A 57,671-nucleotide genomic window follows, 5' to 3' on the forward strand; every position below is an offset into this window, starting at 1 on the left:
GAACAAATCCGACAGTTGTGCCGGGACTGCCAGGCCTATGCCCGGCAATGCGGCCTGCCGCCCCTGTTTGTCGCCATCGACCAGGAAGGCGGACAGGTGGCCCGGCTCAAGCCGCCATTCACCCAGTTTCCGGGCAACCCCGCCATGAGGGCTTTTGATGATGCGGTTCATTTCGCCCGGACAACCGCCCGGGAACTGAAGGACGTGGGCATTAACATGGACATGGCGCCCGTGCTGGATATTGCACCGGAGAACATCAACAGCATCATGGCGCAACGGGCCTTCGGCGGTGATCCCCAGTGGGTCACGGCCATGGGAACGACTGTGATCGATCACTTGCAGCAACGCGGCGTCATGGCAGTGGCCAAGCATTTTCCCGGCATCGGCCGCACGGTTTTGGACAGCCACCTGGCCCTGCCGGATTTGGATGTTGATATGGCGGCCTTAACCGATGTGGATCTGGTTCCCTTCGCGGCCGCCATCGCAAATAACGTAGCCGGCATCATGTTGTCCCATATCCGCTACACTACAATCGATTCCATATGGCCGGCCAGTCTCAGTCCTTCGGTCACCGCCGATCTGCTGCGCGGCCAAATGGGCTATCGGGGGGTGGTCATGACCGACGATCTGGACATGGGCGCCATCAAGCCTGGCTACGACATCGAGACCGCCATCAAGCGAATCCTGCTTTCCGATGTGGACATCGCCCTGATCTGCCACAAGGGCCCGGATATCGAGGCTGCCTGGCAGACGATCCATGGGGCGATCGCCGAGGACGCCGGTTTGAAAGAAAAGGCAAAGCAGTCGTTGCAAAGAATTCTGGAACTGAAAAAAAACTACCTGAGCGGACCGTGGTTGCAGCGATACGGGTTGACGGCAGCGTAAACGTTCAGCTCGGTTCGTTTCGAAAAATGGGGAGAGAAAGTGAACGCGGAAGCATTCAACACCAAGGTCAAGCGCAATGTGGCCCATAATTTCGATCAGAGCATTCGACTTTATCGGGAATTTGAAGACAAGCACGGCTTTTTCGAGGCCCTCACCCTGAAAATGGCAAAAGCCATCGGCGTCGAAGAACATGCATCCGTACTGGATATCGGCTGCGGTTACGGGGTTTCCGCCCGGGCCCTGCGCGACCGCCTGGGCTGCAGGGTGCTGGGCGTGGATTTGTCCCCCGAAATGATCGCTGCCGGCCGTTCGTATTGCCAGAAGGACGGTATTGACCTGTGCGTGGGCGACGGAGAGAATCTCTCATCCGTCGTGGAAGGGCGCAGCTTTACTTACGCCCTTTACAATGCCTCGATTTTTATCTTTCCCGACGTTTCCAAAACCATCGCCGAATCCCACCAATGCCTTCTCGATGGCGGCAAAATCGCTTTTTCGTTCTACCCGCAGCTGCTCGGAGAAGACGATGCAGACCTGTTCGCCCTGGCTTTTGAGCGGCTGGGAGAGCCCTTGCCGCGGTTTCGCGTCATTACCGGCTACGCCAAGGCCTGTGAAGCACTGGAAAGCCGATGCGTGGACATTCGCCACCATCGATGGACGCGTCCTCTGGACATCGAATTCCTTCAGGATTTTTTCTCCATTCCAGCCCAATCCGCTTCGCTCTTTCCGGGCAAGGATTATGAAGCACGCCGTGAATTGGCAACGCGGCTTTTCGGCACCCTCGACGATCGGACAGAAACGGGGCGCATTGTCTGGCGCATGGCTGAAGGCACCAAATCGACGGCTAATTGAACGGAGTTAGAGTTGACAGTCTCGCAAAAAGTCCCAGGCTCGTCATGCCGGACTTGATCCGGCATCCAGAAGGTATCGAAATGACTCGATAGCAATAAAGCTTCATTACATGCGCCGGAATGACGCCGACTTGCGATTCCCGACTTTTTGCATAACCATCAAAATTATCCTTGGTAGAGAGGTTCAAATTGGCAGCACAAAATCTACTTGACGGCATCGAAGAAGTCCTTTTGATGGGCCCCGGGCCTTCCTGTATTCATGACAAGGTATACGCGGCATTGAGCAGGAAAACCATCGGTCACCTCGATCCTTATTTTATCCGGATCATGGATGTCATCAAGGCTGACCTGCGGACCCTGCTCAAAACGGAAAATACCCTGACGATTCCCATGTCCGGCACCGGTTCTTCCGGAATGGAAGCCTGTTTCGTGAATCTGGTGGAAATCGGCGATCCGGTGCTCATCCTCATCAACGGGGTATTCGGCATGCGCATGCAGGACGTAGCCCAGCGTCTGGGCGCCGAGGTGGACAGCCTGGAGTTCAAATGGGGAACGCCGGTTTTGCTCGATGCGGTCAAAGAGAAGATTGAGAAAAAACATTATAAGATCGTTGCCGTGGTGCACGCGGAGACTTCGACGGGAGTGAGAAATCCGGTGGCAGAGATCGGAGAACTGCTCAAAGGGTCTGATGCCATCTATCTGGTAGACGCCGTCACCAGCTTCGGCGGCATGGAGATCGCCATGGACGAATGGGGTATAGATGCGCTTTATAGCGGCACCCAGAAATGTCTTTCCTGCCCGCCGGGTCTGGCCCCGCTCTCCTTTTCCGAAAAGGCGGTTGCCGCCCTTGAAAATCGAAAATCCAAAGTGCCCAACTGGTACCTGGACCTTTCAATGATCATGCAATACTGGAAAGGTGCCACCCGCGCCTACCACCACACGGCGCCCATCAATATGCACTACGGACTCTATCAGGCGTTGAAGCTGATTCTGGAAGAGGGCCCGGACAATGTCTACCGGCGGCACATGGACAACCACGAGCAGTTGGTGCAAGGCCTGGAGGCGCTGGGCCTCGCCATGCTGGTGACGCCCGACGCCCGGCTGCCCATGCTCAATTCGGTAAAGGTGCCGGAAGGCGTCGATGAAGCCGCTGTGCGCAGCACCTTGCTCAAGGATTACAAGATCGAGATCGGCGCTGGTCTGGGGCCCCTATCGGGAAAGATCTGGCGGATCGGACTGATGGGGCACACGGCCAGGCCGGAAAATGTCGAGCGTCTGCTGGGTGCGCTGAAGACCATCCTACCTTGAATGAAAACCGGGGTTGCACGCATTAGAACTGCAACCCCATCATTCTATCCAAGCCGGTGACGAATATTTTGTTATGTAAGCAGAGGTGCGATGGCTTACTGGTTGAAGGTGTTCATTTTTATGGTGTTCGTACCCACACCTATGGCAAAAAGTTTTTTATAATAGCACGTTTTCGGGCTGGATCGCCATATATCCATTTACGTATCACCAGTGCGTAAAGACGTGAAGTTATCTCGAACAATCTGAAATTTATAAGAATTATAAAAATTGAATCCCAAAAATCATCAATTTCAGCCAAGGATGATCAACTCGTAAACAGAACAACTTCCCAATTGGCGATGCCTTAAAACTTCTTAAAAATTATGGTAAAAAATTCCCAAAAATTATTTATAAAATTACACAATATTCTATATGTAATAATACGTTTAATTGTCTAACATATTGATAGAATTTATAAATCACTATCATCAATAACTCTGCATAACTTTTGCATGGTCATCTTTATTCCCCACGGATTTTTCATCTACAATGAACTACCCTCGCCGCAATCAGTGAGGTATCAGCTACGTATTGGGTCGTTTATACCGCCGCAAGGAACGGGGTATTAGACCTGTTGCTTCGCAATATAAGTTTTTTCCAGTATTCCCGGGAACCTTTTTCTTCAGCGGTGAAATGGACGACTGCCGAAAATTTTATATAACACTGTTTTTTGTGTATATTTAGCATGTTGTCACAGGAAAATTTTTCCATTTGATCTAAAAAGGGGGGAATATGCGAATCAGTCAGATCTTCTTGGTAATTTTAATATTAGCTAGTGCTCATCCACAGGAATAACTACCTGTAATAAATAAGAAACGCGCATTTTGTAGTGGTTTTTCTCTTCTCTTTGTAGTATATTGAAAGTCGCCAAACAACCAATATCACTACAAAAGAAAGAAAGGAGCCGATCACAAAATGCGCGAAAAATGGCAAAAACAGATGCCCCTGATGCCTCAGATCAAAGACCACGCCCAAGCAAAAGAACTTACAGCTATCAGTGGTATCATCGATGCTCACCCTATCATCTGTGATCGCGTTCTTCAAGATTTGAACAAGGGCAAGCTGGTGGCCTATCGAACTGGGGCTGACGGCATGAGCGCCGACCAGGTACTGCGTTGTGCTATCGTCAAAATCCTTTTCGGTTTTACGTATGATGAACTGGCATTTCATATTGTCGATTCGCAGGCATTGAGTTGGTTCTGCCGGATCGGTATCGCCGACAAGGGATACAAAAAATCCGCCCTGAACAAAAATATCAAAGGCATATCGGACGCCACCTGGGAACTGATCAATGCGGATCTTTTGGGATATGCGAAGCAAAAGGGCATTGAAAAGGGCCGACAGGTCCGGGTCGATTGCACGTGCGTTGAAACTCACATCCATCATCCCACCGACTCCAACCTGCTGTGGGATGGTGTTCGCGTGTTGACGAGGCTGCTGAAGCGCTTCCGGGATGAATCGGGGATCACAGTTCCTGACTTCCATAACCATACCCGTGTTGCCAAACGACGGATGCTGGCGGTGATGAATGCCAAACGGAAAAACAAGCGTAAGGTTGCCTATGTGGACCTGCTCAAAACCAGTCGCAAAGTGGTTGGGTACGCTCATAAGGCAGTCGCTGCGATCAATGCCGGTGCGACCTGCGACCCGCTGGTCATGACGATTGGCTTCCAGATCGAACATTTTGTCGATCTGACCCGCAGGGTGATCCACCAGACCGAACGCCGGGTTCTTCATGGAGAAACGGTCGATGCCAAAGACAAAGTAGTATCGTTGTTCGAGCCACATACCGATATCATCGTCAAGGATAGGCGCGATACGCTGTTTGGTCACAAAATCTGTCTGACCGGAGGCGCGTCGAACCTTATTTTGGACTGTGTCATCACCGAAGGCAATCCGGCCGACGCCGACCTGACGATACCGATGCTTGAGCGGCAAAAACAAATTTATGGCCGCTATCCCCTCAAGGCCAGCTTCGACGGCGGTTTTGCATCCAAGGAAAACTTGAAGCGAGCCCAATCGCGTAAGATCAAAGACGTCTGCTTTGCCAAGAAACGAGGTCTATCTGAAACCGACATGTGCCGCAGCCAATATGTGTATCGTCGATTGCGCCGCTTTCGAGCGGGTATTGAATCCGGTATCTCCTGGCTGAAGCGTTGCCTTGGCCTGACCCGCTGTACCTGGAAAGGATGGGACTCGTTTAAATCCTATGTTTGGTCTTCGATTGTGGCCGCCAACCTGCTGACCATCGCCAGGGGAAAAACAGCCACTTGAGACCTTAATCGATTCCGCATCGTGAAAACTGGTTGAACAAGTGCGCTTGCATTAAGCCGATTTCGGTAAATTAGCCACAAACCGATGTAGCGATGGTGAGAAAAATCCTGCCGAGGATTTTACCACTCTATTTTTTTTGCGACTCGGCTCTGAAAATTACCATTTATGGATCGACACTAGCTATTTCAACGAATGTTTCTGCTGTTAAGCCTCCGCTAGTGTGCGACGCAGATGGAGATAGTTACGAGTCAGACAACAAGAAGTGCGGAGGCAATGATTGTGATGACAGCAACCCGAATGTTTATCCGAATGCAAATGAACTTTGCGACGGGTTGGACAATGATTGTGATGGAATCGTTGATGAAAACTGTCCAGAACCACCGGCTGAACCAACCCGATGCGATCAGGATGCAGACGGGTATGATGCAGATTCAAGATCCTGCAAAGGGGATGATTGTGATGATACCAATCCGTATGTTTATCCGGGAGCAGAAGAAATTTGCAATGATGAGATAGATAACGACTGTGATGGTGAAATAAACGAAGGCTGTGGTCAGTGCCCCGACGCTGACAACGATGGCTATACAGATTGTGATGGAGACTGTGATGATAATAATCCTTTAGTCAACCCTGACGCTACTGAGCTTTGCGACGGCATTGACAACAACTGCGATGGGACCATTGATGAAGGATGCTCAAGTATGTATCCCAATAGTATGGCCGCAGCTGGCGACAGCATAACTGTGGCATACAATGCCGATGGAACCGAAAGCCTGTTTTTTGGTTCCACGGGTTATCAGGATGAGGTGAGCTGGGCGCTTGGTGACAGTATACGGATAAACAGCCATGCGCAAAGGCTTGCGGCATTGAACCCTGGATTTAGCTGGGATGCGGAATTCGACAACCATGCAATCTCAGGTGCAAACATAATTGATCTCAAGGATCAGGTCATACAGATTGTGCAGGATGGTCCTTATGATTATGTCGTAATACTCATTGGCCATAATGATATTTGTGATGCATCATGTGAGGATTTATTGGATGATGACCCTAATACTGGAATGCTTAGCATGGAAGATTTTGAAAGTCGTTTCGTGGAAGCGATGTGGATCCTCTATGACCAGGATAGCGATCTGAGCATCGATGAAAATCCTCCCGATGTCGTTGTTTCAAGCCTTGCCAGAGTTTCAGACCTTTATAATGTCGGAAAATATGATAATTGGTGCACAATGATCTGGAGTCTCGGGAGTGTCTGTCGAGTAGTTACTTCTGGAACGCAGTATTGTATTGATGAAGCAGACAAAAGGACGCAAGAATATAATGAGGTATTGGCGAATTGGGCGGATTTTTTTGGTTATACCTATGTCCCGCAGATATATGAGACTTCGTTCACGCTTGATGACCTCAGTGATTTTGATTGCTTTCATCCGAACGTTTCAGGACAGAACAAGATATCTGAAATTATTTGGAACAATGGACTCTATGCCGAATGATTTTTATCAAAATTTTAACACCTAAAAACCCTGGCAAGTGTAAATTATCTCCGATTGGGGTATGCATCAATTTAAGAACGAGTTTAGGAATTTAATTTTATCGTAAGACTACGAAAAAATGATCCCTTTTGAATATGCTTTTTGCTTATCTACGTTTTTACAATAAAAGTCTCTATTTCTTTTATTAAAACTCAAAAAAAGGAGGATATCCATGAAAAAGATTCTTATTTTTAATATTATATCTTTACTGCTGTTTGGAATACCAGCATTTGCGGGTGATGTTGATCTTTCTGGATGCTGGGAAGTTGAAATTGGAGGAATAGATTCAAAAGGTCAGAAAATTGAAGAGAATAATCATATTTGGATTGTTCAAGAAGAGGATAATTTTTTTAGTGGTTGGGTGTGCAATGATCCAGATCCCGCCGAAGAGGGGATGCATTTTTCAGGAGCTATAGACGGTAGAGAGATATATATAACCCACTGGGATAGCTTCACAAAAGCGACCTTGAATGGGCGGGGCGATGTTATTAGCGGAGTCAACCAGGGGCAGGATATAGATAAAAGGGTTGGAAAGACCAGTTTCGCAACCGCTATAAGGGTTGATAATGATGAATGTAGCCCATGCGAACCATATAATCCAGACACAGCACCTTCACTGACGGAGGCTACAGCCACGAGAATTAATTCAAATACACTGGAAATTCAAGTTAACGGGTCGGATGTTGATGCGAATGCATTAGGTATATATATAACCCTGTTCAGTGGACTTCAGTGTGGCGGGGGTTCTTTAACTTACGTCGAACAAAATTTTTCTCCAAGCCTAATTGGTCAAGAAATATTTAGCGCGACTGTAACAATAACGTCAACATTTGCCGCTAGTACAGAAAGTCTTATAATGCAAATTGTCGACGCTACTGGTTTGTTAAGCGATACATTATGCATTGATGTAGAATAAAAACAGATTGTTGAAGTGTAGAAGTTCAGATTTGATCTGACAGTTACCGATTTTGAGACGGTGGCTGTCAGGTCAAATTCAGGGTAATTGGTAGCGTCAAGAATCTTTCCAGAGTCGTTTGCCATCTTCAAGGGTTTCCATTGGGGTTCTGCCGCAGCACATTTTTCCCTGATGGGTTCACTCAGGATTATACTCCTCAAGCCACAGGTCAAGATCAAACTGAAGCGTTTCGATATCCCGGTAAATCTTCTTTCTGAAGGCCACCTGATAAAATTCTTGAAACATGGTTTGCGGAGCTCTTTGCAGATGCCGTTGGTTTGCGGGGATCTGACTTTGGTTGATTTTGATCGGACGTTTTGTCAGCGCTGGAGGGAGTGAAATAGCGGGATGGATTCAAAGAGGGTGAACCTTAACGACAGTTGGGCCTGAACTTGACCCGCGAATAAACATCGTCGGCCATAGTGCTGCGCTCGCCGGCCGCAAGACGGTGGTAGCCCACGGCAGCCACCATGGCGGCATTGTCCCCGCAGAGATCCAGGGAGGGGATGTGTACGTCGATGCCGGCTTTGGCGGCATCGCGGGAGACAGCTGTGCGCAGGCCCTGATTGGCGGCCACACCGCCCACCACGGCCAGATGGCGGCAGCCGTTTTCTTGCGCGGCATGAATGATTTTGTAGGCAAGAACGTCCACCACGGCAGCTTGAAATCCGGCGGCAATGTGGGCCTGATCCGACTTGAAAGTGTTCGGGTGGGTCTGGATATAGCGCATGACCGCCGTCTTGATGCCGCTGAAGCTGAAATCGTAGCGATCCTTGTCCAGAAATGGCCGGGGCAGCCGGATTTTTTCCGGGTCCCCTTCGGCGGCCAGACGGTCGATCACCACGCCGCCGGGATATCCCAACCCCAGCATTTTGGCGACTTTGTCGTAGGCTTCACCGGCCGCGTCGTCCCGGGTCTGGCCCAAAAGATGAAATTTACGGTGTCCGGTGGCGCGATAGATGCTGGTGTGTCCGCCGGAAACCAGCAGGGCCACGAAGGGAAACGGGGGCGGGTCCGGTGCCAGGAATACGGAATTGAGATGGGCCTCCAGGTGATCCACGCCAACCCATGGGATGCCGTGCCCGTAGGCAAACCCCTTGGCAAAGGAGAATCCCACCAGCAGCGATCCTACCAGACCAGGCCCCTGGGTAACGGCCACGCCGTCTATTCGATCCGCCGGAATGCCAGATTGGGCGATGGCGCCATTGACGACGGGCACGATGGCCTCGATGTGTTTGCGGGAGGCCAGTTCGGGAACCACACCGCCATAGATATGATGGATGTCCACTTGGGAGGCCACCACGGAGGCGAGGACTTCATGCCCATCGCGAACCACCGCCGCCGCAGTTTCGTCGCATGAGGATTCTATGCCGAGTACGATCATTGTTGCCTTAGTGTCATTGGTTGAACAGTTACAAGTGTTGATGAATTCGTAAGAAATGCCCGACTCGTCATGCCGGACTTGATCCGGTATCCAGAAGCCATTGAAAAGACTGGATAGCGCTAAAGCTTCACTACGTGCGCCGGCCTACGCCGGAATGACGGAAAAGTTGGAAATTCGATTTTTTACGAAGCCATCAATGTCGGTTCAAAAAAAAACCGCAACGGCGAATGCAGGTCCGACCGTTCCGGTTCGTGGGACTGCCCCGGGCAATTCACAGGCGATCCGATCTACTTGTTTTTCCGCCCTTCCGGCCCCGCACCGGGGCGTCGCATGCCGGGGGCTCAGGTTTTGCAGATGGGCTGCTTTTTCTGGCCTTCGGCAATCCATTCGAAAAAGCGCGAAATCGATTGGAAAAGCTTTTTAAACATGGTTTCCTGCGGATTCCCGTTTTTAAGGTTCAAGTCTCCGTGGTCAGCCCTCTGTCCTCAGTCTTCTGACCTCCGACCTCAGTCCTCCGACCTATACCATCTTCACCCGGCTTCGGGCGTTTTTACGGGTTTTGGTTACCTCGCCAATGGGCCACGCTTTTTCCCCGCTGCCGGTCAGCCGGTTGAGCACCTCCTGGGCGCTTTCTTCGGGGACCACCGCCACCAGGCCGATACCGTTGTTGAACGTGCGCATCATCTCTTTATCTTCCACGTTGCCCGCCTGCTGTAAAAAGGGGAAAATCGCCGGGATCTCCCAGGAGCCCTTTTTGATGGCGATGCCGCAGGCCTGGGGGATGACCCGGATGATATTGTCCATAATGCCGCCGCCGGTGATGTGGGCCAACCCCTGGATGGGCAGATCCCGAACCAGGGATTGAATGGTTTCCGAGTAGATGCGGGTCGGGGTGATCAACTCTTCCCCGATGGTTTTGCCCAGTTCGGGAACATGGCTGTCCACTTCCAGACCCAGTACCTCGAAGCATATTTTGCGGACCAGGGAATAGCCGTTGCTGTGCAGTCCGCTGGAAGCGATGCCGATAATCTGGTGGCCGGGACGGATTTCGGAGCCGTCCACGATCTTGCTGTTGTCCACGATCCCCACGGCGAAGCCGGCCAGATCGTATTCGTTGTCCTGGTAAAAGCCGGGCATCTCGGCCGTTTCCCCACCGATGAGAGCGCACTTGGCTTGAAGACAGCCTTCGCCGACGCCTTTGACGATTTGTGTCACCGTACCGGTCTTCAGTTTCCCCGTTGCCAGGTAATCCAGAAAAAACAGGGGCCGGGCGCCCTGCACGGCGATGTCGTTTACGCACATGGCCACCAGGTCGATCCCTACCGTGTCGTGGCGGTCCATGAGAAAAGCGATTTTGAGCTTGGTGCCGACCCCGTCCGTGGAGCTTACCAGTACTGGGCTTTTCATGCTGTTGGTGTTAAGCGAAAACAGTCCGCCGAATCCGCCGATTTCACCCATGACGCCGGTTCTACGGGTTTTTTTTGCGATCTTTTTAATGGTATCGACAAGCTTGTCGGCCTTGTCGATATCGACGCCGGCATCAGCATAGGTCAGCTTTTTCTTCATTAAGGCACTCCTGGCATTGATTGGACTGGGAAGTTAAGGTGGCGTAAAAATAATCGGATGCCGGCCAAAAGTCAAATTCATTTCGGGCTTGGATCGTCCATACGGAATCATTCTGTTCACCAATCCTCTCCCCTCAAGTGCGGGTAAAGCACAGCCCCGCGGGGACAAGGACAGGGTGAGGAGGAAAAGGAGACCACTTGATCATGGTGCCGATCAAAATCCGACCACCCCCACGGGGCGCGACTTACGTTTTGACAAACCGACTGAATTGTAATATTTACCTTCTAATTTCAATATGTTTTCAACTGCTACGATGACCGATCCGATCTTCGGAACGGACAGGGGCCGTAAATAACCCCCGCACATTTCTTAAAAAAGGAAACGTCCCATGACTCGCTTTGCCAGGCTGGACCGTCTGCCTCCGTATGTATTTGCCACCGTCAACCAGATCAAGATGGAGGCCCGCAGGGCCGGGGAAGACATCATCGATCTGGGCATGGGCAACCCGGATGTCGGCACGCCCCAGCACATTGTGGACAAACTCACCGAAGCTTCCCAGAATCCCCGGAACCATCGCTACTCGGCCTCCATGGGGATTACCAAATTGCGCGTGGCCATCAGCGACTGGTACAAGCGCCGCTACGACGTGGATATCGATCCGGAGAGCGAAGCCATCGTCACCATCGGCGTGAAAGAGGGCATGTCACACCTGATCCTGGTGACCATCCGCCCTGGTGACGTAGTGTTCGCCCCCAATCCCACTTATCCCATCCACCCATATTCCTCCATTATCTCCGGTGGCGACGTGCGTGGAATTCCGGCGGGGCCGGACCAGGATTTTTTTGAAAACCTGATCCAGGCCACCAAGCAGACCTGGCCGCGTCCCAAGATCCTGGTGCTCAGCTATCCCCACAATCCCACCACCGAGGTGGTGGACCTGGATTTTTTCCAGCGGGTGGTGGATTTCGCCAAGGAGAACGATATCATGGTCGTCCATGATTTTGCCTATGCCGACTTGACTTTTGACGGCTACAAGGCGCCAAGTTTCATGCAGGCCAAAGGCGCCAAGGAGGTGGGGGTGGAGTTTTTCTCCATGTCCAAAAGCTACTCCATGGCCGGGTGGCGGGTGGGATTTTGCGTGGGCAATCCGGAAACGATCTTCGCCTTAAAGCGTATCAAGAGCTACCTGGATTACGGCATTTTTCAGCCCATCCAGATCGCCTCCATTATCGCTTTGAACGGACCCCAGGAGTGTGTGGCCGAAATCCGGGATACCTACAAATCCCGGCGTGACGCGCTGATCTCCGGGCTTTCCCGCGCCGGATGGGAAATCGAAAGCCCCAAGGGCACCATGTTCGTGTGGGCCAAGATTCCGGCTCAATACCTGCACATGGGGTCGGTTGAATTCTCCAAATTTCTCATCCGCGAGGCCCAGGTCGCAGTATCCCCGGGCCTGGGCTTCGGCGAATATGGCGACGACTACGTGCGATTCGCCCTGATAGAGAACAATATGCGTATCAGCCAGGCCGTCAGAGGCATCCGCAAAGTTTTATAGGTTTAAGGAAAATATCACAATCGATGCCGTGAATTGCCGCTAACCTTAATAATAGGCGGGCGAAAAACATGCTAACCAAGGTCACGGCTCCAAAGCTTAAGAAGAATTTACTGATCCGCAAACGGCTGTTCAAGCGCCTGGATAAAGTCGATAACGAATCGGCGATCTGGCTCGCGGGACCCGCCGGTTCGGGAAAGACATCCCTGATTGCCAGTTATCTGAATGAAAAGCGGATCCCTGCAAGTTGGTATCAAATCGATCCTGGAGACAACGATATCTCCAACTTCTTTTATTATCTCAACCAGGCGGCGGCACCGCTTCTCAACCCTAAAAATCCCCCCCTGCCACTGCTGACACCGGAATATTCGACGGGTGTCGATACGTTTGTCGCTACCTATTTTGAAAGGCTTTTTCAGCGACTACAGCCGCCGAGATGGCTTGTTCTGGACAATTTTCAAGAAATTCAAAACAATTCATCCCTGGCTCAACGATTGGCCAGCATCATCACGAGTATTCCGTCGGAATTCAAGCTGGTGGTAATCAGCCGTCACAATCCATGGCCGAGCATGGCCCGGCTTCGTGCCAACCAGGTATTGAAAATGATTGGAGGCAGGGATCTGGCTTTATCGATAGACGAATGCCGGCGGTTAAAGCGGGTTCTGGACTGTGATTGGTCGGAAAAAGCGATCGCCGAGGTTCATCGTCTCACTAAAGGATGGATGGTTGGCCTGATTTTGCTGTCCCTGCATTCATCTTTTAACCCGGAATCGCAAAATCGACTGGCTGAAATTCAGCCGACCAGCGTTTTCGATTATTTCGCCGCCGAGGTGTTTAAAAATTGCGATTCCCTGACCCAACAGTTTCTGTGCCAGACTGCGGTCCTGCCCCATATGACAGCCGAGACGGCGCAACGGTTGACCTCAATGGACGCGAAAGCGATCATCGCACGTCTGCAGCATCGAAACTTTTTCCTGGAACAACGGCAGGCGGAACCGCCCGGATATCAGTACCATCCGTTGTTCCGCGATTTCCTGATACAGATGGCCTCACGATTGATTGGCCCCGATGCCTTGAAGGAAATCATGAACCGTGGGGCTGAGATCATGGCGGAACAGGGCTTGGGAAGGGAGGCCGTCAGCCTGTACCGCAAAGCCGAAAATTTCCAACCGATGGCCGAGTATATTCTCTCCCAGGCACCAGTGCTGGTGGCTCAGGGACGAACCAATACGTTAACCCGATGGATAGATGGTTTCCCAGACGATCGAATGCATGCCTACCCCTGGCTCTTTTTCTGGAAGGGGGTTTGTTTAGCGCACATTCACCCCGTGGAAGGGAAGGCGCTTTTCATTCAGGCATACGAGGCATTTGTTGCCGGTGAGGACCTGTTGGGACGGGTATTCAGCTGGTCGGCCCTGATTCAGGTATTTCTGATGGCAAGAGATACCTTCGAGGATTTGGATCGGTGGATCGGTGAAGGGCAGCATTTGGAAACATTGATCCCCGAAAATATGGGACCCGATATCCTCGGCCGCTTTTACGCATCCTTCCTTTTCTCACTTTCGTTACGCAATTTGGGGCACCCGGAGTTTTTCCGCATCCAGGAGCGCTGCGAACACCTGTTAGCGCTCTGTACCGACAATCAGGTGCTGGACGCACTCGGATCCTATCTGAGTATGTCCTATGTCTGGATGGGACAAACGAACCGTATGGGCATTTTGCTGAAGCTTTCCAAACCGCTGATGATGCACCCGGATGCACCACCCGTGGCGAAAGTGAACTTCCTTGCAGTCAGCAGTTTTTATTCCATCATGGTCGGGGATTGGGACAGCGCCCGACAAGCAATTGAGCAATACTTTGCGCTTTCCGAAAAGTCCGGCATCCGGGTCTACGATTTTAACGTGCATGGCTGGGCATCATACGTGGGTGTTTTGACTGGCGACAACCGGCTGTTACAAGAGCATTTGGAAGGGATGGAGCGCCTGTTGTCACCCAGTGCCGTCTGGGACTCGGGACAATATCATTACACTATTGCACTGGCTGCACTTCTTACCAAGGATTTCTCCCTCTGCCGGTTTCACCTGGATGAGTGCAGAAAAATTGCCGACTACGCTGGTACGCCGAATCCCATGGGGTTGAGTCGTGTATTGGAGGCAACCTTTTTCATCGTGCAAAATGACTTCAAAAAGGCGATTGAAGCCATCGATTGTATTTCACGGATCGATGTGTCGCAACATACCGGGCATGTCTTCTTTTTAAAGGAGCTTGTTCTCGCGGACTGCGCGTTAGCGCAAAACCGTAAAGCGGAAATGATCGCTCATTTAAAAGCAGCCCTCTCGGATGCGGCTCAGAATGGAATCATGATGCCGTTGGGCCTCAGTCGTGAACGCTTGGCCAACCTGCTTTCCGAAGCGATTGGCGCGGATATCGAGGCGGATACGGCAACCGCAATGATCCATCGGTTTCAACTGGTGCCTTCCCCGGCAGATCTCATTGGCGAAAAATGGCCATGGCCGATCAAGCTGGTTACCCTGGGGCGTTTCGATATTTTTCTCGACGATGAACGCCTTGCCATCTCGGGGAAGACACCCAAAAAGCCTCTGGAACTGTTGAAGCTGCTGGTATGTAAAAATGGCGGAAGCATTGATCGCGAGGCGGTGATGGATCGCCTCTGGCCGGAGGCGGATGGCGACCGGGCAGTTCAAAACATCAACACGACATTGCACCGTCTGCGAAAGTTGTTGGGCCGAGACGACTGCATCATTTCGGAACATGGCCGCCTGTCCCTCAATCCGGAACTGTGCTGGGTCGATGCATGGCATTTCGAAGCCATGACCGACAAGGCGAAATCGGATCGGGACCTCGAAAAACGGATCGATATGCTGTCCCGTGCAATTGATCTATATGCCGGTCCTTTTTCCGGAGAACATGACGATATCGAATCGGGAATCTGGTATGCGCAACGACTGAGAAACGCGTGGATGGATGCAGTTTTGACTACAGGCCAATGGTACATGGAAAACAACCGGATCGAACGATCGAAGGACCTGTTTCAGCGATCGCTGGCCATCGACGATACGGTCGAGCCCTTTTATCGAGAATTGATGGCGTTGCTCTACGACCATGACCGTTTGGCCGAGGCAAAACTGGTTTCCAACCGCTGCCGACACGTGTTGTCCAAAAGGGGTTTACTGCCGGCAGACGACACCATGGCCCTTTTCAATAAACTGCAAACGGAACGGTCAAAATCCAACCAAAAAAAGTAAAACGGCTTTCCATCTTTTCTGCAATACTTCATTATCGCCTACAAATCGTCAACGTTTGCAGCCATGCCATTTTTTTAAGACGAAATGAAAAAAATTACCATCCGTAAGTGATCTGTAAGCCCTCCTTTGCCATTACTTAATGGGCCTTCGGGTTTCCGCAGTAGGCTCCACATCATCAATTCCATCCAAACCTAGATCGTGAAAGGAGGTGGCTTATGTCGAAAACAGGATGTCAACTTGTTTTGGTTGCAGCACTCCTGATGTTACCCGTCAATACGATCCATGCCGAAGAAAATGTCCGCGACGAAACTTACCAAGACGGCTATGAGATGCATCTGAATACGATGATCGAAAAATGCGATTGCAAAAAGGCATACCGGAACTCGGGATCCAATGAATTGCGCAAGCTCGCAGCGATTTCAACAATGAAATCGGCTTACCTGCGTGAATACAAATTGGAACTGATCGATGAGATGGACAAACACGAAATAGGAAACAAAAGCTATCAAGTCCAATATTTTCTCAACAATAAATTTTTCGAAATAGCGAAGAATCCGTAGACGAGAAAGGGTGCGCTTTTTTCAACATAGGGACAGGAAAGCTCATTGGTTTAAGACCATTGGCACCTCCAAATTCTTGACCCCTATGGGAAGGGACCATTTATTGGTCCCTTCCGTATTGAATACTCCGCAGGGGCCGGGGGACTTCGAAAAGACACATACACGAGCCGGAATTGAAGCATCCGGAATGTTGCATCGCTAAATGAATCATTGGCCTTCCAAACACAGCTCAAGAAACGCTAGCGGTTTGCCAAGCCATCACTTCTTCTGCTTTCGAAAAGGAATCCCCAGCTTTTTCATCTTATAGCGGAGTGTATTCGGATTTACGCCTAAAAGCTCACCTGCGCCTCCCGGTCCATGGATTTTTCCATTCGCTTTTTCAAGAGCCCGCTCGATGTGTTTTTTGACTATTGCATCGAGTCCCAGCGCCTCGTCTTCGGTAATACCGGTATTCGCGTCGATCTGCTTCGCGGGCGAGGCAACTAAATCGTCAAATCGAATCGGTTTGCCGCGATGCAGGATCAATGAACGTTCAATCAGATTTTCCAGTTCTCGAACATTGCCAGGCCATTCGTATGACATCAGCACCTCTATCGCGCCGGGTGCCAGGTCAGGAATTTCTCCCAATTTAAGCTCTTTTGCCTTCCGCTTGATGAAGTGCCGGACCAGAGCGGGTATGTCGCTGGTTCGCCGGCGCAGCGGAGGAATCGATACGGGGAACACATTCAGACGAAACCACAGATCCTCCCGGAAGCGTTTGTTTTTCACCATTTCTTCCAGGTTTCTGTTAGTAGCGGCAATAATCCGTATATCCAGAGGAATTGTCTTTACTCCGCCCACACGTTCGATCTCCCTGCTTTGCAGAACACGCAACAGTCTCACCTGGGCAGCAGGTGGCAGTTCGCCGATCTCATCCAGAAATATGGTCCCCTTGTCGGCACGTTCAAACCGCCCCCGTTTTTGAGAAAGTGCTCCGGTGAAAGCCCCTTTTTCGTGCCCGAAGAGTTCGCTGTCGATCAGTGAATCGGGAATGGCCCCACAATTGACGCTTACAAAAGGCCCGTCGCTGCGTGCCGATGAGTAATGAATTGTGTTGGCAATCACATCCTTGCCGGTGCCCGTTTCCCCCAAAAGCAGTACCGGGCTGTTCAGAGCCGCCACTTGCTGCACTTGACTCATGACTTGCTTAAGTCCGAAATTGGCCCCGATGATTTCATCGCCCGACATGCGCCGCAGCTCGCCTTGCAGATACCGGTTGTCGTCGGCCAGCAAATCTTTAAGTTTCAGCACTTCGCGGTGCTTTAGGGTGTTGGACATGGCTACAAAAAACGGTTCCTTTAAAGTGCCAAATAGTTTTGCATGCTGTTTGTTGAAACGGTTAGCGCCTTCTGCGGCTAAGAGAACAACGCCAACGTGCTGTCCACCTACATTCAGCATAATACCTATTATCGAGGAAGGGGGATGACCTAGTTCTCTGACCAGATCCCGGGCGATCGGGGTTGCTTCGGAATCATTAATAATGAAGACAGGTCCATGGATTATCAGGATATTATTTAAATCCGCTGCCGCCCTGGCCATTGCTTCTGATGACACCGGGACTAGCATGTTCATCCGTTCACCCTTTTTAAGATTCGCACGGGCGATATATCGTATGGCGCCAAGATCCCTCTCGTACTTATCCAAATAGATAACGTCGGCAGGCATATGCCGGAAAAGGTACTGGATGCAGGCATGGAGCCCCTCCTCAATTTCGAGGTTGCCGCATATCTTCAGGGTGATATTCCGGAAAAATTCGTTCTCGTCTATCATTGCGGGCCCCCACTGGTGAAATGAAAAACCTGATTTGTGGTTATTCACAAAAGCTTATCCCGTTTTGTTGAATGCCACAACCATTATTGTTAAATACCACAAAATTTCGGAGCAATACATTTAACATTCCGTTATTTCAATGTTTTTAACGTTGGCCCGGTCCTTGCTCAGTTGATCAGAATAGAAGAAAGAGATCGAGCGAAGACAACAACTGAAGGCAAAAGGGAATGAACGAGTATTTTATAAGAAGCCTGACCCGGCAGCGGCATGAACAGATTTTGGCTGAGGTCAGGAAGTCACGGCTTTCACAATCGGATCGCCCACACATGAACGGTGGGTTAATGAAGATGAGCTTTGTATTGTGTTCCTTTCTTATGCAGAGAAAAAGGCCCATGGTTTACCAACGGCCGGCGATGGACAAGAGTGAAAGCATATGAAATGGTCTGAAGTGATTATGGTGCGATCGACCGGAAGCAACACGGCGGCATTGAAGTCATCGCTGCAGGAACTGATGGGCGATGTGCATGAAGATGACGCATCCGAAGACATCCGTATTTACCATCGCGAGAAAATCGATACCGATTTTTGCATTATTCTATCTCATGCCGGGGAAACCGTTCTAGGTGAGGGGAGCCCGCTTGGATTGCGCCTTGCCGCCGCCTTGAAAGCGTTCGGACTCGTTAACCATTCGGTATGGATCGAGATGAAATGAAAAGGAGATAACGATCATGTCGGATCAAACGGTACCCAAAAAAAGCCGGCGGTTGAATGCTGAAGTCACCACTGTCGAGTGTTCCCCTTGCTTGAAAGACAGCCTTAATGCGATCCGATCGCAAATGTGGCCTGCATTCCTGAAGCACGCTAGTGACTGCCGCTGGAAACTGCTGGCTGAGCACTTTCCTGGATATCAGATGCTCCTGGTTGTGGATAAGCATCCGGTGGCAGTGGGACACACCGTTCCACTGGCTTGGAACCAGAGCATCGATGGGCTGCCCGACTCCATCGAAGACACCCTGTTGTCTGCCATAGGGTGCTACGAAGCAGGCAAGACGGCCAACACGCTCGCCGTTTTGGGTGTGTTCGTATCGGCTGATTGTCAAGGCAACGGATTGAGTGCGCTTATGCTGAAAGCGGTGAAGCAATTGGCCAATGAGCAAGGTTTTGCCACGATGATTGTTCCCGTAAGACCGGCGTTTAAAAGCCGCTACCCGCTGGTTTCGATGAATGAGTACATTGCCTGGAAGCGTTCGGATGGAAGCCCTTTTGACCCGACCATACGATACCACTGTAAAGCGGGGGCGACGGTCATGAAGACGGCGGCCAAGGCCATGACCGTCATCGGCACCGTCGCTGACTGGGAAAACTGGACCGAAATGCGTTTTGCGGAAAGTGGGGAGTATATCGTCGATGGCGCCCTTAAGCCGGTGTTGATCGATCTGGCCAGCGACCACGGATGGTATGAAGACCCTTTTTTATGGATGCACCACTTCATTGAGACCTAAATTCACTGCTGTCCAAAATAAATAGAAATCCGTGGTTGCTCTTTTAAATTTCAGTTGTTTAGGCGATCAAAAGCGCAAAGTTCAGAATCAGGTTCCCATTTTTAATTGGTGCTGTCCAATTCCCTTAAATGGAAGAGGATATTGGACAGACTGAGCCGTTCCAGGAAGGACATCGAACGGTTTGTCGATCCACTCCCATAAGTCCCTGTAAGTAAAAAGATTCCACCTGAGAAAAGCGACAAGGTTCGACAAAGACCAATTAAATCTGGATTTGAATTTGAGGTACTTGATCAACAGCATGGCAATTAATGCTGTCCAAATCTGGATATACAGCGCGTTCTCACTGGTTCCGACGAAGGTTTTCACCTTCAGGTTTTGTTTGAGTGCCTTGAAAAATGACTCTATTTCCCATCGGTCTTTGTAAATGGCGGATATTGTGGTGGCTCCAAATTCAAGATGATTGGTCAGCAATACGATCTGCCGCTCCTGCTCATTATCCCAGACCGTAACCTTCCGTAAGGTGTGGGGGCAATTCTTGCGAGCGTAATGGCCGTTAAACTGAACCAGTTCGTCGGCCAGAATGTTTCGATTGAAAGGTGGCTGACGTTCTTCAAGCACCGTGTAATCGGCGTTGCTCTTCAATCGGGTGACAAAGTAGATCTGACTTTCTGTCCAGTACGCATATAGTCGATAATCATTGTATCCTCGATCCATGGCGACAATGGAATGGGGTGACAGCGCAATTTTACGGGCGATGGTGACATCATGCTTTTTGCCGTTGGAGATATAAGCATAGGTCGGCAGATACCCGTCATGATCCAATAGCAAGTGAAGCTTGACAGCGCCTTTGGTTCGGCGGAATTTTGCCCACGGGAAAAGCGACAAACACAGCGAAATGGTCGAGCTGTCCAGAGACAGCAGCTTGTTTTTAAATCGGAACCGATGTCTGCCCGGACCGCCCATCTTGCAGACATCAAGCGTCTGGTAAAAAAGATCACGATACATTTGCCAGGGACGATGGGCATTGGCGTAGGAAAGCGTGGACTTGTTGGGTGCCTTTTTAACCCCCACATGACGAAGTTTCCCAAGGCAACAGGACAATCCACCACAAATTTCACGCAGACTCTTTGCTTGAGCGAGTTGACAGAAAAGCATGGCTACAAAATGATCCCAGCTGCTAAAACCTTTGGCGTACCGTTCGGCTTGATGGCGGAAGACCGTGTTGAAAAAATGTCCACGATGAAACAAAGCAACCAGTTGACTGAAAAGACTTGCATGTCGTACCATTGGTTTACCTCCTTGTTGCTGGCTAACGGTTTTTTGTCGCGATTAAACCATGCCTCACAAGGAGGTTTTTTTTCAAGATCTCATTGAATTACTTCCATTCGAAACCGTTTTTGGACAAGAGTGACCTAAATTATCAAAAATAAGTTCAGCATCGAATTGGAAATTGAAAGGAAGAAACTGCATACAATTACTAAGTGCCTATCCACGAATGGACAATCGTTAATGCGGGGTGTCTTATGGAAAGTACAATTGTAAATAATCTTCGGCCTGAGTTCGAGCCGGTGGCAGTCGTCTGGAGTAATACAATTCCCGATGATGCGTTTCAGTATAAGAAGGGCAGGTTTGGATGCATCCTTTATCTCTTCGCCGAGGCCGCCCGACGCGGAAAGGTTGCCGGTGGCAATCGAGAGACGATACCATGCAATGGCGGTCGTGCCGCCTTAGGGTTGGGTGTCGATTTTGATGCCTCGGATGAACAACTTGACCGCTACGCTGCTGTATTCAGCAAGGGACTCCAATCCACCGGCAATCGAAAGGCATACCAGAAACAGATAGACGCTGCGCCAAAGAACTGGAGGAATTTGCTTGAATATGGTGAGCGAAGACACTGCAGTGCGGAACTGGCTAGGGATTGGATACTGCATGGATTACCCCGCTACGATATTCCCTACGAGTATGTGCTATTCAAGCCTCTGAGCCGCACCGAGTCTGCCGAGAACATCCGTTCCGTCATTTTCCCGGTGAGTCCGATGGAGCTTGCCGGTCTGTTCGTGCTTGCAGGATCGGTGATGACAGGGACCGATCCTGTTCAAGTGCCCCAAGGTGCGGACTGCAACACCATTACAGCTTTCGCCTATGCCCAGGCCGACCTCGATGCTCCCAGGGCGGTTATGGGCATGTTGGGCGTAGACGGCAGGGAGGTCATGAAAAAGCGGTTTCGCGATGATATTCTGACACTCACTTTACCAAAACCGCTTTTCGATCGCATGGAGGAGGAGGCTGACGACTGCGTATTCCAAATCCCGTCATGGAAAAGATTGGTAAAAACAATTCGCAAGAGGTGAGATCAATTATGATTGGATTTAAAACCGAACGATTCTCGCTATCCCGAAAAGTGATTCCACTGCTATTTCTGATGTGTTTGATACCGATGGGCTGCGCGTTGATAAAATCGAAAGCGGACATTGACAAAAGCCTGGAATACACTGTTATCGTTGGACGCGTCCTGGCAAACGCCTCGGGAAACGGGCCGATCGTTGTCGCCGCGCACGCAATGGATGAAGGCACCCCCGACTTTCACTATACGGTCCTGCATGAATCCGGTGAATATGAACTCATGCTGGTTCCGGGCAAATACGAGATCTTTGCCTATCGGGATGAGAACCGCGACCTGGTTTATGATGCAGGTGAGCCGGCAGGTCAATATGGCAATCAGGGATCGCTGTGTGTTCCGGCCGTTGGAGTGGTTTTCGATATCGATATCGTTATCCCGCCTGGAGGAGCAACAACAGCGATCCCCCATGGAACCATCATTTCGTCGTCACGACCGAACAAACTATACAGCCGCCAGGCAGGCGACATAACGGATTTGGACGACGAACGCTTTTCCGAAGAAATTGGCACCAGAGGCTTTTGGGAACCGATGTCCTTTTTCAGGCAGTTTGGCGGCAATATCTATTTCCTCGAGGAATATGATCCCGAAAAGACACCGATCCTTTTTATTCACGGTGCCGGCGGAACCCCCAGAGGATGGCGAAATTTTGTCGAGCACATCGACAGAACCCGTTTTCAACCATGGTTTTTTTATTACCCGAGCGGTGCCCGCATCGATAGCATGTCATACCTGTTGCTATGGAAACTGATTAATCTCCAAACCAAATATCAATTCAACCAGATTTTTATTACGGCACACAGCATGGGCGGGCTGGTGGCCAGATCCTTTATTGTCAATTATGGCCGGCAATTTCCCTGCGTAAAACTGTTTGTTTCCCTGGCGACGCCATGGGGAGGGGACAGGATGGCCGAATACGGTGTTCAGCAATCTCCGGTCGTGATTCCGAGCTGGATCGATATGCAGCCCGAAGGGGATTTCATCAAATCGTTGTACAGAATGAAGATGCCGGAGTCGGTTCGCTTCTACATGTTTTGCGGCCACAATGGAAATCGCAACCCGTTTCAATCGAACAACGATGGAACCATCACCCTGTCCAGCATCCTTGATTACAGAGCCCAATCCGAGGCCGAAATGAATTATGTATTCGATGAAGACCATACAAGCATCCTTTTCAGCCAGGCCATCTTGAATCAGTACAACACCATTCTCGATGAATGCGACGAAAAAATGAGTGTATCCCGCAATCGATCCGAGGGATATGTGAGGATTCACTTTTCATTCGACGATGAATTCGACGGTGTGAGACCGGTGCATATGTTTATCCTTCATCCCTCCGGCAAAAAAGACGCGGATACCGTTATCTGCTTAAGGGATGAGGACAATGGAAAAGTACTTGGTCCCTTTCCTTCCGGGGAATACGTTGCGAGCATGATTACACCGGCAGCCAGACCAAAGAAAAATAATATCCAGGTTTCCATTCATAGCCATACTACAAAAGACCTGAATTTCGATTTTATACCGGACGGCGTGATTCGCGGATGCGTTGCCGCCGCGTTGACACCGGAGGAAAAATCCATCGGAATGCCGGATTATCGATACCGATCCGCCGACAGCAGCATCGAGATTGAGTCGATCGTATTGAAAGGCAGCGGGTTATATCGAAAACTCGGACCAATCGAAGACAAAAACATCGACTATGACGATTTTCTCAACAATAGCTACCTTATTTCACGCGATGATTTTTGCATCGACACATGCTTTGGTTTCTTTGGATTGCCGACCGGGGCTTACAAACTCATTATCAAGGCCAACGGCTATCAATCCATCGAAAAGGACTATTCCGTCAGCCCCGGCATCCTTCAATATTTCAGGATAACCGAATTGACGCCCACTCCCCGACGTGAGTGAAGCGAATCGAAAGGATAGCCGCGATGAATGTTACGACCTTCTTCTCCCGACAGGCGCGCAAGCCGACCGGTTTATTTGGGCGATGGATTATGTCCAGCATTTTCGATTTCGGCAACGCACCGCTAAATCGATTCGTTTATTCCATCATGGCGCCGCAGGCCGGTGACCACATTCTGGACGTCGGATGCGGCACCGGAAAATTGATCGGCAGGATAGCGCGGCAAACGGATGGTTGCGTCGCGGAAGGCATCGATTTCTCAGCGTCGATGGTGGCGATTGCCCGGCGTAAAAATGGAAAGCACATTGCAGCGGGCAAGGTTTGCATTCATGATGGCAATGTAGACCATTTGCAGATTCCAGCCGGCACTTTTACCAAAATCTGCAGCGTCAATACCATTTATTTCTGGCCGGCCCCGGAATCGACCATCAAGAAAATGGTTCAACTGTTAAAACCGGGGGGAATGCTGGTTTTGGGGTACGAGGATATTGCCCAGCTAAAAAAGCGCAGACTGGATACGGAAGTTTTTCGGTTATATTCCAAAGACGAGGTCGAGAAGCTTGTGCACAATTCCGAATCTGCATTCGATGTCACGACGCAATCGATGGGTATCGGTCTATCTGTTTTTCATTGCACGGTCGCTACCAAACAAAAGGAGCAAAGCGATGATTGTCACGCCTCTTGAGAATCGTCCCGTACTGGAGCCTTGCACGCTTCCGGAACTGAATTGTCAGGTGGACCCATATATCGGAATATAGAAACAATATTGGACCGCCATTTCCCGGATTTGAAAGAGCCGATCAGAACCGCGGTTTTTTCAAAAGAGCAAGCATATTGGCAAACACTCAGGCAAAACCTGTTAAGAATTCAACGAGAAAGCAAACTGAACCTGAGCATTCATGTATAGGCGAATAAGGAGCGACAGATGGGAGATACGAATCCGGTTTTTAAAGAAAATAGCGAAAACTACCTGAGGCAGTTGGATTACACCCAACTTTCACGGTGGGAATCGATCCTGGACATAACCGTTGACGAAAAGAGAAAAACGGTTCAGATTCCTTTTTTCCAGACGAATTACCGGGTGTCGCCCTTCGGTGTGGTAGACGGCCAGGGACAACGGCCCGATTATGGGATCTGCGTGATTCTGATTAAATACCTGTTGATGTGTCCGCTAAAAGTTCCCAACGGGAAGGAATGGATCAATTACCGCGATTTTGCCGACTCGGGCCAGTCACAGAATGCCGGTTTGGCCAACTATGCGGCGGTGAAAATTCAGAAACGGTATGCGGGGAATCTCTACCGGCTCAAGGCGGCGGTCAGCACACTTGGGGGTTGTTCGCCTGACAGCGATTATCCATACGACCTTTCGGCGGTCATAACGGCGCTTCCACGGATTCCGATTCTGTTTTTGTACAACGATGCCGACGCGCATTTCCCCGCCCAGGCTTTCATTTTATACGAGCGGCGGGCGGATCGGTTTCTGGATTCCGAGTGCCGGGTCATGCTCGACTGGTATCTGCTGGAACATTTGAAAGCGGCTGAACGGTCATTTGAAGCGGTGTGATCAGGAGGAACTGAAATGAACCCACCCCAAGACCAGTCTGACAAAAAGAAAATGGAGATAGCCGTTCAGATTGCAGAGTTGTCTAAACTTCTCGGTATGATACCTTCAGATGATACAATTCAGATCAAGGCGCCTATGACCCAAAACGAAATGGTTTTATCGGATTGGCTCGGTGCCACTAGGCGCTCCTTTTTAAAATTATCGTTGTTGATCGGCAAGGAGTTGGATATTCAATTGCCATAGGAGCAACGAGAATAAGCATGAAAAAGGTACTATTGGCAGGAATAACCGGATATTTGGCGACACAATTATAAAATTTTAACCCGATGCGAGCAGGAGGAAACAATGGAAGTCAAACAGGTAAAACTGGTCTATTTTTCACCCACTGGAACCACTCAAAGAGTGTTGGAAGGCATCGCCAAAGGGATCGCCGTTCAAGATGTCAAGCAGATTAATCTGACTCTTCCGGAGGGAATGCAACAAGCAATACCACCCTTTTCGGATGAACTCGTAATTATCGGTGCGCCTGTTTACGGTGGCCGTTTGCCGATTGACGCAATCAAACGACTCAAAAATCTAAACGCATATAACACGTTGGCGGTTCTCGTCGTTGTATATGGGAACCGGGAGTTTGAAGATGCACTGTTGGAACTAAAAAATCTTTCGATTGAGTTGGGCTTTTATCCGGTCGCCGGTGCTGCATTCATCGGGGAACACTCTTTTGCGACAGAGGCTGTCCCCATCGCCAATGGACGCCCGGACAGCCAGGACGTTCAAAGAGCAATGGATTTTGGAGCAAAAATCAAAAATAAAATCGCAGTGCTGAACTCGCCTGATGTTCAAACGGATTTGGAGATACCCGGCAGTTATCCATATGAAGCAGGCGGAGCGCGACCCATGGCGGTTGCACCGGTGACCATGGAAGACACGTGCACCGTTTGCGGGACGTGCGCCAGTGTATGTCCGACCGGCGCCGTTTCAGTGAACGGAAGTGTGGCAACCGAAATCGAGCTGTGCATCCGCTGCTGTGCCTGTATAAAAAACTGTCCCGAAGGCGCAAGGGTTATGGAAGACAGCAAGTGGAAAAATATTGCCACCTGGTTAAATGAAAATTGCAGTATTCGAAAAGAGCCCCAACTTTTTGGGGTGAAGGTGTGAATTCAATACACGGTAAACCACAAAATTCGGTGCGGATGGCCAAAGAAATCCGTTGACAGGCCGCTGCAGTTTTTTTACATCTCCAACATAATTGGTTATCGATCCTTTCGGTGCCCGCACGCCATCAGGCGTGCCCGGGATAATAGGGAACCCGGTGCGATTCCGGGACGAACCCGTCGCTGTGAGCGGGGACGAAAGCCGCAATTACCACTGCATCGTCTACAGACAGTACTGATCCAGAAATAGGTACTGGGACACGAAACGATGCGGGAAGGCGCGGCAAGTAGAGCGATCCGCAAGTCAGAAAACCTGCCTGAAGGAAGCCTGTCCTGGTGGTGATGGCAAAACCCCAGACTGAAAATTCATTTTTCGGTCCGGGGTTTTTTGTTGGCCGCGCCGGCCGCTTCCCGGTACCAATGAACATGGGAGAATTTATGAAAACGCAGATCGAATTGGCGCGGGAAGGCGTTGTCACGAAACAGATGCAGACAGTGGCGGCGGACGAGAACATGGATGCAGAACGGGTGCGCGATGGGGTGGCCAAAGGTCAGATTGTCATCCCCAACAATCCGTTTTGTAAAGAACGGAAGGTGGTGGGCATCGGACGGGGGCTGCGCACCAAGGTCAATGCTTCCATCGGAACGTCGTCGGATATCTGCGACATCGACCTGGAGGTGAGAAAAGCGGTGGCGGCCGAAGAGGAGGGGGCCGACACCCTTATGGAGCTGTCCGCCGCCGGCGATCTGGATGCCGTTCGCCGGGCCGTTTTGGCAGCCACCAGCCGGCCGGTGGGCAACGTTCCCCTTTATCAGGCTTTCAAGGAGACGATCCGTAGGACTCGCAATCCCGCCAAGCTGGATCCGGAATACCTCTTCGACCTTATCGAACGGCAGTTGGTCGACGGCCTCAGCTTCATGGCCATTCACTGCGGCATCAACCAATACACCATCCGGCGTCTGAGAAAACAGGGCTTTCGCTACGGCGGCCTGGCCTCTAAGGGCGGAACCTTCATGGTGGCCTGGATGGACATGAATGGAAAGGAGAATCCGCTCTACGAGCAGTTCGACCGGGTTTGCAGCCTGATGAAAAAATATGACGCCGTGCTATCCCTGGGCAACGGCATCCGTGCCGGTGCGATCCACGACAGTCATGACCGGGCGCAGATGGCCGAGATGATTGTCAACTGCGAACTGGCAGAAATCGGCCGTGCGATGGGCTGCCAGACCATGGTGGAAGGGCCGGGACATGTGCCCCTGGATGAGATTGCCGGCAACATCATGCTGGAAAAGCGAATGAGCGGCAACGCCCCCTACTATGTGCTGGGTCCCATCCCAACTGATGTGGGCGCCGGCTACGATCACGTCACCGCTGCCATCGGTGCGGCCGCCTCGGCCCGACACGGCGCCGACCTGATCTGTTATATCACCCCGGCCGAGCACCTGTCCCTGCCCACAGAGGCCGATGTGCGCGAAGGGGTACGGGTCACTCGGCTGGCCGTCCATATCGGCGACCTGAGTAAATACCCTGAGCGCCGCGAGCGCGACCGCCAGGCTGCCATGGCCCGGCGGGACATGCGCTGGGGAGATCTGCAGGATCTGCTCCTGTTTCCCGAGGTGGCCCGGGCCATCCGGGACAGCCGTCGGCCAGAGCAGTCGAAAACCTGCACCATGTGCGGCGATTTTTGCGCCATGAAAAAGGGGATGGAAATTTTCGACAAGGAAATTTCCGGTGATAAGGTCGCAAATCTTGGATGAAATGCCGGTACCCCATAACTCGCCCCCATGCTCAGCGTGGGAGCGTTGATCCAAATATCAATCGAAGGCATTTATCTGTAAGGAGGACATCATGAATCTGATCGAAAAGAGCATTGCAGCGATCAAGCCACTGAATCAGGAAATTCTGGAAAAAGCCAACGAACGGCTGGCCAACCAGGCCCGGCCCGCCGGCAGTCTGGGCATGCTGGAACCGGTGTCGGCCCGTCTGGCGGCGATTTTCGGAACGCTGGACGTCCGTCTGGACAACAAGGTCATCGTTACCTGTGCCGGCGACCATGGGGTGACCGAGGAAGGAGTCAGCCTGTTTCCCCAGGAAGTGACCCCCCAGATGGTGTTAAATTTCGTCAACCAGGGCGCTTCCATCAACGTGCTGGCCAAACACGCCGGTGCGCGGGTGAGGGTGGCCGATCTGGGCGTCAATTTTGACTTCGACGCGGACCTGCCCATTTTCCACAAAAAGATCGGCAAGGGCACGGCCAACTTCGCCGTGGTTCCGGCCATGTCCCGCGAGGATGCCGTGAGAAGTGTCGAGGCCGGAATTGAAATCGTCAACGAGCTGCTGGCCGAGGGGCCGCTGGAAATCCTTGGCACCGGAGACATGGGCATCGGCAACACCACACCCTCTTCGGCCGTCATCGCCGCTTTCTCCGGCATCCCTGTGGATAAACTCACTGGCCGGGGCACCGGCATCGACGATGCCGCCCTGGCCAACAAGATCCGGGTGATCGAAAAGGCCCTTAAGCTGCACCAACCGGACTCCAAGGATCCACTGGACGTACTGGCCAAGGTGGGCGGCTTCGAGATCGGCGGTCTGGCCGGTCTGGTCATCGGGGCCGCGGCCGCCGGTATTCCTGTGGTGTGCGATGGGCTTATCGCCACCGCCGGTGCCCTGATCGCCTGTGAACGGGCTCCAGCAGCCAGAAACTACCTGTTTGCCAGCCACCGCAGCGTAGAGGTTGGACACCGTTTCATGCACGAGCACCTGGGTGTCGAACCGTTGCTGGACCTCCGGCTGAGGCTGGGGGAGGGCACTGGCGCTGCCTTGGCCATGGAACTGCTCGATGCCGCCACACGGGTATTGTGCGATATTAAAACCTTCGAGGAGGTGGCAATTGTGGACGCCCAGAAGAAATAGGGCGTCGAATGACGGATTTGCAGGATTGGAGTAAAAATAATAGGTTGCGACTACAAACGGCCTCCGAAAGGGGGCCGTTTTGCTATGGCCGCAACCCTTAATCAGTAAGCAGGAAATGACTCGGGGTTGGGTTCATGGCCTGTACCAGATAGCTCCTGCATCAGATTGAATCCGACATAAGGGCCATAACTCGCAGGGATGTAGTCTGACTCCGGTGGAATCGCAATCCAAAAGTCGAGGGTCGCTGGTGAAAAAATAATGGATTGTCGGTTGTGGACAACAGGGTTCCAGCGCCAGGAGATTCTGGGCGTTCTGACAAGCTCGATTGCTTTCTGAATGTCCATATTTCCCCGATTTTTTTCCAGGAACCGGTTTCCAAAATTCAATCTTCTCGTGGAAGGAGATGTAATGTTTTTCGAGGGAATCATGCATGCATGATTGGCCATTGCCAGATAACCATTTGTCATATCAATGCTTGCGATCTCGTTGTTGGCAAATTCAAAGATTGATGCGGTTTTCTTACTTGATGCAAAAATCAGCTTTGCAGGATACGCGTTCAGCCTTCTTAAAATCATTCCAACATCATCGATTGATTTTGAATATTGCAGCAGTTTTCTTGATAGCTGATCAATGGGCGTTACATCCCATTGAGTCTGTTGAATTTGAATATTGTTTTCCGAGACGGTGATCCCCTTTTCATTCATTCCAGTTTCGCCGGAAACCCATCCAGGATTCAACAGCGCTGCAAAGCCGTATCCTTTTTGCGGTTTAATGATGTATAGGATCATCTTCTTCCACAAAGGGATTTTATTGCTGATATCAATTTGCCTGACGGTGATAATGTTTGATTCAGTCTGCCTGAACGAAAATGCAAAACACTTGCCGTGTTCAGAAATGGTTACAAGCGTATTTAAAAAGAGAATCTTGTCATATTCAATACTTGCGCCGTCAGCGATCCCCTTCATTTCAGCAATGTACTCTTCGGGAAGATATCTCTCTAAGCTTCTTGACAATGGAAGCCATTTTCCATCTGGCGTGTTTTTAAGCTTTTCATATGCATCCCAACAATATTGGTTGGCATCCATGATTTCATTTTTACATAATTTTCCGTGGGCAAAGCCAATTTCATAAGGTGTCCCTGTCAGATATACGACAGTCACCCCGTGCTTGATGTATTTTTTGCTTTGATGGAAATGAGCTGTTTCCTCAATGGGTCGGTTGAGCAACTCCTGGACATTACCGTTCCGCCCCCCGCACCCGGAGGCAACCAATGCAAACGCAGAGAACAAAATCGATAGGAATACGGTATCTGGCCTTGAATATTTCATCGGTACGCCTCAGGGTGTAATGGTCAATTATTAAAAAATCTTGTCAATGCAAGCGATCAGTAAGCGTTCGATTTTAGAATTGCCGCCCCTTTTTTATTCGATACCCGGCAAATCCGCTAACGAAGAATAATGCGCCTTTATTCTGTTGATCGCCTTGAAAAGGTGGTTGTGTGAAGCACGGACATTTGTTGCAAGTAGAACGGCATTCTTTCTTTTTGGATCTACAACGACTTGAGCAATGAAGCCTGAATTGCCGCCAGGGTGCCACAGCAGATTTTCTTTTTTGTCTATATCCAAAGTATACCAACCCAAAGCATAGTTCAGTGAAGGGATGCCATACCCTCTTTCTTCTGCACCCGCTCGCCAAATCGACGAATCAGGAGGCGAATGCAGGGTGCTTATGGTATCGGTTTCAAGAACCACTCCTTCATCTCCACCGATTCCTAAATGCAAGAGAATAAATTTTGCCCAATCTCTGATTGAAATGTGAATGGCAGCCGCAGGAGCCATGTAGTCAGGAAAATCTCCAGGGTGCACCGTGCGGAAAAAGCCGGAATGGCCCACAGGCTGGTATTCCGAATCAAATTTTACAGGCGGTCCGAACCCTGCTGTGTGCAGTCCCATGGGGCTGAATACTTCCTCTGTCATTAGCTGCTCAAAGGGTTTTCCCATAATTTTTTCAAGCATCGCTCCGGCTATCAGATAACCACTGTTGGAGTAGAAAACTGAGTGGCCTGGCTTGTCAGCCAAACGCTGTTTCACATTTTCTTTTACATACTTTGCTCTCATCGTCACCGGTGATCGCCGATCATTCCACCAGTTGTCGATGAATTGAGCGGTCAAGTTTTTACTGGTGAGATGGTCTATCCATTCGGGTAGTCCGGCTCTGTGGGAAAGCAACTGAATCAGGGTGATATCCTCGTATTCGCTTCTCATATCAAGATCGGGAAAAGCCTCTTTTAACTTCGTGTCCCATTGCAAATACCCTTTTTGAATTAAGACGGCGCTTAAAGTCGCAGTAAATGCCTTGGAACAGGAGGCAATCAAAAACTGATCGTCAACAGACACCCAATTATTTGTGTTAGCCCTTCTGGTTCCCACAGCGGCGGCCGCATCAATTTTGCCGTCAAGGACAATTGCAGCCACCAGGGCAGGCAACCTTTCCTGGATCCTTATTGATTCGAGCAACTCAGCCAAATCAGAATCGCCAGAGCGAGGTAAAATTGGAGCTGGTATGGTTGCGCATCCTAAAAAAAATATGCAAAAAAGGAATGACCCCAAATAGGCAAGAACAAACCTCTTTTTAATTTGGCACATATGTTTATTGTCCAACTGCAGTCAATCGTTAATGACCCGCCAGTAAACGCACGACAAACCACTCGGTAATTGTATCCAGCACCGAATCCGGTACCTTGGCCCCCTTCCGAAGAAGTTTCAGGTAGCCACTCATCCGGCCATCCTTGTCCGGCAGAAAAGGGTGGTTGACGTCCTTGAAAATCCGTACGGTGACATCCGGATTTCCGCTCGACCGCATGGCCTGTGCCAGGTAGTGAGCATGCTCCACGGGAACGTGTGCGTCTTTGTCGCCATGGAGGATCAATACCGGGCAATTCACCCTTTTGGCGGTCGGCAGGGGCATGTACTCCAGGAAAAAGGCAAACCATGGTTTGGCTTTGCCTTCCCGGACCGCCGCCCGGAGGCCTTCCATTTTAGCCGCCAGCACTTTTTCCTTTTCTTCTTCGGTTAGTTTTTCGTCGCGTTCGATATCATAACGGAACTGGTGTTCCTGAATCTTCCAGCCGTTGGTGGCGCAGCCGGCCATGATCACCAGGGCGCAGATGTTCGGGTCTGTGGCGGCAATCAATGGTCCGATATTCCCTCCCTCGCTCAATCCCAGGAGACCAATTCGGGATGGATCGATCTCCGAGCGGTTTCGCAGGAAGTCCACCATGGCTCGATTGTCGTCGGCCCTCTCGACGGTGGTGGCATCGCGCAGTGGTCCACCTTCGGAGCAGCCGTACCCCCTATCGTCCATTCGCAGCACGGCGATGCCGCTGCTCGACAACGCGTCGGCAATTTGGCGAAAAGGCCGGTACGCAGACGCAGGCCAGAGCCAATGGCCCATCATATCTCTGTTTTGGGGGCTTGATCCAGTAATCAGTACCACCGCAGGATGGGGTGGCGGACGGTCGGATGGCAACGTCAGGGTGCCGGCCAGCGTGTGGCCTGCCGGGGCTTTCAGGCTGACTTCTTCTGCCCTATAGTTTGCGTTGGCGGGGGGCGCATAATGGGCGGCAGGGTAGCAGGGGATTTTCGAACAGGCTTGGAAAATCAGAGCGCTCACGATGAAGGTGAATACCGTTGCTGAAATCCCTTTGCGCACCGGACCTCCTTGCTGCCGGATGGCCGTTTTTGACCTTGAAGTATTCACACTCGTCAAGAGTGTTCACCGAGCGTCTATTTTAACTAAACGCTTCTTCAAGATTATTTGCCGACGGTTGTATCTATCAAGAATGTTAAAAAAATTGCATTTAGCAATTGGGTGCATTTCTTTTATTCCACTGCATTTGATAGCTAAGACATGATTTTCATCGATAGGTCAGGGTGGCTGAATTCGTTCGTAAACCCTTTTGCCGAAAAGGAAGCGAGCTTCAAAGCGTTCTGGTTGTTTGGCCTGATCAGATAAAAACTTGAAGTATAAGTGTCCTGTTCGACCTGAATAGCCAATGAATCGATTCGGCCCGATGGGAGAGGCAGGAATGCGCCACCAAAAGGCAGGCCATACGTTAATTCCAGCTGCTCCGAGAGTGACCGTTGCCTCTTCACCAGTCTCGAGATGTCGATATCGACCGGCATATCTGGATAGTTGACCGCTCTGCATCGAAAAAGGCTTGGGTGTTGCGAGGCCGGTTACCGCAGGCAATACATAATCTTCCATCATGATGAAGTTGCGATTATGGCCACCTGAGTTGTCGATGGGTTGGGCAGTGAAGACTGCAACCAGACGTAGTTCAGGAACTACAAAAATGTGCTGTCCACCGCGGCCAGAGGCAAAAAAAAGGTCGACCAGTTGGTCATCGATTACCGCCTGTCCCAAGCGCCATTGATATCCATATCCCCACCCATATTCAGCGGTCACTCGTTTAGTCAGAGAGGCCTTCACCCATTCTTCGCTTACAACCCGATCATCTTGCCAAACACCCTTATCCAGCATCAACTGGCCGATCTTGGCCATATCGCGCGGGCGAAGGTACAATCCACCCTGGCAGTTTACGACGCCAAGGGGGCTGCGGTGCCAACCTTCGATATAGATCCCCATGGGATGAAACAAATACCGTTCCGCAAACTCTCCCAGGTCCATGCCGGAAGCCCGTGAGACAATTTCTCCCAGCAGCACCGTCATACCGCCAGCATAGTTAAAACGGGTTCCCGGCGGTTCGACCAATTGATGGTTGAGTATAAAAGGAAGCCAGTCGTCACCATCCGTCATGGCACGGATGCTGTTTTTTGGATCGCTGAGGGGACGACTACGCTCATCCCAATCCGTGCCGTGAGCCATAGTCAGCAAATTTCCTATAGTAATCGGATAGGGTTTGTCGATCCATTCGATACCACGATAGTCGTCGAAATAGGTGTGAACGGGATCATCCACTCCGATCAAACCTTGGTCAACGGCAATACCGACAAGTATCGAAGTCACACTCTTCGATACAGAGTGCATCTCGTAGAATTGGTAGCGATGATGGCTATTAAAATATTCCTCAAAAACCAACTTGCCGTCTTTAACGATCAGGACGCTGTAAACCCGCGGAAAGGTTTTATCACGGATCCGGCTGGCCAATGCGGCTAATGGTTGTTGACGAATGCCCGCCGCTTCCAGCGATTGGGTTTTCCATCCGTCCCGGTCAACTTGTGGCACTTCGTAACGATAGCTGGGATCAATGTCTTGTTTTTCAACAGGAATCGGCCGGGAGAATGCGCAGGCATTAAGAGCCAGGGTTAGGATCAACCCAATGAACCAACCGGGGGGCATCGTATTCATTCTGTTCCTGAGTTCTACCATTTTGGGATCTATAGATGGAGGCGATTCCACTTGCAAGCATATGATGGTTGAGAAGTAATCTTTCATTTTATCCATAGTCCTGAATGAATGCCAAGGTCCTTCGTTATCAACGCAAATGCCCGGTCACTGCCCGTAGAAGGCCGATGAATATGGTCTCTAAGCCCTGATCCCGATCATCATTGATCAACACGGCGATTGTTGTTTCGAGATCCGGCAAATACATTACCAGCGATTTGAAACCAAACGTATTTCCGCCGTGGCCCCACATGCGGACACCACCGATGCCGAAAGCCTTTTCTGTCAGTTCTGCGTCCAAATACATCAACCCAAGACCATAGCCTGATAAGGGTGGGTCATTCGGCGCCGGAGAATGAAATGATGTCATTTGCCCAAGGTATTCGGCAGGCAGCACCTGTTTTTCATAAAATAGAAAATGAATCCAACGTGCCAGATCAGCAGAGGTGGTATAAATCAGGTGAGGCGAGGTGGTAGTCCAGGGCTGAGGTTTGGGGGCCAAGTCCACATAGCCGGCTGAACTCCAGTTATTGGCGATAATTATCTTGGAAGGCGCGCTGCCTAATGGATCAATACACACTGTGTGCGTTAAATTTAAAGGAATGAAGTAGCGCGTTTTAAGCGCATTGGAAATATCCGTCTGTAGTATTTTTTCGGCAATCATCCGCAGTAAAATGTAGTTGGTCGTAGAATAGTGCCATCCGCCGCCGGGTGGAAAATAGGGTGCAGATACCAGTTCGTTTAGGATGGTTTTCTGTTCCCATATCTTTGTCGATTGATAAATCATCTGCCATGGAGAGTCGGGGTGCTTCACGAAATCGAACACCCCGCTTGTATGATTGAGCAACTGGCGAACGGTTATTCCACCATCAATGTTCGGATAATGATCCAGCCATTTGCTTATCGAATCATCCAGCTTAAGCCTGCCTTCGTGACAAAGCTGAAGGATAAGGGTTGCCAGGTAATTTTTACCGACACTGCCAATATCGAAAAGCATATCCGGCGTTATAAATGTTTCAGTGGTTGGATCAGACATACCATTGACCCCGGTCCAGATGGGTTGATCGGCTACGATTACTGATGCCGAGGCCCCAATAACGGTTTCTTTCTCTCGTGCTCCATCCAATGCGGATTGCAGTGTTTGTGGGAGTGGCAAGTCAGAAGATATAAAGTGTTTTTGGGCAGTCGTTTGGCCGGCACATCCATAAAGGCCAAGCGTAAAAACCGTCACAAAGTATAATAGCAGATAATATTTCATTTCAGATCTCAACTGGTGCCAATGATCAAGCTGTGTATGAACAGCAATATCCATGAAATATGGTGTCGATTGATGACACTATTTCTAATTTTCTAAAAAAGGCGGGATAAAAGTAAGCGACTATGATTATCAATAGAATGGATTTGAAGCGGTGGTCAAGGGGCAACCCAAATTGTATGTATTGTGACCTCGATTTACACCTGCCGCTCAAGCTTGGTTGCGCGTATCGTACGAAAACAGGGTTACTGGAAAAGGCAGATACCTAGTACGTTTCCGAGTGACAGATTGAGGGCAGGCGAGCAAGCCCGCAGGGTAACGCTCGCAGAGCCGGCGCTGCTCTGTAAATCGGGTCGCCATTGAAAATTCTGATCGCTACCTATTGCCATTTTTTAAACAAAGAAGTGAAGCTCCTTTGTGTAAAGAGCCATCCGGAGTGATCCGGTGGTAATGTAGTTTATCAGTCCGCCGTTAGGCAGCTGAGATACATACACGAAAGGAGCCTCACCATGAAAAAGTCAAGCATCTATCCGAATCGAAGTCAAGAACTGCTGACCCTATTCGAAAAGGCAGGCAATCCATCAGAACTGATGTGTGTACCCATCGATTACGCCAAAAAGGATCATCTGGTCATGTTCTGTAATGGAAACGGTGAGGTTCTACGCAAGCCATTTTCGGTCAAGAATTCCGTTGATGGCATGAAGTACCTCATCGACCAGGTAGGCCGTTCTTGCCGTCATCGGCATATTCAGTCTGACCATGTCTTTTTCGATGGCGAAGATGTCAACTCGTATGCTGAGAACTTCGCCAACACAATTCGGGCCAATGGGTGGTTGGTGGCCAACGTGAATGCCCATGATGCCAAGAAGCAACGTGAGAAATTACAGGCCAGCACGGACCGGCTGGATCTGATGGGCATTGCCGAAAGATCCTGCAGTTGCCATAAAATTCATAGCGTTAAACGAACCTGTGCCGAATAACAAAAACCGATTTGCATCGATTATCGACCCCGCTGCCCTTTTCTGGCGAAGCTGGCCAACCCATAAAGGTTCGCATCCGGCTTGCAGATGACGCTCACGGGGATATCGGCGACAAAGCGGGACATCGGCCCCTTGTTCAGAAAGGATTGCATGAAAAGATCCTTTTGAAGGAAAGGAAGAATTTGGGGAGCGATTCCACCGCCGATATACACACCGTTTTTGGCCGCCAGCATCAAGGCCAGGTTACCGGATTCGGCGCCGAGGATGGCAACGAACAGCTCCAGGGTTTGAATGGATATGGCTTCGGCTTTGTCTGCGGACAGGGCGTTTTGGGCAATCGTCCCGGCCTGGTCGGCAGACTTCTCGAGCGCTTCTTTTAACCACTGCGGCTCGATACAGATTTGCCTGTCCCTGAGAAAACGATAGATATTGCAGATTCCGGGCCCGGAGCATATGCTTTCGACGCTCACATGATCGTGATCCGCCATCAGGTATTCCAGCAGCTTTAGTTCCATCTTGCTGGAAGGCGCAAAACCCGAGTGGCCTCCTTCGGAAGGGAAAATGCGATGTCGGCTTCCGGCGGGCAGTACATATGCTTCTCCAAGGCCGGTTCCGGGAGCGATGACGGTTGCGGGTGCATCCGGGTAATGACGGCCCGGATTCAACATCACAAGGTCATCGGGTGCCAATGCACCGATGGTGTAGCCCAGGGCTTCCACATCGTTGATCAACTTTACGGAGGAAAAGCAAAGCCTCTCGGCAAGCCCTTTCTCTTCCAGTTCCCACGGTAAATTGGTCGCCCGGGCCGTTCCATTGAGGACCGGTCCGGGCACGCCTACAACGGCGCTTTTTGCCTTGATCTCAATCGAAGTCTCGTAATCCTGTATGATTTCATCGACATCCCGATACTTCTCGCTTCTGTATGATCTGAAATGCTCCAGGCGAATGTCGGATGCGTCTTCATCGACCATCGCCAACCGGGTGTGGGTGCCGCCAATGTCAATCGTGAGGATCATTTCGGGCTCCTTTGTGATCGGGTGATGCCTGGGTCTTGCATTAAAATCGGAACGAAGTGCAAATTGAAGATTATATCCATAAAGACTCTATCACCACCGCATGGAAAAACAAACGACTTTAAATGAGACTTCTACCTCAGAGCAAACGCATTTGAAGAGGCGATCTATTCATCACCCCTCCCCGGACAAGGAGGGTGCCTTATTGTGATGGCCAATCCAAATGCGGTTACCCTGGCTTGTACCTTGCCTCCTGTTGGCCCGAAACCGAAATTGTGCTATCGGTAGTGGCGAAGATCCCCGGCTTTGCAAAAAGGGGAGACATTTTTTAAGGGGAAAATTGCCACGATGACCCAGGATCGTATCCAGACAATCGGCCACTCCCGGATTCAACACGGACCGCTGTCCAACCGGGTTTACCTCATGCATCTGGGAGACGGAGATGCCGGGGCGGTGATCGACGCCATGCAATCGTTGGCGCGGGCCGAAGGCTACACCAAGCTGTTTGCGAAAATACCGGCCAAAAGCGCCGCTGCGTTTACGGACGCAGGATTCAAAACGGAAGCCCGCATACCGGACTTTTATGCTGACGGCGACACGGCCCTGTTCGTATCCCGTTTCAGGAGTGAGGCCAGGTGCCGGCCCGACGACGCCGAGAAAATCCGGAAAGTCCTGGAGGCGGCCTTGCGACGGGCAGACGCAGGTATCCGGCGGCCGCTGCCGGAAGACTGCGAGTTGACCCGGATGAACCCGGATCACGTTTCTCGGATGGCGGATCTATACGACCGGGTGTTCGAAAGCTATCCGTTCCCGATTTTCGATCCGGCCTACATCAGACGTACCATGGAAGAGAATTTTCGCTACTTCGGTATCTTTTGCAACGCCAGGCTGATCGCCCTGGCATCCGCCGAGCGAAACGAGTCCGGAACGGAGATGACCGACTTTGCCACGGACCCCGAATATCGGCGGGCCAGCCTGGCTGCCCACATCCTGGCTGCCATGGAGGCCGATGCCCGGCAAAACGGCGTAAAGACGGCCTTTACCATCGCCCGATCCATTTCCTATGGCATCAACATCATGTTTGCCCGAGGGGGCTACTCCTTTGCAGGAACCCTGGTCAACAATACCAATATATCCGGTCGGGTGCAGAGCATGAATATCTGGTACAAACCCCTCGCTTAGTGCTCCTGTTCGTAAATAAGGTGACGTACCGAGATTGTCGAGGCGCCCGGATCGCAAGGCTTGAGAAACGACCAATAGCCATAGCTATTGGTGTGCCGAGCAACGAAGCAGGCCGGGATGCATCGGCAATCGAATGCCACCGTATTTATGAATAGGAGCAATTAGTCCAACGACCACGGTTGAAAGGCTTCCACCGGCAATTTACGGCCTGCCGATACTCATCCCGACGAATCCTTTTGGCGCGATGCCATACCCGTCTTCAGCCGGGTCCTTCGAATTTTGGATTGCATTTTGACACCCACAACGCTACAGTCGAACACCCTTGTCCAATGGACATCGGGCTGATGCGTCCTTCGGCGATCCTTTTTCAATGCGAATTCGACAGTCCCGTAAAAAGTCAACAACCGTGTCATTCCCACGGCAGGAAGCCACAAGATTCGCAGGGGCGAAAGATTTTTCGCCCTTACACCGGAGCAACTGCACGAGGAAGGCAAAATTGGATTTATTGCGATTTTTTAAGAAACCGTCCCCCATAGAGAGCCTATGAAGCAAGACACACCCGCAAACCAACCAACGGCGTTGAAAGTAGAGGATTTGCGCAAACGCTTCGGCAACCTCGAAGTCCTCAAAGGGGTATCCCTAACGGCCCGGCAGGGGGATGTCATTTCCCTGATCGGTTCCTCCGGTTCCGGAAAAAGTACCCTGCTGCGCTGCATCAACCTTTTGGAAATCCCCAATGCCGGCCGCGTCTGGCTCAACGACGAACTGATCGAGATGACCGTCAACCGGAAAGGTGAAACCGTTCCCAAATCCGGCCGCCAGGTCGATCGCATCCGGACCAAGCTGGGCATGGTGTTTCAGCAGTTCAACCTGTGGACCCACATGACCATTATCGAAAACGTCATCGAAGCGCCGGTTCACGTTCTGGGCAAGTCCAGGAAAACGGCTAAAGAACAAGCCCTGGGGCTGCTGGAAAAGGTCGGTATCGCCGACAAGGCCAAGAGTTATCCGGCCCACCTTTCCGGCGGTCAGCAGCAGCGGGCCGCCATCGCCCGTGCCCTGGCCATGGAACCGGCGGTGATGCTCCTCGACGAGCCGACCTCCGCGCTGGATCCCGAGCTGGTGGGCGATGTGCTGGAGGTCATTCGCCAGTTGGCCGAAGAGGGGCGCACCATGCTGATCGCGACCCATGAAATGGACTTCTGCCGCGACGTTTCCACCCAGGTCATTTTTTTGGAAGAGGGCCGTGTGGAGGAACAGGGTCCCCCGGACAAGGTCTTCAACGCACCGGATTCGATTCGCTGCCGTCAGTTCCTGTCCCGTTTTCTCTAACGGGAGCGAACCGACGTCGGGCATAACATACCAAACAAGCAGGAGGAGGAGAAGAGATGAGAACATTACTGACCGCGTCACTGGCTGCGCTTGTAATCACCATGATGCTGGTTTCGCCGGTTCCCGCAAAGGACTGGAAAACCATACGGGTTGCCACCGAAGGCGCCTACCCCCCATTCAATTCGGTGGACAGCAATGGCAACCTGCAGGGGTTCGATGTGGACATCACCAATGCGCTGTGCAAGCAGATGGGTGTGGAATGCACGCTGGTGGTTCAGGATTGGGACGGACTGATCCCCGGATTGCTGGCCAAGAAGTACGACGCCATCGTGGCCTCCATGTCCATTACCGAGGAGCGCAAACAGAAAGTCGACTTCACCGATAAATACTATGTCTCGCCGGCCCGTTTCGTGGCCAAGAAGGGCGCCAGCATCGATGTCAGCAAAAAAGGGCTGAAGGGCAAGGTCGTTGGCGTCCAACGGGCGACCATTCACGAGAACTTCGTTCGCGACAATTTCGGGGACAGCGTCCAGATCAAGTCCTACGCGACCCAGGACGAGGCCAACATGGACCTGACCGCCGGCCGGGTGGATCTGGTTATCGCCGATGCCACCGTTCTCCAGGGCGGTTTTCTGGATACCGACGCGGGCAAGGGCTATGCTTTCGTGGGGCCGTCCTTTACCGCCGAGAAATGGTTCGGCGAGGGGATCGGCATTGCGGTGCGTAAAGGCAACGACGATTTGAAAGCGATGTTCAACAAAGCCATCAAGGAGATCCGTGCAAACGGCGTCTACCAGAAAATCAACGCCAAGTACTTCGATTTCGATCTTTACGGAGAGTAGTTTCGCGTCTCCCAGAAATGGCCAATTTGCCCGATTTCTGGAAGGACACTTGGTTAACGGACCGACGCATCCGGGCCCGGAAAAAAGTTTTTAGCAAAAGCGCATCGAATACGGAAAACTTTTTTCCGGCGGCCGATTTACGGGAGCGCCATGCCTGAGTTTTTAAACCTGCAGGGGTACGGATCGCTGCTTGCCGACGGTGCCAAGCTGACGATACTGGTGGGCCTTGGTTCCATGGTGATCGCCATGCTGCTCGGGCTGTTCGGCGCTTGGGGAAAGCTGGCCCGTTCGCGCCTGGCCAATTTTATTGCCGGGGCCTACACCACAATTGTCCGCGGCGTTCCCGAACTCGTTCTGATCCTGCTCGTTTATTACGGCGCGCCGACCTTGTTGCAGGACATCGCCGCCACCATGGGCGTTGACCTTTTCATTGATCTCAATCCTCTGGCCGCCGGAACGTGTACTATCGGCTTTATTTACGGCGCGTTTTCGACCGAGGTTTTTCGCGGCGCCTTTATGGCGGTGGACAAGGGCCAGGTGGAAGCCGCCCGTTCCGTGGGCATGGGGCGTGTGCTGTGCTTCCGCCGCATTCTGCTGCCCCAGATGTGGCGGTTTGCCCTGCCAGGGTTGGGGAACGTCTGGATGGTGCTCATCAAGGCCACCGCTTTGATATCGGTTATCCAGCTTCCCGAACTGATGCGCAACGCAGACATTGCCGCCCGGTCCACCCGTCTGCCTTTTACCTGTTATTTTCTGGCCTCTCTCATTTACCTGGCCATCACCATCGCTTCCTTGCTCGGTCAGCAGCAGATGGAACGATGGGCCAATAAAGGCGTCAGAAAGGCATAAACGCATGCCCCTGGTCCCCGACATTGTCATCGAAAGCCTGCCGCGACTGATGGGCGGCACGTGGGTGACCATCCAGATCACGGCCCTGTCGGTGCTCATCGGCCTTTGCCTGGCCGTACCGGTGGCCCTGATGCGGGTGGCCAAAAGCCGGATGCTGTCGGTTCCCAGCTACGTTTTCTGTTTTTATTTCAGGGGAACGCCGCTGCTGGTGCAGATTTTTCTCATCTACTACGGCAGCGGGCAGTTCGTCGATTTGCTGCAGAGCGTAGGGCTGTGGCAGTTTTTCCGGCAGGCCTATTTCTGCGCCGTGCTGACGCTGACGCTTAACACGGCCGCATACACGGCCGAGATCCTGCGCGGCGCCATCGAGGCCGTGCCCTGGGGCGAAGTGGAGGCGGCCAGGGCCTGCGGCATGAACACCCGGGTGATGTACCGCCGGATCATTTTGCCCAAGGCCTTCCGGCTGGCGTGGCCGGCATATACCAACGAAGTGGTTTTCCTGTTGCAGGCCACCTCCCTGGTGTCGATCATTACCGTTATGGACCTGACCGGCGTTACCCGGGTCATCTCCGCTCGCAGCTTCGCCTTCTACGAAATGTTCATCGCCGCCGCACTGATTTACCTGGTGCTGGTTTACGGTGTGCTGTTCGTCTTCCGTCGAATCGAGCGCCGCATTACAAGCCACATGCAGGCCGTCAGCTGACGCGGCCGCCCGCTGCCCATTGAACACACTGCAATGCTCTGCGGCAGCCGCTTCCGTGCTTGACAAACCTTCCAGAAAAGCTGAAAATTATTTAAGACACATTGACGATCCCTCTTTCGAATTGGATTTTTCGCTGTTTCCGCTGAGTACCTTCCGAATGTCTGTGTCCTTGATATACGAATCGAGCCATTGGGCTTCGAAGTTTTGCACAGGAGGTGCGGTTTGTTCCGGACGCCTGGAAACAATCGCCGCATAGGGTTAAGCGTGGATACCGGTAGGGAGCCTGCCGCAAGGGAGGAACGGATGGGAAATTATATTGAAAAACGGATCTCCCCCCGTCATCCCGTCACCGGGCCGATTACCCTGCATTCCACCATTGGCACCCCAATGAACATCAGGGCCACTGTGCACAACTGCAGTGAAGAGGGAATCTGCTTTTCATCGGGCCGGGAATTCACCGCCGGCACGACCATTCTTTTCAGGGCCTCCAACAGCGGGTATGCCTGTACCTGTAAAGACAGGGATGACTGCCTTTTGCGTTCCATCAGTTTCGTGACGGTAAAATGGTGCCGCGAGAGCCAGGAAGACGGTCGGCGCGTCTATGAAATGGGAGCGATTTACACGCTGCCCCACTGATCAACATTTATCATTGAATGAAAATTCTCCGCTGTCGAACAGTTCCTGACAGGCCTCGACGGCGGCGGCATCGTACTGCGCGCCTTTTTTCATGGCCAGTTTCTCCAGGGCGTAACCGATGCCATTGGCCGGCCGATATGGTCGAAAGGAGCTGTTGGCTTCCGCGACGTCGGCTACCGTCAGTATTTTCGCCTCGGGCAGAATCGCATCCCCGGTGAGCCCCTGGGGATAACCGGAGCCGTCCAGCCGTTCGTGGTGCTGCAGGGCCACCTGGGCGACGGGCCAGGGGAAAGGGATGTCCTTGAGAAGATCGTAGCTGATCTGCGAATGAATTTTGAGCATTTCATATTCGGCCGGCAGCAGTTCGCCCGCCCGGCTGAGTATGGAAACGGGGATCCGGATTTTGCCGACATCGTGCAGGATTCCTGCAATGCGAATGCCTTCGATGGTATCTTCCGAAAGCCCCAGTTTGCGGGCAATGGCGCAGGCTAGCCGGGAAACCCGCTGCTGGTGGCCGGCGGTATAGGGATCGCGAACCTCCACCATCAACGCCATGCTGTGAATGCTGGCGTCCAGCATGTCGCGGATTTCGGCCGTCTTTTCGGCCACCTGCCTTTCGAGGATCTCGTTCTGGGAAGCGAGCTGTTCGCGCATTTCTTCCAGGGACAGATGCGTTCGAATCCTGGCACAGACTTCGGCGGCATGAAACGGCTTGGTGATGTAATCCACCGCGCCCAAATCGAACCCTTTGGTTTTGTTTACGGTCTCGGTCATGGCCGTAATGAAGATCACCGGAATGCGTGCTGTCGCCGGATCGTCTTTGAGGCGACGGCACACTTCATAGCCATCCATTCCCGGCATCATGATATCCAGCAGGACAAGGTCCGGAAGATGCTTGGCCGCGTACTCCAGGGCTTTGTCGCCATTTTTGGCAATGCCCAGCCGGTAGCTGTCTTTCAGCGTATTGACCAGCAGATCGATATTGGTCGGGTTGTCATCCACAATCAGAACGAGATTCCGCGAAGTGTTCATTGGACTTCCTGTGATGAATTGCATATCTTTTTAATAGTTTCCAGGGCCTGATCGTAATCGTAACGGTTCACCTGGGCCTCTAATTTGTCAAGTGTCGATGCATCGATGGGCTGCCCGACTGCATGCTGCCGGACCAAGGGCATGGTGGCCATGACCTGTTCCGGATCGGACCGGTCGATGGCCTCGGCCAGACGATTCAACAGTGAATCGAAGGAACCGTCCATTGTAGGGGCTTCCGGTGCCGCATCGGAGCCGCATGTGGTCGGTACCAGCGACTGAATCGACCGAAGAACCGGTTCCAGGGCGGCGGCCGCCTGTTCGACCAAGCCTTTCAGCCGTCTGGACCGCTCGATCGCGGGCAGGGTCTCTTTGCAGGCCATTTCAAGGGCGTGGGACGCAGAACTCAGTTCGTTGGCGCCGATGTTGGCCGCACTCCCTTTGAGACCGTGGGCCAGATGGGCCAAGGCGGTCAGGTCACCGGCGGCCAGAGCCTGGTGGAGTTGATCCGCAGTGTGGCAGTTATTGTTTGAAAATCCGTGCATGATCCGAATCAGGGTATCGCCGTCGATATCCATTGCAGCCAGGGTTTCCCGGATGTCGAGGCCCGGCAGACGGTCCGGCAGGCGTCTGCCGTCGGTGGGTGGGGAAGAAACGGGCGCCGGTGCCTCCTCAACCGTTGCGGCCCCGTTTTCGTCTTCGACGTTCTCCCCATTGTCGGCATGGATGTCCTCCAGGCGGCCTCTGGAGCGCAGCAGTCGCCAGAGCGTGTGGAACAGGCGATCCTGATTGACCGGTTTGGAGATATAGCCGTCCATTCCGGCCTCCAGGCACTTCTCCTCGTCTCCCTTCATGGCATGGGCCGTCATGGCGACTACCGGAATCGTCTCGCCTTCCGGCATGCTCCGGATCAGCCGGGTGGCTTCGTAGCCGTTCATCCGGGGCATCTGAATGTCCATCAGCACGGCATCGAACGTGTGGCCCCTTACGGCTTCGACGGCAGCCTCGCCATCGTCCACAATGGTTACGATGATGCCGGCGCCTTCCAGGATGGCCTGGGCGACCTGCTGGTTGGTGGGGTTGTCTTCGGCCACCAGAATCCTGGCGCCTTTTAATGGCTTGCGATAGATGGAGGCACGGGTCGTGAAATGCTTCTTTCGGTCGTCCGTTTTTAAACCCGATTTGCCGAAGGCATCCATGATGGCGTCGAAGAGCGTGGAAGGGTAGATGGGCTTGAGCAAAAAGCCGTTAATGCCGGATTTCTCCGCGGCGATACGCTGCTCTTCTTTTCCGAAGGCCGTCATCATGATGATGGGCAGGGCCAGTTTCATCTCCTGCCGGATCTTGCGGGACACTTCGAACCCGTCCATCTCCGGCATTTTCCAGTCCATCATGATCAGTTCGATGGGATTGTTGCGCAACTGGTTGTCCGTCAGCCGACTCAACGCCTCCTGGCCTGACGAAAGGGTTTCGACACGAAATCCTAAAGAGGACAGCATATTGCGCATGATTGTCCGGCTGTCGGCCATGTCGTCGACCACCAGGACGTTCAGGCCCAGAATATCTGGAGGAACCTGTGGCCGGACAATGGGTGTTGCACTTGGAAGCTGCATGCGTACGGTGAAGAAGAAGGTGCTTCCCACGCCCGGTTCGCTTTCTACCCCGATGTCGCCGGCCATCAGGGTGACCAACTTTTTGCAGATGCTCAACCCCAGGCCGGTCCCTTCATATTTGCGTGTCGAGGAGGTGTCGGCCTGGCTGAAAGGCTCGAAAAGCATGTCGATGTACGCCGGATCGATGCCGGTCCCCGTGTCCTTCACGGAAAAGGCCAGCGCCGCCTGCTGGCCGTCGGCGGTATCTCCCGGCGGCGATTCCCCCGGTCTAACGCGCATCAGAATCACGCCGCCCGAATCGGTGAATTTAATAGAATTGCTCACCAGGTTGGTCAAAATCTGCTGGAGACGCAAGGGGTCACCGATGAGGATTTTGGGCGTTTCCGGATCGATGTCCACCAGCAGTTCGATCTCTTTATCGCAGGCCTTGTTAACGAACAGCTCGATCACCCGGTCGAACACTTCGTTCAGCCTGAAGGTTCTGGATTTCAGTTCCATCTTGCCTGCCTCGATTTTGGAGAAATCCAGGATGTCGTTGATAATGCCCAGCAGCGAATAGGCCGAACTCTGCACGATCCTCAGGTAGTGGGCGATTTTGGGCGTTACCTCCTCGCTTAAGGCCAGTTCCGTGGCGGCAATGACGCCGTTCATGGGGGTGCGGATCTCGTGGCTCATGTTGGCCAGAAATTCGCTTTTCGCCCGGGTCGCCTCCTCGGCCACGTTTTTGGCGGTCCGCAATTCCAGGTCCCGCTGGCGGCGGAGATCCATTTCCACTTTCAGGCGTTCGTTGGATGTCTGTATCCGGCGGTTGAGTTTCAGAACCACGCCGGTAAACGCCGCCAGAATGCAAAAGGCAGCGCAGGTGAAGATAATCCATGGGCCATAGGTTTCCAGCACATCGCTGAAAGCGATTTTCCCCAGGTCTTCATAGGGACCGACCTTGAGGGCCCTCAAACAGTCGTGGACCGGCTGGTAGTTGAGGGGGATGGTCCAGCCGGCGCAGTCGGCCGCCCGGGCTGCCTTCGAGTCGGCCGGCATCTGCATCAGGGCCACGGCCACCTTCTCGGCCAGGTCGTCGGGCGTGTGCCTGACCTTGGCCATGGGCCAGTCGGGATACTCGCGGGTGGTGCACAGATACGGCCTGCCGTTTTCCTCCGGGTGCAACGGGGGAAAGACGTAAAAATCGTCAAGGTCGATTTTGCCTTCCGCGCTGAGTTCTTCCAGCGTATTGGTTCTCACCGTACCCGCGTCGACCAACCGGTCCCGTACAGCAAATACCACTTCGTCGTGGGTTTCGGCAAAGCGCAGGGCACTGAAGTCTTGAAACGGATCGATGCCATTTTCCACAAACTCCCGCCAGGCCATGAGCCAGCCGCCCAGCGAGGATTCGGAAACCGCCATGAAGGACTTGCCTCTCAGATCCGCCAGTTTGCGGATGTCGCTGCGATCGCTGCGGCAGAAAATAACGCCGCCATAGCGGGTGTAAACCTCGTTGGCGCGTCGTTCCTTGAGCGTCACGATCCGGTTGGCCCGGTAACGGTGTTCCACGCCCACATAAAACGCAGAATTGACCAGAACGAAATCGACCGCCCCGGTTTCCACGGCTGGATAGACCTGTTCGTGGGTCAATGGGACGATGGCAAAGTGCTTTCCGGGAATCTGCCGGGCGAGATAGTCTGCCGTGGGTGTCCAGCTTTTCAGGCACTGCTCCGGCCCCCGGGTGGCCAGAACGCCGATCTTCAGGGGCGGCCCGTCTCCGGCGGCCCAAGAAAAACGCGCGTGCCAGGTGACGCCCGACAGCAATACGGCCATCAGGATGGCCACCGGACGGAACCTTCCGTGTTTTTTCTCAGTTCGCATCGTCGATCCTGTCCTGCGGCATCAGTTTTTCAATACCGCATGCCGGATATCGTTTTTGCCTTCGTGCTTGACCTGGTACATCAGCCGATCTGCAGCCTTGATGGTTTCTTCGACGTTTTCCGGGACGCTGTGGTAAGTCGCCACCCCGATGCTGAACGTCACCGGCCAGCGGTTTTCATTCACCACCTTTAATAGTCTGCTCTTCAGTTTCCGGGCGACCATGGCCGCGGCCTCCTCGCCGGTCTTGACCAGCAGGACGACGAATTCGTCCCCGCCGAATCGGGCGACGATGTCGATGCCCCGGATGTGCCGCCGGATGGTATCCACCACCGTAACCAACAGATGGTCGCCCGCATCATGACCGAATCGATCATTGATCTGCTTGAAATCGTCAACGTCGATCACCATTACTGAAAAGGGATGGCTGTATCGGCGTGATCGGTCGATCTCCGTTCCGGCCAGATGAAAAAATGCCCGCCGGTTGGCAATACGGGTCAGCGGATCCATCATGGCCAGTTCCTTATGCCTTGCCAGGATCTTCTTGTATCTAAAAATGATGAATACGATGAACAGAAAAATAATCAGCCGGAAGCTTTCGTTGGCCAGGGGAATATAAGGGTTAGAGAATCGGTCAATCAGGGAAAAGTCGGCGAGCAGGATGGAAAGGGTGCTGAGCAGGGCCGAGAAGGTTCCCCAGAAGAGACCGAAAAACCAGGTGGCGGCAACGATCGGCGGCAGGTACAGCAGCGAAAAAGCGAATTCAGGACCGGTCAGGAAACGGATCCATCCGATACCGCAGATCAGCGCGACAATCGCGGTCAGCAGCAACGGTTTGCCGCGGGCCACCAGCGCTTCCTTTTGATCGTAAATCGGATCGGTCGTCGTCATGCCGGTAACGAAACGCAGGGTTAAGGATTTTTCCCAACTTTTTATTCATTATATATCATATGGCGGTGGTCATAAAGGTGGCAAGGGAAATAGCGGGGACTCAATCCCCCTTTTCCTGCGACAACAGCCGATCGGTCCAGGCCACGGCTTCCCTGAAGGCGGCGATCACTTTTTCACGGTTCAGGTTGAGCTGCTGAACGATGGTATCGGCATCCTCCCACCGGCCTTCCTCCGCACACTGGGCCAGTCTGAGCAGGGGCAGGTACTCGTTGCCGGCATCCCCGCACAGGGCCTCTTTGAGCGGCTGTTCGATGGGCAGGAAGGTGACAATCTCTTCCATGGGTGCGGAGAGCAGGGTATCCAGCAGGGAGAACAGCCCCAGCAGGTGCAGGCTTTCCGGATCGAATCCCCAGTAATCGTTGCTGCGGGCCACCAGTTCCAGAAACTTGCCCCGTTGGGCAGAAAGCTGCAGCAGATCGCCGGTCTCGACCGCCTGGCTCATGTCGTTGAGCAGAACCACCCGCAACCAGTTTTTCATCCGGTTCCACCCTAAAAGCCGGATGGCGTGTTGCACGGACTTGATTTTGCGGGGAAGGCCGAAGGCCGCCGAGTTCAGAAAGGATAACAGGCGGAAGCTGATGGCCGCATCGGACTGGATGGTTTCGGCCAGATCGTCGATATCCGGATCGGGCTGGTCGATGCGCTGCAGCAGCTTGAGGCGTGAGGTTGCGTTGGAGGTCAGCTTGCGGACCGTAATGGTGTCCGGTTTTTTGAAAAAGGCGCCTTCAAAGAGGTCCGCGCCGGCCTGCCTGCACATCTCGAACATGGCAGCGTCATCCACACGGCGGGTCATGATGTCAGTGTTCTTTGCATCAATGGCCGCCAGAAGGTCGGCAACTTCTTTTTCAGTCTTGTCCGCCACGGTTGCCCCGACGATGTCCGCCAGGTCATAAAGCGGTTCGAATTCAGGGGCCCCGCTGAATTCCTGCACGGCGATCAGATAGCCGTCGGATTTGAGACGCTGGAGCATCGCCGGGATTTCCGGATTCAGAAACAGGGACTCGGCCACCTGAACGGCGGCGCTGCCGGGGGGCAGGGCATACGGCATATTGTCCACGATTCCCATTTCGTCGAAATTCAGCATGACCTTGCGGCCCTGTTGAAGAATCGGCTGAAGACCGATATAGGCCGAGGCGGCTACGTTGGTGGCCGTATCTTCCGCCGATGACGCCTCTGTTTTTACCGGAACGGTACCGACGCACATCAGTTCGTACCCCCACAGGCGGCGCTGGGCATCGAATATCGGCACCCGGCCGATGGACAGCGAAGGCGTGGAATTTTGGGGATCGTTCATAAGAGAATCTCCTACTCGATTTTCGGCAGCGGTTTGAGCCCCCAGATGTTCTCGGCATACTCCATCACCGAACGATCACTGGAGAACTTGCCCATGCGGGCGGTGTTAAGAATCGACCGGCGGGTCCACTCCTGCTGATCGAGGAAGAGTTCTCCGACGGCCTCCTGGGCTTTCACGTAGGCCCTGAAATCGGCCAGCAGCATGTAGTAGTCCCCCTTGTGCAGCAGTGATTCTACGACGGGGGCGAAAAGGCCGGGATCCGTGGGCGAGAAATCCCCCCGGCTGATGCTGTCCAGAACGCGCCGCAGTTCGGCATCGTTTTCGTAGTAGCTCCACGGATTGTAGCCGTTGTTGCGAAGATCGGTCACCTGCCGGGCGGTAAGGCCGAAGATAAAGATGTTTTCTTTGCCCACCTCTTCCATGATCTCGATGTTGGCGCCGTCCAGGGTGCCGATGGTCAGTGCCCCGTTGAGGGACATCTTCATGTTGCCCGTTCCCGAGGCTTCCAGGCCGGCGGTGGAGATCTGCTCGGACAGATCCACTGCCGGGACGATCTTCTCGGCCTGGGAGACGCAATAGTTGGGCAGAAACAGCACCCGCAGTTTTCCCTGAACGTCCGGGTCGTTGTTGGTCTTTGCGGCCACGGAATTGATCAGCTTGATGATGCGCTTGGCCTGGTGGTACGCCGGGGCGGCCTTGCCGGCAAAGATCACCGTGCGCGGCACCACCGGCGCGGCGGGATCGGCCTTGATGCGGTGGTAGAGCGCGATGACGTGCAGCACGTTGAGAAGCTGGCGTTTGTACTCGTGGATCCGTTTGACCTGCACGGAAAACAGGGTGTCCGGATCGACGCCCAGTCCAATTTTTCTCAGGATGTAGCGTGACAGTCGCTTTTTATTCTTTTTCTTGACGGAGATCCAGCGGTGTCGGAAATCGGCATCGTCGGCCAGTGGCTCCAGCTCCCGCAACCGTTTCAGATCGGTGATCCATCCGGGACCGATGGTGTCATCGATCAACTGTGCCAGGGATGGGTTGGCCTGGGCCAGCCAGCGACGCGGCGTGATGCCGTTGGTGACATTGGTCAGCCGGCCGGGAAAGAGAGTGTCGAAGTCTTTGAAAAGGCTCTCTTTGAGAATTTTGCTGTGCAAGGCCGCAACGCCGTTGACGGTATGGCTGCCCACGATGGCCAGATGGGCCATGCGAACCCGCTGCTGGGAGCCTTCGGCAATCAGCGATACCCGGGGCAGCAGGGCATCGGCGGTTTTCCCTATCGGAGCCAGGGTGCTCAGAAAACGGCGGTTGATTTCGAAGATGATGTCCATGTGCCGGGGCAGCAGGCGGCCAATGAGATCCACGGGCCAGGTCTCCAGGGCCTCGGGCAGCACGGTGTGATTGGTGTAGGCAAAGGTTTTCTCGCAGATGGGCCAGGCGGTTTCCCAGGTCAGGCCCTCCTCGTCCATCAGCAGACGCATGAGTTCGGGAATGGCGATGGCCGGATGCGTGTCGTTGAGCTGGATGGCCACGAAGTCGGGCAGCTCGGAGAAGTCACGGTCGAGCTTTTTGTAGCGCCGCAGAATGTCGGACAGGGTGGCGGCCACGAAAAAGTACTGCTGTTTCAGACGCAGTTCGCGGCCCTGTTCCACTTCGTCGCTGGGGTAGAGGACGGAGGAGATGGTTTCGCTTTGCACCTTGGCTTCGACGGCACCGATGTAGTCGCCCTGGTTGAACTCTTCCAGGTCGAATTCCCGGCTTGACTGGGCCCGCCATAACCGCATGTTGGTGACGAAATCGTCTCCATAACCGGGAACGAGGATATCGCAGGCCATGGCCATGACCACCTCGCCCCCCACCCAGCGATAGCCGGTGCGGCCGGCGGCGTCGGTAACCGCCTCAGTGCGGCCGTAAAACTGAACCGGAATAAGGTATTCTCCCCGGCGGATCTCCCAGGGAGTGCCTCTGCGCACCCAGTTGTCGCATTGTTCCCGCTGCCAACCGTCCTGAACGATCTGGTGAAAAATGCCGTAGTCGTAAAAAATTCCATAGCCGTAGCCGGGAAAATCCAGGCAGGCCAAAGAATCCATGTAGCAGGAGGCCAGACGCCCCAGACCGCCGTTTCCCAGACCGGCGTCCCATTCCTCTTCTTCCAGCTCTTCGAGATCGTATCCGATGGCTTCCACAGCCCGGCGCGCTTCGTCCACCATCTTCAGGCTGATGAGGTAGTTCATGAGAAAACGGCCCGGAAGGAATTCCAGGCTGAGAAAATAGACCCGCTTGGCCAGGGTGTCGTACTGGGTGCGCTGGGTGCGGATCCAGCGGTCCATGAGACGGTCGCGCACCGCGAAGGCCAGTCCCATGAAAGCGGCGTGGCGATTTGGTTTGGCGGGATCACGGCCCATGGTGAACCGGATATGGCGGGCGATGTCCTCTTCGAGCGTGTCGGCAGAGAGCGGACACTCCTCCGGTTTGTCGTGCTGACCATCGGTCTTCATGGATCATCCTCCTGGAAAAAGGGTACTGGAATCATGCAGCGCTGCGCCGAGCGGCCCTTCCTGAACGTTAAAGAAAACGGGGATGACATTGCCGCCCTCCCGGTTCGGTGGGGAAAGGGTGCCATTGAACGGAGAAAGCCAGGGAGACCGGCGCTGCCGCGGCCCGGCTCCCGTCAATGGCCGAACGGAGAATCGACCGGGAAGGACTCGTTAAAGCCTACCCCAATGGATTTTCCAGATCAACGATTATTGCAGCCAGGCTATCAAAAGAATCCCAATGGGACAATTCCGGGCACTGGAAAATTCAGGCAAGAATTCCATGTCGTTGCAGATTCATCATTTACCATGAGTCCACATATGGATCGCTCCACAGACATTTCCGTATCGGATATAACCGCGGCGGGATGGGGTGCCGGACACCTCCTTCAGGCTTTTTATACCAAGGAGGTGTCCGGTAGGGAGGCAGGCAATGTTTTAACGGATCTTTAACGTTCTTCTTGTTGAAAAATTTCACGAGCAGCATTGATTCCGTTTATGGCAGCAGGAAACCCTGCAAATACTGCCATTTGAAGGATCACTTCGATGATTTCCACTTTCGTGCAGCCCACGTTTAGGGCCCCTTGTATATGGACTTTGAGCTGCGGGTAAGCGGTTCCCATGGCTGTCAGGGCAGCAACGGTCGCCAGTTGCCTCGATTTTAAATCAAGATTGGCGCGAGATAAAACATCACCATATGAAAACTGTATGATCCAGTCGGCCAGGTCAGGAGCGATGTCTTTCAGGCTTTCGACAACTGCGGATCCTGACGAACCTGTGATTTTTTCTAATGCACCCAGGCCTGTTTGATAGCGAGCATCTTCCATCGTTGATCCCCTTTAAAGCATTAAAAATGATCGTCAAGCCGGACGAAAAGCGAGCACAGTGGATTTAATACCATCTTTTTCTTTATGAATATAGTCCGTACGCATAGCCATTCCGACGGTGACCGCTTCCGGTTTTTGGGGGTCGATTCCCCGGATGCGGGCATCGATGCGCAGACCTTTCGCCAGTTCGACAACTCCCGTGAAATAAGGATTTTTCCGGCCGAAACCCTCTTGCGCCATGGCCGGCGGCACGACGCTGATGCAGGTAAAAGCTGCCAGTTTGCCGGTTTCCGGCAGCTTGATCCATTCCAATTCCCGATGAAAGCACTTCGTGCAGATCGGTTTTGGAGGAAGGTAGGCGGCGCCGCAATTCCGGCACCGGCAGCCCATCAATTTTTCCTCGGAGAGAAAGGCTTGAAAGGACAAATCGCTGAAATCGCGGTTCTCCCGCATATCTATCTCCTTTCCAGGATCGTGAAGGTACATGTTCCGCCGGTTCCGCCAAGGTTATGGGCAGCGCCAATCCGAAGATTATCCTTGGGAACCTGGCGTTTTCCCGCTTTGCCGCGCAACTGGGTCCAGATTTCGAACAACTGGGAGGTTCCGGTTGCTCCCACAGGATGACCTTTGCACTTCAGACCTCCCGAGGTGTTGATCGGAATGGGACCGTTCAACGCCGTGGCCCCTTCGGCTATGGCGCGATATCCCTGGCCTTGCGGGAAAAAACCCAAATCTTCGACATGGATCAACTCCGCCATGGAAAAGCAGTCGTGAACTTCGGCAAACTGAATGGCATCGGCGTCAATTCCGGCCATCCCGTAGGCTTCCTGTGCGGCGTATCGTGTGGCTTCGAATGAAGTCAAAGATTCGCTGGCGTGCAACCCGCGACCGCTGCCCTGGCCGATGCCGGCCACAAAAATCGGCTCGTCGGTAAAATTGCGCACAAGCTCCTCAGCCACCAGAAGAATGCAGCTGGCGCCGTCGCTGATGGGACAGCAGTCGTAAAGATGAAGGGGCCAGGCGACGGGAGGATTTACCGTTGGATCGGACAGGAAAGATTTTTCGTCGCTCCAATCCGGTACCGGAAGACCGCGTTGCTCCAGTTTCTTTCGGCGTGCATCCATGATGTCCCGTATGGTCAACGGGAATTGAGCCTTGGGGTTGAGAGGAGCGTTGTTGTGACTCTTAACTGTAATGTTCATCAGATCTTCTCGACCGGCACCGTATTTGGCGAAATAGGCGGTGGCCAGGGCACCGAAAACACCCGGAAAGGTAAATCCCGCCTCTCCTTCATACGGAACGGTGGCCAGGGCAAGACCTTCGGCAACCTCTTCGGTGGTTCGTTTGGACATCTGTTCCACACCCCCGACCAGCACGATGTCGTAGAATCCGGAGGCGATGGCAAACACGCCCTCGCGGAATGCCAACGCACTGGATGCACAGGCCCCTTCCGTCCGGGTTGCGGGTTTTGGCGTCAGGCCGATGAGATCCGAAATAATAGGCCCCCAGTGTGCCTGGTGAACGAAGAAATCGTTAGTAAAATTACCCACATAAAGGGCATCGATATCCTTCGGATCCAGTCCCTTGTCAACGGAAGTGAGCATTTCGCCGAATGCCTCGGCAAAAAGATCCTTGGAATTTTTATCCGGAAACATGCCGAATTTAGACATCCCGGCACCGGCTATGGCAACACCTCTTGCGAGTTTTCTCTTTTTGGGCATTTCAAGTCTCCCGGGTCCTGGAATCAATCCGTCGAGGACCAGTTCAATGCATTTGATCAATCCGTTTTCTCGAGAAGATCAAAGTTTGCGTGTTTGATTTTTCCAATAACGGTCCCGAAGCTCGCGTTTAAGTATTTTTCCATAGTTGCTCTTGGGCAGATCGTCTACAAACTCTACGGACTTCGGCTTTTTGTAGCCTGCAATGTTGTCGCGGCAAAAGTCGATCAGCTCCTTTTCGGTAGCCGACTTTCCCGGGACCAGCGAGACTACCGCCTTGATTGCTTCGCCCCATTTGGGATCCGGGACGCCGATCACGGAAACTTCCCGGACCGATGGATGCCCGACAAGAACTTCCTCGATCTCGCGAGGATATATGTTTTCCCCTCCGCTGATGATCATGTCCTTTGAGCGGTCCATGATAAAAAGGCACCCGCTTTCATCCAGGTAACCGACATCGCCTGTGTGCAGCCATCCCTTTCGGAGGGTCGAATTCGTGGCGTCCGGATTTCTCCAGTATCCTTTCATCACCAGGTCGGAGCGGGTGACAATCTCGCCGATTTGGTGACAAGGAAGTTCGTTGTCGCCTTCATCGAAAATCTTGACTTCCACATCCGTACGGGCAAAACCGGCCGATCCCAAACGTTTCATTTCTTCAGGGCTACCGTTTGCCTTATGGGCCCATTGGGGAAGGTAAGTGATGGTCATCGGCGATTCGCCCTGGCCAAAAAGCTGCACGAGGCAGGGGCCGAGCTTTTCGATGGCCTTTTTCAGATCTTCGACCAGCATCGGTGCACCGCCGTAATTGAGAGAACGCAGAGAACTGAGGTCGTATTTCGGCAGTGCTTCGTGATCGACCAGCATCTTGATCATCGTGGGTGCTGCAAACATATTGGTGACCCGGTATTGCTGGATTGTCTGGAAGACAAGCTCCGGTTCGAAGGATTTGGAGGCCAGTATCACGCTGGTCGCCCCTTTTCCAATATTCGGAATGCCGTAAAGCCCGCTTCCGTGGGACAATGGCGCCGCGTGAAGGACGACGTCGTCCGGTGTGAAACCCGGAGCGATATCGGCATAAAAATTCATGGTCATTGCCAGCAGGTTGCGGTGCGTCAACATCGCGCCCTTTGGCATTCCCGTCGTCCCCGATGTATAAAAAAGCCAGGCAAGATCGTCGGGAGACACGTCCACATCGACAAATTCGTCGGAGGCCTTGTCGAGCAGGGATTCATAGTCCAACAGCTCACCTTTGGCGCCGTCCAACGTTATCAGATGGTTCGCATTGGGGATCCTGTCTCGAACCGAGATGATTGCATCGTTAAATTCCGACGATAGGATTACCGCCCGTGATTCCGAGTGATCCACGATAAAGGCAACTTCTTTGGGATGGAGACGAAAGTTGATCGGAACCGCACCCAACCCGTTCTTGAAGCAGGCAAACATCGCTTCATATGTTTCCGGATAGTTGTATTGAAGGATGGCGACGTTGTCCCCCTTCTCAAGGCCCAACTGTTTGAGAACGTTGGCCAGTCTGTTCACACGGGCAGAGAATTGCGCATAGGTGAGCTTTCTGTCCTTGTGTATAAAAGCCGCTTTTTCCGGAAACATCCGTGCCGTCTTGGTCAGCAGCATGCTGAGGTTCATCTGTAACTCCTTATAAACATGAACGATATTGTTCGAAGATCAGGCGGTAACCCATCCCCCGTCAACGTTGAGCACTTGACCGGTAATATAACTGGACGCATCGGAGGCAAGAAACAGGATGGCATCGGCCATCTCCTGGGGTTTTCCCATTCTGGCAATCGGCAGCATCGACACATTGTAATCGAAACCCCTTGTCATCTCCGTTTCGCAGGCTCCCGGAGCAACGCAGTTGACAAAGATGCCGTCTTTGGCGATGTCCTTGGCGATCCACCTTGTCAGCGTAATCACCCCTCCCTTGGCTGCCGCATACGCAGGACCTGAACGGCCGCGGGCTTTTTCGGGACTGTCATCCAACTTTGACACCGCGCCGCCAATGATGCCTGAAATGGAACTGACATTTACAATTTTGCCGTAACCCTGTTTGCGCATGTGGGGATAAAGAGACTGAATGCATAGAAACGTCCCCTTCATGACGACATCGACGACTCGGTCCCAGGTGGCTTCGGAAGTTTCGAGAAGTGTGTCTCGATGCACCACACCGGCATTGTTTATCAGGATATCGATATGCCCGAAAACCTCGATCGCCTTGTCGACCA

The 57,671-nt window shown here is 52.6% G+C and carries 47 protein-coding genes, 1 pseudogene and 1 riboswitch (2 of these 49 only partly in view); of the genes and pseudogenes, 27 read left to right on the forward strand and 21 right to left on the reverse strand.

Going from position 1 to position 57,671, the window contains the following annotated elements:
- The 6 genes from GN111_RS31865 to GN111_RS31890 form a co-directional block, all read left to right on the forward strand.
- Positions 1–885, forward strand: partial view of a glycoside hydrolase family 3 N-terminal domain-containing protein gene (locus tag GN111_RS31865; RefSeq protein WP_155307606.1) — the 3' portion only. The gene continues 147 nt to the left of window position 1, outside the view; 885 of the gene's 1,032 nt are visible here — the last part of the coding sequence; its start codon lies beyond the left edge, outside the window; the stop codon is at positions 883–885.
- A gap of 39 nt (positions 886–924) precedes the next feature.
- Positions 925–1,734: a class I SAM-dependent methyltransferase gene (locus GN111_RS31870; RefSeq protein ID WP_155307607.1), complete on the forward strand. Its 810-nt coding sequence runs from the start codon at positions 925–927 to the stop codon at positions 1,732–1,734.
- A gap of 188 nt (positions 1,735–1,922) precedes the next feature.
- Entirely contained in the window at positions 1,923–3,041 is a 1,119-nt protein-coding gene (locus GN111_RS31875) for a pyridoxal-phosphate-dependent aminotransferase family protein (protein ID WP_231715618.1), read from the forward strand.
- Between the two features lie 954 nt (positions 3,042–3,995).
- Complete coding sequence (locus GN111_RS31880) at positions 3,996–5,354, forward strand: ISNCY family transposase (RefSeq protein WP_155302183.1); 1,359 nt, start codon at positions 3,996–3,998, stop codon at positions 5,352–5,354.
- 92 nt (positions 5,355–5,446) lie between these two features.
- The gene (locus GN111_RS31885) at positions 5,447–6,847 is read left to right on the forward strand and encodes a MopE-related protein (protein WP_155307608.1); all 1,401 of its coding nucleotides are present in this window, start codon (positions 5,447–5,449) and stop codon (positions 6,845–6,847) included.
- A 211-nt stretch (positions 6,848–7,058) separates the two neighbouring features.
- Positions 7,059–7,802, forward strand: a complete 744-nt coding sequence (locus GN111_RS31890; protein WP_155307609.1) for a hypothetical protein — start codon at positions 7,059–7,061, stop codon at positions 7,800–7,802.
- A gap of 96 nt (positions 7,803–7,898) precedes the next feature.
- Here GN111_RS31890 and GN111_RS34080 read toward each other — a convergent pair.
- The 3 genes and pseudogenes from GN111_RS34080 to purM all read right to left on the reverse strand — a co-directional run.
- Positions 7,899–8,140, reverse strand: a pseudogene (locus GN111_RS34080) (IS481 family transposase); the annotation flags it as partial.
- A 71-nt stretch (positions 8,141–8,211) separates the two neighbouring features.
- Positions 8,212–9,225 (reverse strand): tRNA (adenosine(37)-N6)-threonylcarbamoyltransferase complex transferase subunit TsaD, encoded by a 1,014-nt coding sequence (gene tsaD / locus GN111_RS31895; protein ID WP_155307610.1) that lies wholly within the window; start codon positions 9,223–9,225, stop codon positions 8,212–8,214.
- A 519-nt stretch (positions 9,226–9,744) separates the two neighbouring features.
- Entirely contained in the window at positions 9,745–10,791 is a 1,047-nt protein-coding gene (gene purM / locus GN111_RS31900) for a phosphoribosylformylglycinamidine cyclo-ligase (RefSeq protein ID WP_155307611.1), read from the reverse strand.
- 388 nt (positions 10,792–11,179) lie between these two features.
- On the opposite strand from purM, the gene GN111_RS31905 reads away from it, so the two are divergent.
- From GN111_RS31905 to GN111_RS31915, 3 genes are all read left to right on the forward strand, one after another.
- Positions 11,180–12,346 carry an aminotransferase class I/II-fold pyridoxal phosphate-dependent enzyme gene (locus GN111_RS31905; RefSeq protein WP_155307612.1) on the forward strand — a complete coding sequence of 389 codons (1,167 nt, stop codon included), beginning with the start codon at positions 11,180–11,182 and terminating at the stop codon, positions 12,344–12,346.
- 68 nt (positions 12,347–12,414) lie between these two features.
- Positions 12,415–15,609: an AfsR/SARP family transcriptional regulator gene (locus GN111_RS31910; protein ID WP_155307613.1), complete on the forward strand. Its 3,195-nt coding sequence runs from the start codon at positions 12,415–12,417 to the stop codon at positions 15,607–15,609.
- A gap of 215 nt (positions 15,610–15,824) precedes the next feature.
- Positions 15,825–16,169 (forward strand): hypothetical protein, encoded by a 345-nt coding sequence (locus tag GN111_RS31915; RefSeq protein ID WP_155307614.1) that lies wholly within the window; start codon positions 15,825–15,827, stop codon positions 16,167–16,169.
- A gap of 258 nt (positions 16,170–16,427) precedes the next feature.
- On the opposite strand, the gene GN111_RS31920 is transcribed toward GN111_RS31915, so the two are convergent.
- The gene (locus GN111_RS31920) at positions 16,428–17,978 is read right to left on the reverse strand and encodes a sigma-54 interaction domain-containing protein (protein WP_155307615.1); all 1,551 of its coding nucleotides are present in this window, start codon (positions 17,976–17,978) and stop codon (positions 16,428–16,430) included.
- A 433-nt stretch (positions 17,979–18,411) separates the two neighbouring features.
- Between GN111_RS31920 and GN111_RS31925 the strand changes: the two genes are divergently transcribed.
- Together GN111_RS31925 and GN111_RS31930 are read left to right on the forward strand one after the other, a co-directional pair.
- Complete coding sequence (locus GN111_RS31925) at positions 18,412–18,690, forward strand: hypothetical protein (protein WP_155307616.1); 279 nt, start codon at positions 18,412–18,414, stop codon at positions 18,688–18,690.
- Positions 18,691–18,706: 16 nt separating this feature from the next.
- Positions 18,707–19,480 (forward strand): GNAT family N-acetyltransferase, encoded by a 774-nt coding sequence (locus GN111_RS31930; RefSeq protein WP_155307617.1) that lies wholly within the window; start codon positions 18,707–18,709, stop codon positions 19,478–19,480.
- A gap of 87 nt (positions 19,481–19,567) precedes the next feature.
- Here GN111_RS31930 and GN111_RS31935 read toward each other — a convergent pair whose 3' ends face one another.
- The gene (locus tag GN111_RS31935; protein WP_155307363.1) at positions 19,568–20,767 is read right to left on the reverse strand and encodes an IS4 family transposase; all 1,200 of its coding nucleotides are present in this window, start codon (positions 20,765–20,767) and stop codon (positions 19,568–19,570) included.
- 236 nt (positions 20,768–21,003) lie between these two features.
- Between GN111_RS31935 and GN111_RS31940 the strand changes: the two genes are divergently transcribed.
- The 8 genes from GN111_RS31940 (at position 21,004) to cobT (ending at position 29,419) form a co-directional block, all read left to right on the forward strand.
- Complete coding sequence (locus GN111_RS31940) at positions 21,004–21,831, forward strand: DUF169 domain-containing protein (protein ID WP_155307618.1); 828 nt, start codon at positions 21,004–21,006, stop codon at positions 21,829–21,831.
- Between the two features lie 8 nt (positions 21,832–21,839).
- A complete protein-coding gene (locus GN111_RS31945) occupies positions 21,840–23,789 on the forward strand; it encodes a lipase family alpha/beta hydrolase (protein WP_170302556.1) in 1,950 nt (649 codons plus the stop codon).
- A 23-nt stretch (positions 23,790–23,812) separates the two neighbouring features.
- Complete coding sequence (locus GN111_RS31950; RefSeq protein WP_155307620.1) at positions 23,813–24,472, forward strand: class I SAM-dependent methyltransferase; 660 nt, start codon at positions 23,813–23,815, stop codon at positions 24,470–24,472.
- Between the two features lie 240 nt (positions 24,473–24,712).
- Positions 24,713–25,351, forward strand: coding sequence for a DUF3786 domain-containing protein (locus GN111_RS31955; protein WP_155307621.1), 639 nt, complete (start codon positions 24,713–24,715; stop codon positions 25,349–25,351).
- Positions 25,352–25,366: 15 nt separating this feature from the next.
- Positions 25,367–25,594: a hypothetical protein gene (locus tag GN111_RS31960; RefSeq protein ID WP_155307622.1), complete on the forward strand. Its 228-nt coding sequence runs from the start codon at positions 25,367–25,369 to the stop codon at positions 25,592–25,594.
- A 102-nt stretch (positions 25,595–25,696) separates the two neighbouring features.
- Positions 25,697–26,509, forward strand: a complete 813-nt coding sequence (locus GN111_RS31965; protein ID WP_155307623.1) for a 4Fe-4S binding protein — start codon at positions 25,697–25,699, stop codon at positions 26,507–26,509.
- Positions 26,510–26,600: 91 nt separating this feature from the next.
- Positions 26,601–26,840: riboswitch (cobalamin riboswitch) on the forward strand.
- 103 nt (positions 26,841–26,943) lie between these two features.
- A complete protein-coding gene (gene thiC / locus GN111_RS31970; protein WP_155307624.1) occupies positions 26,944–28,263 on the forward strand; it encodes a phosphomethylpyrimidine synthase ThiC in 1,320 nt (439 codons plus the stop codon).
- Positions 28,264–28,354: 91 nt separating this feature from the next.
- Positions 28,355–29,419 carry a nicotinate-nucleotide--dimethylbenzimidazole phosphoribosyltransferase gene (gene cobT, locus GN111_RS31975; RefSeq protein ID WP_155307625.1) on the forward strand — a complete coding sequence of 355 codons (1,065 nt, stop codon included), beginning with the start codon at positions 28,355–28,357 and terminating at the stop codon, positions 29,417–29,419.
- A gap of 101 nt (positions 29,420–29,520) precedes the next feature.
- Here the strand turns inward: cobT and GN111_RS31980 are convergent, their stop codons facing one another.
- The 5 genes from GN111_RS31980 to GN111_RS32000 form a co-directional block, all read right to left on the reverse strand.
- On the reverse strand, positions 29,521–30,747 hold the full coding sequence (locus GN111_RS31980; RefSeq protein WP_155307626.1) for a C45 family autoproteolytic acyltransferase/hydrolase: 1,227 nt from the start codon (positions 30,745–30,747) through the stop codon (positions 29,521–29,523).
- Positions 30,748–30,840: 93 nt separating this feature from the next.
- Positions 30,841–32,064: a serine hydrolase domain-containing protein gene (locus GN111_RS31985; RefSeq protein ID WP_155307627.1), complete on the reverse strand. Its 1,224-nt coding sequence runs from the start codon at positions 32,062–32,064 to the stop codon at positions 30,841–30,843.
- A gap of 28 nt (positions 32,065–32,092) precedes the next feature.
- Positions 32,093–33,130 carry an alpha/beta hydrolase family protein gene (locus GN111_RS31990; protein ID WP_155307628.1) on the reverse strand — a complete coding sequence of 346 codons (1,038 nt, stop codon included), beginning with the start codon at positions 33,128–33,130 and terminating at the stop codon, positions 32,093–32,095.
- A gap of 216 nt (positions 33,131–33,346) precedes the next feature.
- Positions 33,347–34,789 (reverse strand): serine hydrolase domain-containing protein, encoded by a 1,443-nt coding sequence (locus GN111_RS31995; RefSeq protein WP_170302557.1) that lies wholly within the window; start codon positions 34,787–34,789, stop codon positions 33,347–33,349.
- 127 nt (positions 34,790–34,916) lie between these two features.
- On the reverse strand, positions 34,917–36,083 hold the full coding sequence (locus tag GN111_RS32000; RefSeq protein ID WP_170302558.1) for a serine hydrolase domain-containing protein: 1,167 nt from the start codon (positions 36,081–36,083) through the stop codon (positions 34,917–34,919).
- A 506-nt stretch (positions 36,084–36,589) separates the two neighbouring features.
- On the opposite strand from GN111_RS32000, the gene GN111_RS32005 reads away from it, so the two are divergent.
- Positions 36,590–37,060 carry an IS110 family transposase gene (locus tag GN111_RS32005; protein ID WP_155307631.1) on the forward strand — a complete coding sequence of 157 codons (471 nt, stop codon included), beginning with the start codon at positions 36,590–36,592 and terminating at the stop codon, positions 37,058–37,060.
- A 20-nt stretch (positions 37,061–37,080) separates the two neighbouring features.
- On the opposite strand, the gene glk is transcribed toward GN111_RS32005, so the two are convergent.
- Entirely contained in the window at positions 37,081–38,076 is a 996-nt protein-coding gene (gene glk / locus GN111_RS32010) for a glucokinase (RefSeq protein ID WP_155307632.1), read from the reverse strand.
- A 345-nt stretch (positions 38,077–38,421) separates the two neighbouring features.
- On the opposite strand from glk, the gene ablB reads away from it, so the two are divergent.
- From ablB to GN111_RS32040, 6 genes are all read left to right on the forward strand, one after another.
- A complete protein-coding gene (gene ablB, locus GN111_RS32015; protein ID WP_155307633.1) occupies positions 38,422–39,255 on the forward strand; it encodes a putative beta-lysine N-acetyltransferase in 834 nt (277 codons plus the stop codon).
- A gap of 543 nt (positions 39,256–39,798) precedes the next feature.
- Positions 39,799–40,587, forward strand: coding sequence for an ABC transporter ATP-binding protein (locus GN111_RS32020; protein ID WP_155307634.1), 789 nt, complete (start codon positions 39,799–39,801; stop codon positions 40,585–40,587).
- Positions 40,588–40,643: 56 nt separating this feature from the next.
- Complete coding sequence (locus GN111_RS32025; RefSeq protein WP_155307635.1) at positions 40,644–41,429, forward strand: ABC transporter substrate-binding protein; 786 nt, start codon at positions 40,644–40,646, stop codon at positions 41,427–41,429.
- A 150-nt stretch (positions 41,430–41,579) separates the two neighbouring features.
- Complete coding sequence (locus tag GN111_RS32030; RefSeq protein WP_155307636.1) at positions 41,580–42,278, forward strand: ABC transporter permease; 699 nt, start codon at positions 41,580–41,582, stop codon at positions 42,276–42,278.
- 4 nt (positions 42,279–42,282) lie between these two features.
- Positions 42,283–42,981, forward strand: coding sequence for an ABC transporter permease (locus GN111_RS32035; protein WP_155307637.1), 699 nt, complete (start codon positions 42,283–42,285; stop codon positions 42,979–42,981).
- Positions 42,982–43,284: 303 nt separating this feature from the next.
- Positions 43,285–43,617 (forward strand): hypothetical protein, encoded by a 333-nt coding sequence (locus tag GN111_RS32040; RefSeq protein WP_155307638.1) that lies wholly within the window; start codon positions 43,285–43,287, stop codon positions 43,615–43,617.
- Here the strand turns inward: GN111_RS32040 and GN111_RS32045 are convergent, their stop codons facing one another.
- The 5 genes from GN111_RS32045 to GN111_RS32065 form a co-directional block, all read right to left on the reverse strand.
- Positions 43,618–44,649 carry an HD-GYP domain-containing protein gene (locus tag GN111_RS32045; RefSeq protein ID WP_155307639.1) on the reverse strand — a complete coding sequence of 344 codons (1,032 nt, stop codon included), beginning with the start codon at positions 44,647–44,649 and terminating at the stop codon, positions 43,618–43,620.
- The gene (locus GN111_RS32050) at positions 44,646–48,119 is read right to left on the reverse strand and encodes a hybrid sensor histidine kinase/response regulator (RefSeq protein WP_155307640.1); all 3,474 of its coding nucleotides are present in this window, start codon (positions 48,117–48,119) and stop codon (positions 44,646–44,648) included. Before GN111_RS32050 ends, GN111_RS32045 begins: the two co-directional genes overlap by 4 nt.
- Positions 48,120–48,140: 21 nt before the next feature.
- Positions 48,141–49,007, reverse strand: coding sequence for a diguanylate cyclase (locus tag GN111_RS32055; protein ID WP_155307641.1), 867 nt, complete (start codon positions 49,005–49,007; stop codon positions 48,141–48,143).
- 100 nt (positions 49,008–49,107) lie between these two features.
- Positions 49,108–50,361: an EAL and HDOD domain-containing protein gene (locus GN111_RS32060; RefSeq protein WP_155307642.1), complete on the reverse strand. Its 1,254-nt coding sequence runs from the start codon at positions 50,359–50,361 to the stop codon at positions 49,108–49,110.
- 11 nt (positions 50,362–50,372) lie between these two features.
- Positions 50,373–52,850 (reverse strand): glycogen/starch/alpha-glucan phosphorylase, encoded by a 2,478-nt coding sequence (locus tag GN111_RS32065; protein WP_155307643.1) that lies wholly within the window; start codon positions 52,848–52,850, stop codon positions 50,373–50,375.
- A 33-nt stretch (positions 52,851–52,883) separates the two neighbouring features.
- On the opposite strand from GN111_RS32065, the gene GN111_RS32070 reads away from it, so the two are divergent.
- Entirely contained in the window at positions 52,884–53,339 is a 456-nt protein-coding gene (locus GN111_RS32070; RefSeq protein WP_155307644.1) for a hypothetical protein, read from the forward strand.
- Here GN111_RS32070 and GN111_RS32075 read toward each other — a convergent pair.
- From GN111_RS32075 to GN111_RS32095, 5 genes are all read right to left on the reverse strand, one after another.
- Positions 53,336–53,713: a carboxymuconolactone decarboxylase family protein gene (locus GN111_RS32075; RefSeq protein WP_155307645.1), complete on the reverse strand. Its 378-nt coding sequence runs from the start codon at positions 53,711–53,713 to the stop codon at positions 53,336–53,338. The two genes, GN111_RS32070 and GN111_RS32075, sit on opposite strands and share 4 nt — an antisense overlap.
- Before the next feature lie 33 nt (positions 53,714–53,746).
- A complete protein-coding gene (locus tag GN111_RS32080; RefSeq protein WP_170302559.1) occupies positions 53,747–54,166 on the reverse strand; it encodes a Zn-ribbon domain-containing OB-fold protein in 420 nt (139 codons plus the stop codon).
- 2 nt (positions 54,167–54,168) lie between these two features.
- Positions 54,169–55,434: a thiolase C-terminal domain-containing protein gene (locus GN111_RS32085; RefSeq protein WP_155307647.1), complete on the reverse strand. Its 1,266-nt coding sequence runs from the start codon at positions 55,432–55,434 to the stop codon at positions 54,169–54,171.
- 78 nt (positions 55,435–55,512) lie between these two features.
- Entirely contained in the window at positions 55,513–57,075 is a 1,563-nt protein-coding gene (locus GN111_RS32090) for an acyl-CoA synthetase (RefSeq protein ID WP_155307648.1), read from the reverse strand.
- A 39-nt stretch (positions 57,076–57,114) separates the two neighbouring features.
- Positions 57,115–57,671, reverse strand: partial view of an SDR family NAD(P)-dependent oxidoreductase gene (locus tag GN111_RS32095; protein WP_170302560.1) — the 3' portion only. 223 nt of this gene lie beyond the right edge of the window; the window shows 557 of its 780 coding nt (coding positions 224–780); the start codon falls outside the window, past its right edge; its stop codon occupies positions 57,115–57,117.

The organism is Desulfosarcina widdelii (assembly GCF_009688965.1).
Classification (GTDB): Bacteria; Desulfobacterota; Desulfobacteria; order Desulfobacterales; family Desulfosarcinaceae; genus Desulfosarcina; species Desulfosarcina widdelii.

What these genes read in the sequence shown, in the direction of transcription:
- GN111_RS31880 (WP_155302183.1), top strand. Translation starts at nt 3,996, where the DNA reads ATGCGCGAAAAATGGCAAAAACAGATGCCCCTGATGCCTCAGATCAAA.
- GN111_RS31885 (WP_155307608.1), top strand. Translation starts at nt 5,447, where the DNA reads ATGGTGAGAAAAATCCTGCCGAGGATTTTACCACTCTATTTTTTTTGC.
- GN111_RS31890 (WP_155307609.1), top strand. Translation starts at nt 7,059, where the DNA reads ATGAAAAAGATTCTTATTTTTAATATTATATCTTTACTGCTGTTTGGA.
- tsaD (WP_155307610.1), bottom strand. Translation starts at nt 9,225, where the DNA reads ATGATCGTACTCGGCATAGAATCCTCATGCGACGAAACTGCGGCGGCG.
- purM (WP_155307611.1), bottom strand. Translation starts at nt 10,791, where the DNA reads ATGAAGAAAAAGCTGACCTATGCTGATGCCGGCGTCGATATCGACAAG.
- GN111_RS31905 (WP_155307612.1), top strand. Translation starts at nt 11,180, where the DNA reads ATGACTCGCTTTGCCAGGCTGGACCGTCTGCCTCCGTATGTATTTGCC.
- GN111_RS31910 (WP_155307613.1), top strand. Translation starts at nt 12,415, where the DNA reads ATGCTAACCAAGGTCACGGCTCCAAAGCTTAAGAAGAATTTACTGATC.
- GN111_RS31915 (WP_155307614.1), top strand. Translation starts at nt 15,825, where the DNA reads ATGTCGAAAACAGGATGTCAACTTGTTTTGGTTGCAGCACTCCTGATG.
- GN111_RS31920 (WP_155307615.1), bottom strand. Translation starts at nt 17,978, where the DNA reads ATGATAGACGAGAACGAATTTTTCCGGAATATCACCCTGAAGATATGC.
- GN111_RS31925 (WP_155307616.1), top strand. Translation starts at nt 18,412, where the DNA reads ATGAAATGGTCTGAAGTGATTATGGTGCGATCGACCGGAAGCAACACG.
- GN111_RS31930 (WP_155307617.1), top strand. Translation starts at nt 18,707, where the DNA reads ATGTCGGATCAAACGGTACCCAAAAAAAGCCGGCGGTTGAATGCTGAA.
- GN111_RS31935 (WP_155307363.1), bottom strand. Translation starts at nt 20,767, where the DNA reads ATGGTACGACATGCAAGTCTTTTCAGTCAACTGGTTGCTTTGTTTCAT.
- GN111_RS31940 (WP_155307618.1), top strand. Translation starts at nt 21,004, where the DNA reads ATGGAAAGTACAATTGTAAATAATCTTCGGCCTGAGTTCGAGCCGGTG.
- GN111_RS31945 (WP_170302556.1), top strand. Translation starts at nt 21,840, where the DNA reads ATGATTGGATTTAAAACCGAACGATTCTCGCTATCCCGAAAAGTGATT.
- GN111_RS31950 (WP_155307620.1), top strand. Translation starts at nt 23,813, where the DNA reads ATGAATGTTACGACCTTCTTCTCCCGACAGGCGCGCAAGCCGACCGGT.
- GN111_RS31955 (WP_155307621.1), top strand. Translation starts at nt 24,713, where the DNA reads ATGGGAGATACGAATCCGGTTTTTAAAGAAAATAGCGAAAACTACCTG.
- GN111_RS31960 (WP_155307622.1), top strand. Translation starts at nt 25,367, where the DNA reads ATGAACCCACCCCAAGACCAGTCTGACAAAAAGAAAATGGAGATAGCC.
- GN111_RS31965 (WP_155307623.1), top strand. Translation starts at nt 25,697, where the DNA reads ATGGAAGTCAAACAGGTAAAACTGGTCTATTTTTCACCCACTGGAACC.
- thiC (WP_155307624.1), top strand. Translation starts at nt 26,944, where the DNA reads ATGAAAACGCAGATCGAATTGGCGCGGGAAGGCGTTGTCACGAAACAG.
- cobT (WP_155307625.1), top strand. Translation starts at nt 28,355, where the DNA reads ATGAATCTGATCGAAAAGAGCATTGCAGCGATCAAGCCACTGAATCAG.
- GN111_RS31980 (WP_155307626.1), bottom strand. Translation starts at nt 30,747, where the DNA reads ATGAAATATTCAAGGCCAGATACCGTATTCCTATCGATTTTGTTCTCT.
- GN111_RS31985 (WP_155307627.1), bottom strand. Translation starts at nt 32,064, where the DNA reads ATGTGCCAAATTAAAAAGAGGTTTGTTCTTGCCTATTTGGGGTCATTC.
- GN111_RS31995 (WP_170302557.1), bottom strand. Translation starts at nt 34,789, where the DNA reads ATGAATACGATGCCCCCCGGTTGGTTCATTGGGTTGATCCTAACCCTG.
- GN111_RS32000 (WP_170302558.1), bottom strand. Translation starts at nt 36,083, where the DNA reads ATGAAATATTATCTGCTATTATACTTTGTGACGGTTTTTACGCTTGGC.
- GN111_RS32005 (WP_155307631.1), top strand. Translation starts at nt 36,590, where the DNA reads ATGAAAAAGTCAAGCATCTATCCGAATCGAAGTCAAGAACTGCTGACC.
- glk (WP_155307632.1), bottom strand. Translation starts at nt 38,076, where the DNA reads ATGATCCTCACGATTGACATTGGCGGCACCCACACCCGGTTGGCGATG.
- ablB (WP_155307633.1), top strand. Translation starts at nt 38,422, where the DNA reads ATGACCCAGGATCGTATCCAGACAATCGGCCACTCCCGGATTCAACAC.
- GN111_RS32020 (WP_155307634.1), top strand. Translation starts at nt 39,799, where the DNA reads ATGAAGCAAGACACACCCGCAAACCAACCAACGGCGTTGAAAGTAGAG.
- GN111_RS32025 (WP_155307635.1), top strand. Translation starts at nt 40,644, where the DNA reads ATGAGAACATTACTGACCGCGTCACTGGCTGCGCTTGTAATCACCATG.
- GN111_RS32030 (WP_155307636.1), top strand. Translation starts at nt 41,580, where the DNA reads ATGCCTGAGTTTTTAAACCTGCAGGGGTACGGATCGCTGCTTGCCGAC.
- GN111_RS32035 (WP_155307637.1), top strand. Translation starts at nt 42,283, where the DNA reads ATGCCCCTGGTCCCCGACATTGTCATCGAAAGCCTGCCGCGACTGATG.
- GN111_RS32040 (WP_155307638.1), top strand. Translation starts at nt 43,285, where the DNA reads ATGGGAAATTATATTGAAAAACGGATCTCCCCCCGTCATCCCGTCACC.
- GN111_RS32045 (WP_155307639.1), bottom strand. Translation starts at nt 44,649, where the DNA reads ATGAACACTTCGCGGAATCTCGTTCTGATTGTGGATGACAACCCGACC.
- GN111_RS32050 (WP_155307640.1), bottom strand. Translation starts at nt 48,119, where the DNA reads ATGCGAACTGAGAAAAAACACGGAAGGTTCCGTCCGGTGGCCATCCTG.
- GN111_RS32055 (WP_155307641.1), bottom strand. Translation starts at nt 49,007, where the DNA reads ATGACGACGACCGATCCGATTTACGATCAAAAGGAAGCGCTGGTGGCC.
- GN111_RS32060 (WP_155307642.1), bottom strand. Translation starts at nt 50,361, where the DNA reads ATGAACGATCCCCAAAATTCCACGCCTTCGCTGTCCATCGGCCGGGTG.
- GN111_RS32065 (WP_155307643.1), bottom strand. Translation starts at nt 52,850, where the DNA reads ATGAAGACCGATGGTCAGCACGACAAACCGGAGGAGTGTCCGCTCTCT.
- GN111_RS32070 (WP_155307644.1), top strand. Translation starts at nt 52,884, where the DNA reads ATGCAGCGCTGCGCCGAGCGGCCCTTCCTGAACGTTAAAGAAAACGGG.
- GN111_RS32075 (WP_155307645.1), bottom strand. Translation starts at nt 53,713, where the DNA reads ATGGAAGATGCTCGCTATCAAACAGGCCTGGGTGCATTAGAAAAAATC.
- GN111_RS32080 (WP_170302559.1), bottom strand. Translation starts at nt 54,166, where the DNA reads ATGCGGGAGAACCGCGATTTCAGCGATTTGTCCTTTCAAGCCTTTCTC.
- GN111_RS32085 (WP_155307647.1), bottom strand. Translation starts at nt 55,434, where the DNA reads ATGCCCAAAAAGAGAAAACTCGCAAGAGGTGTTGCCATAGCCGGTGCC.
- GN111_RS32090 (WP_155307648.1), bottom strand. Translation starts at nt 57,075, where the DNA reads ATGAACCTCAGCATGCTGCTGACCAAGACGGCACGGATGTTTCCGGAA.